This is a genomic window from Bacillus sp. BD59S, assembly GCF_007363175.1.
Lineage (GTDB): Bacteria > Bacillota > Bacilli > Bacillales > Bacillaceae_G > Bacillus_A > Bacillus_A pacificus.
Window position 1 is genome coordinate 53,959 of record NZ_CP034684.1, and the last position, 57,671, is coordinate 111,629.

Here is a 57,671-nt window from a genome sequence, read left to right on the forward strand (position 1 = left end):
CCGGCTTGTATTAACTTAAAGAAATGGCTTACTAAAGAGAATATTACCTTTACTGAAAAAGATATTATTAAGGATTTAAAGGCTCAAAAAGAATTTGAAGACTTAAGCTTAAAGTATACACCAACCATTTTTATTGAAGATGGCGAAGAAACTCATAAGTTTATTGGAGCACCCATTAAAGAACTTGAAAAAATTTTACTATCAGAATCTAGTTCAAAATAAATGAGGTTACAATCATGGATATTATTGAAGAAAAAGTTAAGAGATGTAATCAAGTTAAAATTGATTTAATGAAAATTGCTCAATGTATCGATTGTTGCAATGAAGATGAAAGAGAATTTTATCAAGACATTGCTCTAAACTACTCAAAACACCTTAAAGGCATACAGAAATCGATTGAGAAAATCTTGTCTTGCGAATCTGATTATTTTAATGAATGAAATTAAAAATTAAAAAAACCCTCTTTAACTAATACATAGTTGAGGGTTTTTTACATTAAAGCTTTTTATTATTTTTGTTTACTTTTTCAGCTAGATCAATTAAAGCCTCTTTATCTAAAAAAATAACGGATCCTATAATTAAATCATTAAGTCTCTTTCTAATTATTTTTTGCGCTTGCTCTTTATACTTTCCACTAATAGCTACTATTACTGTATCAATGTAAAGTTCATCTCCATTTATCTCATCAGGGAAAGGAATTAAAAAACAGTTTTCAATTTGATTTACTAAGGTCCTAATCACGTCATTAGATGCTGTTCCACTTACGTCACCAGCCTTAGCTTGTAATGCGATATATCTATTTCTATCGATTAAAGAATTTTCACAGAAGACAAAATCTTTTCCATATTCTTTGTTTCCATGAGTATTTCTAACTCCCCTATATCCTAAACCACGAAGTAATCTTTCTAAGAAAACATCTCTAAATGGAGTTTCGTCTTTAGCATAGATCGGTTCAAACTTAATATCAGGTATTTCCACAGAATTCTCAGTGACTATTAAAAGTTTTTCAATATCTGTATGAAGCGCATTTATAATTTCATCGATTGTTTTACTCGTATCTATAATTTTTTTTGTAAATGTCATTAATGAATCATTAGGACAATGGGATATTTTTATTGCCCTAGAAGAAGCGAACTTTTCAAGTGTAGGATAGTATGCATTTCGAGCATATTTAATAAAACGTGTAGATAGAGATCCATCGTAATCTACATGATAGGCTAAAAATACACCACTGGATGATATTGTAATCTCAATGTGTTGGGTATCTAGAAATTCATCTATTGAAATGGTGATACGTGGTTGTATTTCAGACGGTTTTATATACTGTATTTCTGAAAAATTCACTTCAAGATTTTTACCTATTTGAATATTGTCTAAAAATACTTCTCCAGTATCACTGTATTTAATTCTGTAACTCATAATAAACCCTCCCATTTACTCATTAAAAAATCGCTTAGTTTCAAGTATAAATTAAGAGCGTTTTTTTGAAAATATTTCTTTAAAAAAAATAAGACATGCTATTTAATAGCATGTCTAGAATAAGATTGCTTATATGTATTATAACATCTTTATATTCTATCATCATTCATATTCTTGATAATCACTACTAGATGTAATTAAGTTTCCCAAATCTTGCTTTTCAATTAACTTATGAAAATTTAATGTAGGAAGAATAATTCTCCATACCATTTTTTCTTTTTATTTTGTGTAGTACAAAAAAGTATATTTATATTTTTTCGACTGCTATATGATCAAATTTTAAATCTTTATTATAACGACTAGGATGTTGGTTTTTTCCTTTGAGTTTCTTTAGTTTGTGAACATGTGTAATATTGTAATCCTTTAGTATTTCTTTTATAAAATTTATTCGTCTTACTTTATTCGTATTAGTTCCCCAAGCTATATAGATATCATTACTATTGTCAATTGCTGTTCTTATGTGCGCATCTGTATCTGAATCAAATTTTTCGTTAAAAGGGACACCTTTTAATCCCTCTGTACTATCAGAGCGGTAAGAATATAAATTTACTATATAGTATCCGCTATACTCTTTGTTGTAAAAGTAATTATGTGCTAGAAATATACTTTTATCAAATGCTATTTCATCTGCTTTACGCGTAGGATTGTGCATAATAATAGTGGCATAATTTTTTTCTTCACTCCAGTAACGAAATAAAGAATATCTATGTTTACGTTCGGAACCTCCTGAAAAGTAAGCTGTGCTTGTAATAATTTTTTCGGACATATTTTTCACCCATCTTAAAGATTATGTTTCATAACTAGCTCAATTGCTCTTATACGTATTTCTTCATTTTGAGAAGTTAACAAATCTTTTAATTGTGTAACAGCCAAACTTTTTAACGAAGTTTCTGTTGTAGTATTTGTGTTTTCTAAATTAATAATATTCTCAATGAACTCTCGATGCTTAGTAATATTGGCTATTGTTCCAGGATACCTTAAAGAACCTCGTATCTCGTCCGGTAAGTCAGAACGTAAAAAAGGTTTTTTATCAAATAACCACTTAACTTTTCGCTGATGAGGATATAAATTTTCATACGGGACATCTTTATCTGGTTTGTGAAAATATTTCGTGTCTATAATGCCGAAATAAATATCTCTTTTATTGTTATCTGGAACAACTACTATGTCATTTTTATTCAAATATTTAACAAACAAATTTGCCGTTTTAAAACCTTCATCCCATCCGTGTGACGCCAATATTTTCTTTAAATCATCAGAGGAAAAATTTTCAAAGGACTTACCAGTTGGGAAACCAATTGCAATGATATCTTCATCGAGAAATTCATTCATACGGTTAACTCCATGGGGTAAAGGTCTAACAATCCAAACATTTCTATCAATAATCATAATAATCATTCACCTTCACTTTCATATAATATGTAATCACATGTGGTTACATGTGATTACATATTATTATAGATACACTGAAATAAAAATGCAATTACTTTATTTCAAATCAATATTTAACAAGTGCTATGCAAAAAAAGGACAAACCCAATGCTGCTTATTGCTACAGGTTTGTCCTTTTTTTGTAAGGAAGAAAAAATTATGAAAATGATCGATTCATTGTGAGTTTTTCCCGTTGTGTGGATTTGAAATATAGTTAGATAAATTAAAACAATGTCTAATCCTTTAGTGATATAGAAGGAGTTGAGAAAATGAAATCATTAGAACAATTAACTGATATGGTAAAATACTATTTGGATGGGAGTCCAATACATATTATTAAAATGGTTCAAGTCGGAGGAAAGCACCTTAGGCTGTCTTTTTTATGTTAATATATCAATGATTAGTTGATAATTTTACATCTTGTAACAATATTTAAAAAGATTATAAGTGGCTTAATGGAAGTTTTGAAACATTCGGTGTGAAATCTCGGACAAAAAATAACTTCTGTAATTACAACATAAAATCACAATTTAGGCTAAGGAGATATGCAATGGATCCTATAATAATACCAATAATAACTTCAATTAGTACCTTTAGTGCAGCGTTTGCAGGTCAATATTTTGGACATAAATTTGCAGTACGGCGTGAAACTGAAAAATACAATAAAGAATGCTTACAAAATCTCTATTCTCCTTTGATATTTAAAGTTATTACTTACTTAAATGAAGAAGAAGAAAGAGCTATTGGCACACCTAATATTCACCTGAACGAAACACAAGAAGATTTAGATTTCTTATATTTAGTTGATGAAGAGGATGTAAATATTCTAGATAATGAAAAATATATTAAATATCAGATCATAAAAGATACAAATTCTCTCTTTAAAGATATAAAAGACACTATTAGTAATCAACTACCATACGCTAATCAAAATCTAATTATGAAATATGAAATTATTAAAGGTTATGGTCCTTATAATTATGGGGAATACCCCTCTAATATAGCGGGCCCTATTTTTACTCTTGCATCAAGGATAGATATATGTTCTACCATTTTATCAGAATATTTATCTATGAATAAACAATTAAAAACTTTATCTAAACCTGTCAAAGAGGAATTGCAAGGCCCTTATTTTTTTACGCAAATCTACCTAATCCTACATTACCTGCATATCAATGTGCTTACTCAAGATTATGCTTTTAGATATAAAAACACTATAGAGCAAGTTGTGACCATGGATGAAAAATTATATAAAGCAGCAGAATCCATACGTAAAAAATTTGATGATATTCTTGTTAATTTAAGAGAATTCGATAGTAAAAAAAGTGAGGAGCTAGAAATAGAAGCGTATGAATTTATATTTAACGTATTATCTATAATGGATTACATCAAACCAGGGACATTGGAAAAATGGAAATATGTTATTGAATCAAATAATGAAAAAAAAGATAAGCGATTCAATGATTTTCTTAAACAAATGGTAATACAAGAGAAAGATAACTAACATTTTGTCAAGCGAATACTGATTGCAACATGATTTAATTAAATTTTAGAGGGGATTATTTCCTTTTTAAAGGTGACATTTCAAATAATTTCACCTTATTAACTCATGAGAGCTAAGGCTCTCTTTTTTCATTCATAATTTTGAGTACAATTGAAATAATTAAGAAATGTATAGTGAAACGCTTCCGGTCTTAGATCGAGAACATTTTGTTATGTTCCTTATTATCTGAAGAAGAAATACTAATTACATATTATGAAGATGGTTATTTACTCTCTATCCATATGACTGTTGTTGGTATTGGCCAGCATAACAATGCTGTCATATGCACAGATGCTTTCTATAATAAAATGCAAGGAAATCAGCAAGGCATACAGCAAAAACAGTTATTCATAACGATATAAATCACTATCCCCTTTTAAATATACCTATGATTATTAATGAGAACAATGGACAGATTTATGAAGTTTTAAGCGCTGGGCTTCATACTAACGATGCAGTAGCAATGATAACAACGGACGGTCCCGCTACAACTAGGTTAAATACATCGATCGTATCAGTAAAAAAATTGATGGTAGCATTCAAGTATACCGCTTACCTTTAGAAATCGAATATTGGGTACTTTCTTGTATGTTTGCTGCTTCATCAGGAAAAAAACAGTTCCCATGTAAAGTTTCTTTTGGAATCATTGAAACTAAATTTCAAGTGAAAAAGGCTCAATAAAACTATTATTTAAGCTTTTATACTTGATATGATCTACATATTTTACCTTTCTAATGAAAATTTCTTCTTCACATGCATCCAAACTATTTTTAATTTTATTAAAAATAGTTTAAATCCCCCTCTTCATTCTTTAAATATAACTCCCACATTTCCACTTATATAATTTTACAGAAACGATTTATCGCCTCTTGCAACTTTTGAGATTGATTTGTATATACTGGCAGGTTTTTTTCCAAACCTTTCATACTGCCACCTGAACTTTTCAAAATGAGAGTTTAGTTTCTGCTGAAAGAATAAAGCATACAGGTCATCAGATTAATAATTTGTAAAAGTTTATCAAAAAAAGAGGAATAAGAGGGGTTATTGTAGAAGTATGACTTTGTAACATAAAAAAATATATGTTAAAGGAGGCTGTTTACATGTTTGAGAAAGAGAAAGAAGGGCTTATTGAAGTTCACAACGTATATGAAATTGCACCAGCAGATGGAGCAATTATTGGTATGGCAACGGAAGAAGAAATGGAAATTGCTGCTGAACTAGAGTCACAGTACTATGCCCATTCTCGTTTGTTAGAAGCAAATATTCAGTTAGACGGTTCCTCCTATAAAGAGTTACTTCAGGAGTTTCAGGAGTACGAAAGAAAATCAATGAACTTTTGGCGCGCATTACATAAACGTTTAGCTGTTCCATGGGCATGGGTACTACGTATTGATGTTGCGAATGGTCCTATTTATGTAAACAATGGGAATACGTATTATGAAGAAGATGACACAGAAGATTATGAATAGATAAGTAAAGAAGCAGCTTTAGTTGCTTCTTTTTTTATTTGTAAGGAGGGAAGCGCTTCAATGATAATATCTGGACGGTCATTTTCCATTTTGTGACCAGCATGTTCGGCAAGAATATATTGACTGTTTGTTGATAGATGTAATTGTTCACGCATCAGTTCTTGCCACATTACTTCAAGTTGTGTAGCTTCTTTTTTTGCATGCCAACCTCAATCATTTAGGGGATGGAATAATAAAGATCTCTGCCGATAACAATTAATAGTTTTTCTAATGGTTTATATAGTTCTTTTATTAAGCGGGTCCAATTTTTCCACACCAACAGTTCAGAAGCAATCGCTTTATATAATGGAGGCGATGTGGAAAATTCAATATACTATTTTGTCGTATTGACGAGTACATTTTATTTATACTTCCCCCAATAAATTTAGTTTCTTCACTTTTTAAGACAACATCAATATATGGTTTTTCTATTTCATTGTTTACTACTAATATTTTTTTGTAATCTAACAAGAAAATAATTCTATATTTCAGTTCGTCTTTAAACTAATCTTTTACATACTTTGTAACAAACAATACGGCATCTTTATCATATCCTTAATCTAAAATTTAAAAAATGAAACATTAGTTAACTTTTCTTGTCTTGACTATATATCTTTACATTTTTTTCAACATCCCATAAAGCGTAAACCTGCATATATCCATATTTTACTCTTCTGTTTACAAGAAAAAATTCTAAATTATCCTGAAACATTTTTGCCATTGTTGTTTTAAAGTTTGTTCAAATTAATGCAAATGACTTTGATAAAAGAACAAAAAGAAAGAGCAAGTTTTGAAAAAAGATTGATCAAAACTTGCTCTTAAAATATTCTAACGAATTTTTTTTGTATAAATAAGTTAATTTTTTTCAAAACGTTTATATTTTGTTATAAACATTTAAACTTTATTTTAAATCTACACCTTGTGAAAAAGAAAAAAGTTGGATGAAATTAATGTCAATATTATGGGTATAAGTACACATAGGAAAAGCATGTTTTGAAAAAATTAATCAAAATCCACTTAAAGTTCCTTGCTTGAAGGGGGAAATCCCCATACCTATTTTTAAATTTTTTGTCTTTCTTACAAACACCGTGACTTTTTTAAAGGCAACATGTATCTCAGTTAATATACTTTGTAATATTATGTATAAGTTATTAATTTTCAAACCTCTATACACTATTACTTCTCTTTAATATTACATAGTAGTACAAAATGAATTCTTTTCCATATTTCATTGATTAGATTTTCATCAAAAAGTTGGATTACAATTTGAAAGCTTATTAAGCAATAACTATTTTATAACGATAGTTTGTGTTGAGAGGTCATATCTATAATTAATAATTTGCCCACTTTGAATTAGTAAAATGACTTGTTTGATTACCTCTATCGGTGCAATAAACCATTCACGTGGCCTATGCATTACTCCATTTTCATCTGCAATGTTTATATCTAGACAAGCTGTTCCAAAAAATTGATGTAACAAGCGCTCTAATTTATTTGGATTTAAGTTATAGCATTCAAAAGTTGCTACTATTTTTACTGGGGCCATTAAAAAAGTTGGATCTTGCTCTGAATTTTTAATACGTTGCTCTACAGTATTTTTTGTAAATCCAATTTTGTATAAATTATTTATTTGATTGATTTCTGATTTCTCACTTAAAGATTGTAATACATAAATATAGCCAGTACCTATATCATCCTTATTCACATCGATAAATTCTATATCCTCATGTTCCGTAACACGTCTGCCATGTTTATATAATTCTGCTGATAAGGAGCGTAACAACATATCTGACTCTGTACCATTTTCAAAAATACATCTTAAGCGAGCATTTACTTTTCCTTTTTCAACTTTACGTTTACCCATTTCAGCTACATAAAGAAGAACACCTTTAAGTACAAAGAAAGATCCTTGTTCTATATCTTGTTCGTTTCTAAAGGAAATAATTTTCCGCTTTCCTGCTCTAAGTTCGTTTTGACACTGTACGAGCAATGGTTTATAAAGTTCGAAATCTTTGCATTTTTTTCTACGTGCTACATAATCAGGCATTGATGTTTTCTTTTCAGGAACATGCTTCATAGTAAATATATCTTCAACACTGTCATCTAATAAACCCAAGTGATCATCTAAGATAATATCTTCTATTGATTGTACTTCTCTATTTAAGACCTCAGGAACTTTTTTTTCAGTAGAAATGTTTAAGATCCCGGCACTATCGTAATGTTTTAAACTATCAACTTTTTCAGGATTGGTCAATATTCCTTTTAATCGATAACTAAGAGTAGTTTCTCGAATACTATTTCCTTCAAGAGGCAGTCTCTCATTTTGATAATAAAATTCTAATATTTCTCTAAAGGAATCTATTAAACGGTCTTGTTCTGTAATAGCCGGATTTTTTTCTTTAACATCCAGTAACCCTAAGTCATCGTCTGCAAAAATATCTTCTAAATTTAAAGTTTTTTTCTTATCCATTACGAACCTTCCTTTTTTGCTCTTTTAAGAAAACAATAGCTTCTGCCATTCTTCTTTCCAATGGATCTGCTGCATGCAAATTAGGTTGTACTCCTCGTGTTTGAACAAATTCTTTAATTTTAGGCCATAAAATCAACGCTTCTTCTTCTGACATTTGAATCCTGGTAGCCTCAATAGTTTCTTGTATTAGTTTTAATACTGGCGCGTTAACAGATTTAGACAAAATTTCAAATGCTTTTTGGAAAGGATTAATACTATCAATTAAGTCTATATGTAACTCATCAATATTCACAAATCGTTCCGCCATTTTCACAAATCGTTTGTCTCCAACTTCTTTTGCCTCACCATTTTTAATCACAGAATCTAGCACAACATGTTGACGAACTTCCTCTACTTCTTCATCCGATAAATCCGGATATTTTACTTGTATAATTTTAGGAATTAATACCTTGTTTATTACTTCTGAATCAACATTCCCAGGCATTGCCTTTAACATCTGATTATCTTGTAGAATGGTTGCTTTTAAATCATTTAAATCTGAATCAATAATATCCTTTACCCTTTGAGTACTTGGCATTTTAAATCCTTTCACCTTAATCTCACCAGGCTCAGCAACATCCTCTGTTGACCTTTTAGGTTTAAACTTAAAATTCGGTGCTAATACTTGTTCCATCAATAATGATGCCGTGATAGCTTTTAGCATATTATTAACAGATAATTTAACTACATCATCATCTGCATCTGGTTGTGCAATTAAATTGGTAAACTGTGCATGTGTTTTATTATCACTATCTCGTGTACAGCGACCTATAATTTGAATAATTTCTGTCAAAGATCCTCTGTATCCTACTGTTAAAGCGTGTTCACAAAACGGCCAATCAAATCCTTCTTTTGCCATTCCCAGTGCTATTATTAAATCTAGATCTCCTGTTTTACTAATTGAACGTAAGTAATTGACTATTTTTTCACGCTCTCTTGGTCTGTCCTCTACTAAATCCGCCACCTTTATTATACAGTTATCTTTATAACGCCTTACACAAATAACACCTGTTTCTTCATCCTGAGAAACAACTTCACCAATAGAATCTAAAATATAGTCTACTTCATTATGCTTATCTTTAGTAGACTCACCAGAATTTACATTAGGAATATGTAGAATAGTTTTCTTGTCAGTATCAAGTACTTCCATAATAGCATCTGTATATCTTCCTTGGTAAAAATGGTAACCAATCCCTAATGACTTTAAATATTTATAACCGTTCAATTGTTCATAATAATTGTAAGTTACCTTTTTAAATTTAGTCTCATCTTCAGGTAGCAAAACTGGAATACTATCCCCTCTAAAATAAGATCCTGTCATCGCTACAATATGTGCATTAGTTTGGCTAATTAACGTTCGTAGCAATTCTCCTAATCTATTATCATTATTAGCAGATACATGATGAAACTCATCAATAGCCAATAATATATCGTTAAATTTCTCTGTAACTAATTCTTCAAAAGCAAAACGTAATGTAGAATGTGTACAAATTAATATTTTTTCATTACTTTCAATAAATCGTTTAAATGCGTTCACTTTACTCTTATCTCCACCAGGTGAACACAAATTATATTCAGGACTAGGCTCCCAATCCGCAAAAAAACCATAGTCCATTAAATTTGTTTTCTTAAAAGAGCTACCAATTGAACGTTCTGGTACAGCTACAATTACTTTTCCCACCCCTTGATGCATTAGCTTATCTAAAGCTATAAACATTAATGCACGTGATTTCCCTGAAGCCGGTGGAGCTTTCAAAAGTAAATATTGTGATTGTCGAGCTTCAAAAGCTTTCACTTGCATGTCGCGCATTCCTAAATTATTATGTTTAGAGCTATTCCCAGTTGCTTGATAGTGAACTTCAACTATATTTCTCATTATTTCACCTCATTTTGTATCAATTCTTTATATAAGTTAAATAAATGCTCTACTCGCTCATCTTCATTAATAAACGGTTTATTCCTATAACACTTATCGATAATTTCATCCAATTCAAGATGTGCTTTTTTTAACTCCTCTGGCATACTTCCTGGAGTGTATAACTCAGCAATTGTTTTTTCAGAAAAACACTCACGTATATATATAATTTTATAGACTGCTTCTGTAATTTTTTTCTTTTTTATATTACTTATCTCTGGAAAAGGGAAAGTGTTATAGGCCAGTAAATTAGAGTATCTATAATCCAACTTTAAACGTCCTGAAACTGTTTTAATCCATGCCATATGCATAGAAGAAGATATTATACCAAAAACATATTCTTCACTATCATATATAACTTGAGCGGAATCTAAAGTAATATAATTACTGTCAAAAAAGCCACACTGCATATAGTCTCTATTCTCTGAAGTAGTACGTGGCACTAAAATAAAATGCTTATTTGCAACCTTTCTATATCTAAATTGATGTGATTTCCCGACTAACGTACGTGCTACTTCTCCACCATTCTCCCTAAACTCTCGTACTTTTTTGATACGACCTGCTACTCCCTCAATTTCCGTCGCATTTTCTAAATCATTGTCTTCAATCCATATACAATATCTGGAGATACCTTTAAGGAATTCTTCTCCACCTATCAAACACTTAATGTATTTCTTAGATTGTGGATATTTATTAATAAGGTCCAATTGTTCTTCAGCAGTTAATTTTAGAAACCCACCTTCTAATGGCATATTTCCATATGCCATTTCAGGGAGGTTAGAAATTTGATTTTTCCTCTTAGAAACTACTATAGCTGGGCCTACATTTAAATAAGGTCCTATATTTGCTACTTCCATTTTATAATCCGAAAACAAATACTTTTTAGCGTTAGATTTATTCCTTAAAGATACTATCACACATATTACAGCCGCCTTTGATTTAGCGTTATTTGTCCATTTAAATGAACGATGTGCAAATCCAATTTCTAAACTAAAATTATAGATATGGGGCCATAATAATCCCACCTGATCACCTTGTACTATAGAATTTGTAGATACAAAAGCCAGCTGTCCGTTTATACCACTAATATATTTCGCTCCTATGTATAGCCAACATGCGATATAGTCCAAATTTTTGTAACCTTTAACTCCATCAAAAACCTTTTTCATTTCCTCTTTTTGTCTCTTAGATTGTTTTTTTGATCCCAAATAAGGAGGATTCCCTAATAAGTATACATATTTATTAACATTTCTTGGACATACAATATTCCATTCTATTTCCAAAGCATTTCCTCTTATTATATTTCCAGATTTTTTTAATGGTAGAGTAGGATTAGTTCGTCCAAACTTATTAAAGAATTCTAAATTCATCTGATGTTCAGTTAACCAAAGAGATAAAATTGCTATTTCATGTGCAAAGTCATCAATTTCAATGCCATAAAATTGATCTAATGTAATTGAAGATAGATATAGTGTGGGATTCAACCTATCTAATTCTTCAAATATTTTCATCTCTAATTTTCTAATTTCTCTATAGGCAATAATTAAAAAATTACCAGAACCACAAGCCGGATCGAACACATTAATATTTGTCAAATGCTCTAACAAAGCAAGTAGCGCTTTTCCATTCCCTTTACTTCTTTCAAACTCAAGATACAATTCATCAAGAAATAATGGCTGAATCACCTTCATAATATTTGGAACTGAAGTATAATGCATTCCCATATTCCCTCTATATTCAAAAGAAACAACAGCTTGAATCATAGAACCAAAAATATCTGGGTTAATTAGTGACCAATCAAGAGATCCACACTCTAAAATGGCTTGACGTGACTTTCTGCTAAACTCTATAGTTAAATTAATATCTTCAAATAGCTTACCATTTACATATGGAAATTCTTCTAAATATGCAGGTAAACTCTTTCTGTCTTTAGCAGATAAATTCAACACTTCAAATAAACGATTCAGATATTCTTTTAAATCTCTTCCATCTTCTTGAGTGTGTGAACTAATCGCCTCTGTAAATTGGGATTTTTTAAAAATATTTGTATCTTCAGCAAAAAAGCAGAATAGTAACCGTGAAAGCAATATATTCAATTCATGTGTTTGCTCTGGGGTATAAATTTCATTATCTTTTTTTAATTCATCATAGATCTTTGCCATTTTTTCTGCTGCTTTTACATCAGCGGGATTTTCAAGTTGATAACTTGCTTTCTCCACCCCTGCCCAAGGTAAAAAGAAATCAAAGTACTTATTTAGCTGAGACATTTCTATGTCCAAAGAATCTTTTGTTTTCATATCTTTAGCTAAAATATTTTTAAAATTAGTAACTACTATAAATCTCGGCTGACTTGAGGTTATTAATTTACTTGATTCTAATTCGTCAAAGACTGGATATAAATCTTTTTGATTTGTGTTTTTAAATACAACCTTCTTCTTCCACGCAACTATATCTTTATTTTGGGATAAATTTAGATTTCCTTTTCTCAGCCTAGTAATAGAAGCTTTAGGTAAACCATAAGCTAACAAAAAGTTATAAATAAAATCCTCTTTATTTAAAGGACTTAATAATTCAGCTATATTTTCTTCAACTTGAGCTATATTCATCTTTATTCCCTCTCAACTATCTTTCATATATTTTTCTTTATCTTCTAAAATCAGACTCCAAACTAATTACCTAATAAAAGCTTGTCCCTATGAAGAATTGCTTTTTACCTTACTTTATAAATGGTACCCCTTGTTCTTCAAACTTTCTAATTAATTTTGGTGGCCAAGCTCCACTATTACTAAACTTAATAATACGTTCTTTATAAAAAAATCCCAGTTAATATCAAAATGGATAGAAAACAATTTTCTTGTTCTACTTCTAAAATTTCATACTGTATATCATTAAATAAATTGTATGATAACTTCTATTTTACACGAACGAGGTGAACCTGTTTATTTTTAATTGTTGTAGCTTTGAAATTAAGTTCGATTAAAACCAACTTAGAATTTGTTAATCAGAAAAGAGCAAAATGATACAACTTTTTATAAATACCCAAACTTTTTTATCAGTTGAGAAATCTTATAAACGAAAAACAAAAATCCATATGACTTCTGGTAAATATTTAAATTTGAAATGCTAGCTGAATTTTTTCAAAAAAAGAGCGACACAGCGCTATGTCACTCTACTAAAATTATTCTTATAAATAAACTCCTAAATATACTAGTAACTTAAATATTCTCTAATTTCATTCGCAAATTCTCCCAAACGCTCTAAATACTCTGGAAAAAGAGCTTGAGTAAAAGCTAATATTGATGATATAAGCAAAGCTCTTGTGGGAATCAAATTAAATTCGCTAAGATCAGGACTCAGTGCATATCTAATGCCAGCTAAACCTTGGACATTAGGTGTAGTATTTAGATAGTCCCTAAGCGCTAGATAATTATGCGCATTAATTGAGAGAAAGCTATATAAATTCGCCATTAATTCTGAGTCTTCCTCAGTATCTGCGAGATGTATGGCAAGCGCATTAATTGAATTTGGCCCACTATATAATGAATACCACTTTGGAGGATAATTTCTTCTGTGCCTTTGTTGTAAGTTATTCCATTCTTCTAGAACATTTGCGAATGATTCATCTTCTAGCATACGCTCATGCCCTTGAATAGCATTCTCAAAAAACATTCTTTCATCATGACTTAAATTATCGTTTTGAAGAGAATAATTTGCAGCCTCTATCTGATGTTTATGATATCCTATTTTATATGCGATTGCTCTATTCACCGCAAGTTCTTCATCTTCTAAAATATATTTGAAAGCTAAAGATGCTTCTATAAGACCTCTATAATTCAAATCCGAAGGACCACGTAATTCGTGATCTGCACATACCCATACCCCATCGCTTAATTCAACTATTTTTCTAAACAAACCTAACAGAACCATAGAATAAGTATCATTATTATCATGACTATCTATATAGTTTTGTAGCAATTCGTTTCCAAAATCAATTCCTCTGCCCAAAACTTCATGTGCATTCATAATTTCCGCCTTCCTACCCTGTTTTTTTATAAGGGCTTAATGTATCTCAAAATTACAAATCAGCTTCACCCTATTACTATATCTAATAGTATTTTACCATATTTCTTTCCATTTCTCTCATCTAATCATTCTGAGCTAATAGTAAAAAACAAAAGGTAAAACATGTCGGTTTAGAATAAAATTTTCCTAAAAACAACTTAAAAACATTGAGTTTATATAAAAGAAGAAACTCATTTTGAACAAAGATTGCATAAAATGAGGACTTTTTCTTTCGTTATAAGACAATAACCAAAAAGATGAGGATGATGCTTAACAATAAAGAATCCCTGTGGTTAAAAAGGATAGAGAAGTAGTGGTAAGCGCTCTGGAAATAAAAAAAGAGGTAACACCAAGTTACCTCTTTTTTCTGCTTATTGTTCAGCAACACTTAAATTTCTTTTAGCTATTTCACTTTCCAAATTTCCAACACTCCCAGCAAAATGCAATACATGATTAGCAAAATGAGATAACCGTTCATCTATTTCCTTTGTATATCTGTTAAGGTCATCAATGGATGACTCTATATTCATAAGATTTCGTATATGCTTGGATTCCTCATATAATATAGAACAGTCTGAATCTAGTTTGATTATTTGTTCATCGAAAGAAGGATTATCGCTATTAAGAATCACTGTAAGTTTCTCTTTTGCAGTATCTAGCATAGATTTATAATGATCGAGATTAGCTTCATTTTTATTAGCTATTTTTAAAGTTTCTATAGTATTTTTTAATTTTCGCTGTTCTTTCTCTAACTCTTCTAATTTTACTTTAGCGACATCGGCGATAGCTTGTGCCTCAACTGTAATTCGATTAGCTTCGGCTATCTTATATTCTAGGTCAATGATTTTTTCTTCTGCACTTTGCAACCTCTCAATCGGCGATAGCTTGTGCCTCAACTGTAATTCGATTAGCTTCGGCTATCTTATATTCTAGGTCAATGATTTTTTCTTCTGCACTTTGCAACCTCTCAGTTGCTTCATTCATTTTCTTCTGAGCGCGATTATTTGAATACGTAACATAAGCAAAGGCTAAAGTAAAAATCCCACCTACAATAGTCACTGCTATCCCTACCATAGTTTGCATATTAGCAATCGTATCATTCAAAAACGATACTTCGTGTTCATGTAGTGATATAACCTTATCTTGTAATTCTTTCACAACATCGTTTGATGGTGCGGCTGTAAATAGCATCCCTGGCATTAATATTGCTCCCCCTAATATAAAAATTCACATAGATACTATTATGATACATTTTTATATTTAGGTAAATAATTATATTTACTATTAAAAGGGCACTGGACTCCAAATACATATTATTAAAATTAAAGTGGTTCACGTTGGAAGAAGGCACCTTTGGGTGTCTTTTTTAAGGTAATACATCAATATTTTCTTTTTACAATTGGTATGTAACGATATCTAATGGGATTTTGAGCAGTACGATGGACGTCAACAAGATTGTAGTTCCATTGTACTTGAAAACGCTAGATATACTATGATTTGATTTCATCATAAAAGAAATTATTTCCAACAACTATCGGTAATGTTTGACATAATTTTACCATTCCTACCAGCGAGAGCAAACGTTCTCTTTTTTTTATTTTCGTTCGACAAAATCCGACATACTAGTTGTAACTGTTTCTGTTATGATAGTTTCGGAAATCTTACAATTTATCACTGGAGGAACTACATAATGGGTAAAATTTTTAAGTTTGGGTGTTTAGGATTTATCGGTTTAATCGTACTTGGTGCTATTGCGGCGGCATTAGGTGGAGGGGATGACAAGAAAGAAACAACTTCTTCTGAACCAAAGCAAGAGACACAAGCTCCGGCTACTAAAGAAGAGCCTAAAAAAGAAGAAGTGAAGAAAGAAGAACCTAAAAAAGAGGAAGCTCCAAAAAATAAACCTGGGATTAGCAAAGCTGAATTCGATCAAATTCAAAACGGAATGAGTTATGACGAAGTTAAAGCTATCATCGGTAGCGACGGGGAAGTTTTATCAGAGTCGGGTCAAGCTGGCGAACAATTCCATACAATCATGTATAAATGGGATGGAGAAAAAGGTTTTGGCGCTAATGCGAACTTCATGTTCCAAGAAGGAAAATTACAAAATAAAGCTCAATTTGGTTTAAAATAATAGCAGGAACAGCTCCATATAATGGGGTTGTTCTTTTATTTTACTCTCAGACATAAATAAATTTAGGGGTGATGTGTGTGAAGAAAGGATTTATAGGGATATTATTGGCCACTGCATGTCTTGTATTCACTGGCTGTTCAGCAGATATGAAAGAAGTTGAGACGGCTACTAAAGATAAATTAGAAGATAGTCAGTTAGGACCATACATTGAAAAAGTTACTTATAAACCTGGTGAAAAGAAAGATGATTACACACCTGTAAGTGTTCAAATAAAAACAAATGAAAAATTCTCCGACTTATCTAAAATGGAAACATACGCAGCTATGAACGATGCCTTCGACAAAATTATAGGATCTTATAATCAGGTTTCTTGTGGAGGTAATAACAAATGTGACTACAAAGAAATCCAAGTATTCTATGGTAAAGATACATATGTTATGGATATTATGTATAGAGGACTACTTATTAACGATTTTGAAACATATACAAAAAATGATTATATAGTAGATATGGACCGAGTAGACAAAGTGAATCCAACTGACAAATATAATGAAAGTCATAATATGACTCCAACACCTTCGTCAGGACAAGGATCAACATCTACATATGATCCTAAGAAAGACTCAGCTAACTATGACGCTAACGGGAATTATAAGCCAGTTGACCAGATGAAACCTGAAGAAATAAAAAAAGAGTTAGAGGGAATGTTGGAAGAATCTTTAAAGAAATAAAAAAAATATAGATTTGAATCCTATTTCTCAATGAAGAAAATAATATTTGGATGAGAGTCCAATACATATTATTAAAATTAAAGTGGTTCAAGTCGGAGGAAGGCACCTTTGGGTGTCTTTTTTTATAGGAGCCCGCCAAATCATCATCAACAAAAAAATAAACGCCCCCAAAACGAAAAAAATGAGCTACCTTCTCAAAGTAACTACCTGTAGAGAAAGAAAATTTTCGTTAAGGGGGGACTTAAAAATCTTAGCTTGATAGAGATGGGGTAGCACCACATGCCCATCAAGTTAAGATTTTTAAGTACCCAAAAACGATTTTTTCACCTTTTTACAGCTATTTAAGGGTATTAGGCTCACTTTTTCCTTTTGGGGAACAATTAATTTCTTAACTTGACGGCGATGTATGATGACCCCTAATAAGAAGAACGAAAAAATCAAGATTACAGCCAAATTTTTGCTAATTGAGAAACTCCTTCTATTATCTTTTTTTCACATAAATTACCCAATCCAAGTTGAATATGCGGATATCGTGGTGTATATTTCGAGAAATATTTTGAACAAGGATAAACTACAATTCCGTGTTCATATGCCCTTTCAATTAGCATTTTTTCACTCATTTCCGTTTTTACTTCAATAATAACGAAAATTCCGGAGCTACCACCTTTTATTTCAACATAATTCTTAAAATGTTTTAATAATTCCCTATTCAATAGTTTCATTTTACGTTTATACAAAGCTTTCATCTTCCTTAAGTGTGAGTACCAATATCCTTCATTCATAAAGGTCGCCAGTGTTCGCTGATGGATAGATGAGGATGTTTGCTCAAGCAAAGGGAGTATCTTTTTATATTCACTTATTAGCCGCCTAGGCAAAACCATATAACTGACACGGATAGAGGGTAGTAGTGCTTTTGAAAAAGTTCCTAAATAAACCACCCTATCATTAGAATCTAAGCTTTGAAGAGACGGTATAGGTTGATGGATGTATCGAAATTCACTATCATAATCATCCTCAATAATATATCCTTCCACCTTTTTTGCCCATTGAATTAACTTTAATCTCTCATTGACGGGTATAGTCACTCCATATGGAAAGTGGTGAGTAGGAGTGACATATAAAAGTCTAGAAGGCGATTTTAAAAGGAGATCGACTTGGATGCCTTGTTCTTTTACCGGGATTGGATCAATGATAAATGATTGAAGAACAAAAAGTTCTCTTGCCACATTATATCCAGGGTCTTCTACTGCCAGATAATGATAGTCTTGCTTTAGCAACAACGACAAAAGTAATAACAAGTGCTGTGTGCTACTGCCAATAATAATTTGTTCTGCAGAAGTATTAACTCCTCTTGATTGAAACAAGTAATCTGCTAATACCTTTCTTAATTTAATGTCTCCTTGTTTTTCTCCGTATGAAAACATGCTAGAGTCTTTAATGATTTTGTTTGTAAGCATTCTCCATTTTTTCAAAGGGAAGTTCTCTTGATCCACTGTCCCAATTTTAAAGTCAATAGTATTCATGGCAGCATGATTTGTTTCATGATGCTGTTCTCTAATGGGTTCATAATTAAGTATCTCATCCGATATAGTAGCCTCTACAAAAAATCCCTTTTTGTTCTCACTTCGAATATATCCTTCCGATTGCAGTTGTTCATAGGCTACTTGAGTTGTGTTTCTGCTGACCTCTAATTGCATAGCAAGTTGTCTAATCGATGGCAACTTTGTATCATTTTCTAATTTACCAGATAAAATTTGAGTACGTATGTATTGATAAACTTGTTGGTACATAGGAGTGTTGCTTTCTCGATTGATATTAAATATTAGTTCATTCATCATTGTAATACCTCATCTGTCATTTGTGTTTATTATAAACTGTACCTTTTAGAAATGACGGTATAAATGAATAATAAATTTAGAAAAAAATTGAATTTGGGAGAAAACTTATGACAATATTTATGTACATATTTTGTTTGATTGTATGGGGACTCAACTTTATTGCAGTAAAAATTCAAGGAACTCCTGTCAGCTTAGAATTATCCTTAACGTATCGTCTAGTTATGACAGCTTTTTTATTTTTGATACTTGTTTGGTTCCTTCGACCAAGAGGGATACCAACAAGAAAAGATATCCCATTTGTAATAATTTTTGGTGTATGTAACTTTGCATTAAGCTATTTATGCCTTTATTACGCCACAATTTTGAGTTCTGCAGCAATCGTAACATTGATTTTTTCATTAAAGGTGATTTTGACCCCGATTACCCTTCGGATTTTTTTAAAAGAAAAGTTACATTCACGCGTTTTGGTTGGGGGGATTTTTGGTGTATTAGGCGTATGTATTCTCATCTATCCGAACTTGCACAACTTTCAAGGGTACAATGACATAAAAGGAATTATAGTTGCGATCTTAGGTACGTTTCTTACAGCAGTAGGCGATGCCAGCTCGGCACGAAATGCAAGTCACAAGGTGAATCCTATCTATGCAAATGCCATTGGATTTACAGTGGGCAGTATATTGATGGGAGTAATTGTATTATTTCAAGGACAAGAATTTATATTTCCAACATCGTTTTCATATTTATTTGGATTGTTATATTTAACTCTGGTTGCTTCATTTGTAGCATGGTTATTCTATTTGAAGCTTGTAGAAAAAATCGGAGGAGCTCGAAGTGGATATATGGTTGCACTTTTCCCGGTAATTGGAGGAATAGCTTCCGTTTTAATCGGTGAGTCAGATCCATCATTGTATTTGTTTGCTGGTTGTTTTTCTAGCTGTATTGGCGCTGCTATCGCATTAGGGTTTAGAACTCGGAAGCAATTTACGAAATTACCTCTAAAAAGAGTTACTTAAATGGTTAACAAATAACATTAAAATTATTAATTCACTAGATTATTAGAAAAAATGGTTACCTATATAATTTTCCGGTAAAATATAGATATAATTTAAGAAGATAAAGTTAATATAGATCAACTAAATAACACAAAGAAAATGTTTTATTGCATAAAAAAAGGCTCCATTGCTGGAGCGCTCAAAAATAAAATAAGTAAATGAATTAAAACAAATAACAGGCAATTTAACTATATATATTAAATATAAATAAATCAATATATATGAAATATTACATATAAAATCCTATTTATTGATGCTATAATAAGCTTACTCGATGATTGTTATATATTTTTATGGTTTTTAAGCAATATAATACCTTCTTAACACCAAGTGTACAAGTAAAAGAAGACATCTTAATCGATGTCTTCTTTTCTTATATAATAATAACACAATAAAATTAAGAAGAGGCAAGTCGGAGGAAGGCACCTTTGGGTGTCTTTTCTTTTAGGGCATGGAATAAATTTTACCAGGATATATACCTAATAATCGCTTTTTCTTCAGTAATAATCCCTTGATCCAACAACTCTTTATACCTCAATATTTTTTCAGCCCCACGGTTCTCCATGCGTATATTGTATAACGTTTGTTGTATTAACCTTTGATTGGTCCGTTGAAACATTTACTCCATTTAATAGTATGACCGTAATTATTAATCCAATTGAACTGCTGATGATTCTTTTCATTTTAAAGCCCCTTTCTGAAAACCTTTTTCTTTTTCTTTATATCCTAAATAGAAGTATTCACTGGATTTCATTGAATTTCCTTCTTCATGGTATTTAACCGCTAATTTTTCAGCATATTCCTGGACATATTGCCATAAACCTACTTCATTAAAGAAAGATATTCCTTTAGAAATAGCTAACTCTAATTCTTCAGCTGAAACATTCTCATTCATTCCCTTTAGGATTGTAAAGTGATGTTCATATTCTTTTTGTTCTAGTTCATTACAGATTACTAATCCTTTTTCAATTAAAGATGCTGCAAGCTTTGTGTTTCCTAACTTCAAATTCTCTCTAGCTTCCAAAAAAATCGCTCTAAAGTGATTCGGAATTTTTTGTGATACTTCTGATAAGTAACGAAGTGCTAAATCAGATAGGTTTTGCTCCGCATACATAACCCCTAAACTATGTCGAACTCTTAACATTAGCTCCTCTTCATTCTGCTTTTTCAAAATATCCAGAGACGACATAAAATAAACTTCTGCCTGTTCAAATTCATTTAGCTTTACACATGCTAAACCCATAACATTGTCACATGCTGCGACCTTCCTACTATACCCGTACAGCCCTTCAAATACATTTCTTGCTCTAGTTGCATATTGAATTACTAAAATAGGCTGGCAAACATGATAATAATAGCTGGATAGCTTAAAGTTAAATTCTGCTTTTTCGATTGGATCTTGAATATTTTCTAACAAAGATTCTGCTATTCCATAATGCTTTTCAGCCACTTTAAAATCACCGTTTACCGTAGCATGAGAAGCCTTAAAGAAATGGTAATAATATAATAAAGATTCATCTGATGGCGCTTCATCTAACTTCATTTTTCTTAGATCATTCTTAGATATGTCAGATTGATGGGGATAAAACTCTGCACTTAACATTTTAAATCTAAAATCTAAAAGTGAATAAAACTCTGTATTCTTTTGATCTTCTTCCATACTATTAATTTTTGTATCAATACTTTGTTTTAATTCCTTTGCCTTAACGAAATTCTGTGAACGAATTTCTCGATACCACTCATGTAAAAGTAAAGTGATTTCTTCCTTTTTTATTATATGCACACTCATATAGCCCCTTCTCCTTTGTCTATAGATTACTAACATAATAACAAAAATAAACCTATAAAACATTTAATTTTCTGAATATTATTGTTTCAAAAATATTTCTCAATACAATTTCAACATTTCAACTCTTTAAACTTATAACTTTTTCTGTTCCTTATTCGTTTCTATATAAAAAATAACAATTCATTATTGGTAATGATGAAATATGAAAGTCTATCCTCTCATAAGAAAGTCCCTTTTCTTTTTTTCAATGATCGATATTACCTAACATGTAAAAAAAGATTCGGACGGGAGCCCAATACATATTATTAAAATTAGGATAATTCAAGTCAGAGGGAGGTACTCTAAGGATGTCTTTTCTTTTGTACATTATATCCATTACATGCTCATTGATTTTTTATATACGTTTGATATAATTATTGTAATAGTATTACAGTAATACCTTGTGTATATAATAAAAAGAAGAGATGCGCTAACATCTCTTCAAGTAACTGCTACCGCAAGGTGGTCGGTTGCTTAAACTTATTTTTTGCGTTTAGAACCGCCCTTTCGCTTGCCGGCATTTGGGGCGGTTCTTTTATTTCGTTTACTGCTAATCTTCTTCGCCAGCTCATTCGCATAAGCTGTTGCAAATACTGTAAGGAATACCTTAGCAGCGTCATACAATAAATTAAATAAAGAATCCATTCGGTCACCTCCTTTCTCTCTAGAATCAGAGAAAGGATAGCAACCTCCCGCCCTCACAATATACAGTTACATACAGTCTATCACACAATTTTATTAGAGGAAATATCATCGGAATAATCTCAAATTACATCGAGCTAAAAATAGAATATAGATTTTGTTCACTTTTACGATACATTTATTAAATATTCATATGTTACGTTATATAAGTCCTTTTTTGAATCATTTTCATTCTGTCAAAAAGTCCTAGTCCCCTCTAGGGCTTTTTACGTTTAAATAAAAGATTATAGCCTCTTTCTCAATATATAAAATAATATTTGGGTGGGAGTACAATACATCGCTTCTTCTAAATGGTACAATTAGGAGAAAGGGGTGGAAGAATATGTATGATTACAAATTTGTGAAAGTCGAAATTGATGGATGGAAAGGGCAACCCAAAGAAGATTATAAGCGTATTATTATCGAACATGCTGAGGATGGTTGGGAATTTGTTCAAGTCCTTACTCTCACAACCTCAGGATACACGACTTCTTTGGAGATTATCTTCAAACGAACCAAAGAACTTCTTTAAAAAATGAAAGAGGTTTGCCTTAAATAACATACAAAAAGAACTGAAATATTTGGATGGGAGTCCAATACATATTATTAAAATTAAAGTGGTTCAAGTCGAATAAAGACACTCCAAAGAGTGTCTTTTCTTTATAAAGGATAATTCTATTATTGTGCTCTTCCTTCATAATATCCCGTACTACCTTCGTAATATTTTAAATACCATTTTATTTTTACATACTCACCGTTGTAATATTCCCATTTTTCAAAGTAATTAGCGAAAACTCCACTCGGCTGACAAATATATTTTGAATACTTATCACCATCAAATCTAACTCTATCAAATTCAAATCTAGAATCACATTCCTGCGTAAGACTTGTTGTATTTTCTGTACTCGCTGAGGCAGCCACTCCTCCTGTTAATGCGATACCAGCTGCTAATGCTCCTACTACTAATTTCTTGAACATAAAAATTCCCCCTCAAATATTTTTTGACTTGCACTTTAAATGTATCACCTTTGTAATTTTTGTAAATATTTTGAATTTGTAGAAATATTTATTTAAATCTTGTTAATATTGGTAATATACTTTATCAAATGGAAAATAAAGGTATTTGCAATGATATGTAATAATGCATGTTCATTCAGGAAAAAATTGTGATAAAATCCAAGCACCTGTTCTTTTTTCAGTTATATTGGAAACCTTACTTCTTATTTACCCCAACACAAAAACCCGCTGTCATGAAAATACAGTGGGTTTTTCTTTTGCACATAAAAAAGCCTCTCCACCCTATGGAAATGGATACCACTTTGCTATAGGATCGTTCAATTCGGAGGAAGACTCCTTAGAATTTCTTTTTTCATTAAACTAACATGTAACCTGTAGCAAATCCTTTTATTTTTTATCATGTAAACCCCCATCTACAAATAAATCAGAGCAAAAATGACTATCTGTCCAAATTAGTTTTAAGGTAATATTTTACAATAATTACTATTATATCAAATTAAAAACTATTAAAATAGTCTATTAAATACAAATGTTATATTTTACAATTTTAACAAATACTATTATTTATAGGAGGTAGTTTCCAGATGGATAACAAACAAACAAAAAAAATTATTAGTGCAGTTTTAGCGGGTACATTTATGTTTGGCGTTGCAGCCCCATTAACCTTTAATGTACAAGAAGTGAAAGCCTCAGGATTTGAAACAGTTGATGAAAGATTAAGCCAAGAAGAAATTTTAGATTTACTAAAATTAGAAAAAGAATTGAAAGAAAATAATATTTCAATTGAAGATATTATGACAGGGATTGAACAAGAATTAGCTAAAGAAGTTCCTGGAGAAGCATTACCATTATCAATCAAAAATGTTGATGGTCCACAATACGGTCCTAAGTCTCAAGCGGCAAAGATAGCAGCAAAACAAATGTTAAAAAATCTAAATAGAATTGGGAGAGTTGCTTGGGATAGAAGTGTAAGACAATATGTTGATAAATTACCAATTTCATGGGACAGTAAAAAAGCATTAAAAGGATATTTGAGTTATACTGTAGTTGTTAAAACTCTTAATGTAGTCATTGGTTTTAGCGGAACTATTACAACAGCTATATCAAACCAGCTTAAAAAGATGGGCTGCCCTGCATGGTTAGCAGATATGACAGCAAGAGCAATTGTAACATTGTTATTATAAATTTGAATTTCCAAAGAAGGTGGATATTCTATGAAAAAACTATTGCAAATAGCTATTACCTTTTTCGCAATATACACAATTTTACACATTATAGTAGGTTTTGATTTTAATCCAATTATTAGCTTAGTAACTAGAATTATTCAAGCCTTATTGGCACTTTGTTTATTAATTTATGTTATCAAATTTACAAGAAAAACAAATCGTTAAACTAAATCATATTGTTCAATTACGTACATTGTAACACTCGTAATTAGACATAGATATGTCGTACACCAAAGATACCTAAAAGTGCTCAATTCATTCATTAAAACATAAAGTAAGGTGAACCCGTTAAAATCCATAGAATGAACCCTAATTTTACCCTCAGATCTAAAGGAAGCACTATTGTTATGGAATATGGTGATAATCGCGGCGAAGGCTGCAGTTTTGCCGGAGAATTTACTTTACTAGTTGTATTGTTTATTCTATTAATCATTATCGGATGCAGTTGTTTCTGCTAAAAACTATTAGAAAAGGCACCTTAGAGTGTCTTTTCTTTATTACATAATACCAAATTATGCTCTCGTTTTTTCAAAACTTTATGCAATTATACATAGTTGTATAAAATACACCAAATAAATATTACATGTAGTAAAATATAAATTGTGGATACATTCTATAAAGCAGATTCTTTTGAAAGGCGTAACATATCGATCATTACAGAAGGTGTGGCGTCACTCTAATACTGATCTCAAATCTCTTGTATTTTGTAAACTAACAATCTGATGTATATAGACGATTCTGTTTTATAGGATGTGTTTACACGTATAACAAAGGGGAATACGGATAGGTTTATACTATATGAACGTGGTTCAAGTCGGAGGAAGGCACCTTAGGGTGTCTTTTCTCTTTAAATTAAAAAGACCCACCTATTTCCGTAAGTGGGCTTAATTTTCATTACAAAATACCAAAGTATACTCTCTTTTTTTCAAAATAGATGCTATTGATATAGCATCTATTTTAATAAGGCGGTTCTAAAAGTATATTCAATTGGGTTCATTGTATATTTTCCCCAATCTTCATAAGGATACGGGAACAATATAAATTGTAAATTTTCTTCTACATTTTCAATTTCAGGAAAATCAACTTTATATCCCAATGTTCCTGTATTTTTTGATTCTACGAACCAAACCATGTCATCGTTTAATTTCGCCTGCTCCCAATCTTTTAAAGCGATAATAGCCGCTCGCATATTTTCCGTTGCATTTGGATTACCTATATGTAAATAAGCATTAGTTTTTTCTTGAGCTGAGGGTAATATCTTTCTATCTTTTGAAGATTCACTCAAAAATATAGGAGTATCATCAACTTCACTTTTATATAAAAAATCTGGTTTTTTTATATTTACGTCTATTTTTTCATCACCATTGTCTATAGTAAACCTTTTCGCATAAACTCGCTCATAATACGTTAATTTATCGAAATCCATTTCTTTAACTATTTCATTAGGTTCTTTAATAAACAAAACTGTTAAATCTACGGTTTCACTATCGACATCAACAGAAACTTTAATTCTCTCTTTTTTATTTCCTCCAATATTTATACTATGACTAGAAATAGATGTTTCACTACCATCAACACGAAAGTTCGTTTGAATAAAGTTTTGTAAAACGATAATCTTAAAATCTCTATCATAGTTAATTCCATTAAAAATTTCAAAATATACCGTCTTTCTCTGATCGTCCTCTATTTTTAACTTATTTTCAATACTTAATGGATTGAGATCTTCATCATATGATGCAATTTCTGTAATAGCCCCACTATCATCTGTTGAAGTTAAAACTTCATTAGTTTTAGGAGAATCATCCCTATCATTGGTAAATTTATTATATCCTACAAATACAAGAAGGGCAGCGAGTACTAAAGTACACGCTGCTAGTATTAAAATTTTTTTCATATTACCAATTTTTCCTTAATTCAGGATATGTATCTACATAACCACTTTTTTCAAATGTAAAGTTACCAACAGAATATGCACCATTAAAATTATTTATATAACTATCTGGTTTCGCTGTAGCTGAAACTATTTTAGTATTCTTTACAGTACTGCTTTTACTTTTCCAAAGTGAACCAGACTTTTTAAATAACCTTGCTCTAGCTCCTAATTTATCATGAACCTTTTGTGTATCAGCTTTAGCTACAGTATACCAAGTCAAACCTAGTGGTCTATAGTTAGTGACACTCCAGGTTCTATTTCCTCCTGAAGCCAAGGCAACCCCTTCTGGTGTAACCATTACTGAACTACCCTCAACCCCATCAAACTCAACCGTTTCACCATTAATTGTTGTTTGGCCTTCAAAATTCTTGGTATTGATATTCTCTTCAGCTGAAGATTCTAGTGGTGCAATTGTTAATAATGCTGCAAAAGCGATACTTGTTGGAATAATTCTCTTTAATTTCATAGTAAATCTCTCCTCTTCTTCTATAATTTTACTGTACAACTAAATGTTAAGATAAATAGAAATCAACAACAAGACTAGTTATCTATACAATTATTTGATACAATTCCTATATGTTAACAATGATATTACACCAGGTGTATGATTCCGAAAATTAAAATATAAATAATTACATTTATTCCATATAGACCCATTAATAATTTAGATGTTACAATTAGGAGTACTGCATATTTACTGCAGCTTTAGATTAGAAAACTAATGTCATACTAAACATTGCGAATAAACACCAAAATGCTTAGGATTTAAGCCGGAGGAAGGCACCTTTGGGTGTCTTTTTTCTACCTAAAAACATTTAATTATTATATAATGATGATATTATGCATCAGGAGGAACACACATGAACAAAAAAATAATTATTGGAATTATCGCAGTAATAGTTGTTGTCATTGCTGCTGTATTTATTTTTAAGGATTCCAAATCAGAAGATATGAAACCTAAGTATTCACAAAAAGATATGGATGAAATTACTGATAAACACTTTAAAGAACAGCAAGAATTAAAAACACAAATCAAAGAATTAAAATCGAAAGTAACTTTCTATGAAGAAAAACAGACTAATTCACTTCAAAAAACAACCCAACAGAGTCAAGAAACAACTGAACCAGCTGAAAATGCGGATAAGGTTACATACCAAAACGAAATTAAGCCTACTATTGATGAAATGTTAAAGGAATATGATGAGATTTGGAATCAGGACTGGAAAGCTATTTGGGGAGAAGGAAGTAAGGACCCTGAATCTCTTGACAAGAACGCTTTAAAAGAAAAAATGGAGTCAGTTACAAATCGATATGATGCACTTTCCAAGAAAAATACAGAATTTAAAAGTGGCTCAAAGTTAACTGATTCTGTATTAAAAGAAAAGATTGAGAAATTCAGAGTAGAGTTTGGACTAGCGACTAACTATAGAAGTAATGCTGGAAAAGCTGTAACTCAAGGAGTAAAAGGAGTAGCTCCGTTGAAAGGAAGAATGGAAGAAGCTCAAAAATCAATCAAGCTTTCCGATCAAAAACTAAGTAATGCTCTAGCTAGCTTAAATGAAATTGAATCAAAATTGGATGTTAGCCGCAATTAAAAATCATAACAAAATATAACATAACATGAAAAAATACTATTTGGATGGGAGTCCAATACATATTATTAAAATTAATGTGGTTCAAGTCTAAAGGCACCTTTGGGTGTCTTTTTTTTATAAAAAAAGACGCATATTCCTATTGAAAGGATAAGGCCTTTACAACAAACAATAATTGCAACTAAATTATTTTTACATTACATTAAGATTAGAGAATATTATACTAATAAAGCACTAAATAGTAGGTGGAGAAAATGGAATTTAACGATTTGGGTATTACCATTAAAGAACTTCGAATGAAAAAAAATATATCACAATCCGAATTATGTCATGGAATATGTTCACAAAGTCAAATTAGCAAGATAGAAAAAGGTTTGATTTATCCATCTAGCATATTGTTATATCAATTATCAGAAAGACTTGGTGTTGATCCAAATAATATATTTGCACTAACTCAAAACAAAAAAATAAAATATATAGAAAACGTGAAATATGTAATACAAGATTGCTTAAGGCAAAAACAATATAAAGAACTTTATGAAATAGTAAAAAAAGAGAAAAACTTAAATAATTTTCAAACAAAAGAAGAGAAACAATTTCTACTATGGAATGAAGCAATTGCTATATTTATGGTAAAAAAATCAACAAAAACTGCTTTAACTCTTTTAAATCATGCGTTAAAACTAACTTTAACCAATTCTGATTTTTTATCAGAAAGAGAAATAGATATTATGCAGACTCTGGCTATATTTTATGCAGAAAACAAAGAATATGAAAAAAGCATTAATATATTAAAAAAATGTTTGACTAATTTTAATAAGTTAGATTTTCCTAGAAATAAAGAAATTAAATTAAAAATCATTTTAAATTTAGCAAAATGTTTAGACTTCACATATCAACATGAAGAGGCAATAAAATACGTTGATAAGGGCATCAAATTAGCAATTAATCTAAATACTTTATACCTATTAGGTGAACTATTCTACTTAAAAGGTCAGTATTTATTAAAGATTAAACAACACAATGTAGAAGAGGTTGTTTGTAACTGGAAAAAAGCATTATTTATATTTGAACTAACAGAAAAAGAATATTACTTAAAAATACTACCAGATAAAATTATTGAAATACAAAATAAAAAACACTCATAATTCCGTAAAAACTACTTACAAATCCCTATAGTTTTTAAACTTAGCACTATATTATTAAAATTAAAGTGGTTCAAGTCGGAGAAAGGCACCTTTGGGTGTCTTTTCTTTATTTCTCAATATAAGAACTTTAAGAATATGCTAGTATTTAAATGCAAATTCCCTTTTGTGCAATGAGATAGTAGTACCCTAATGACCCATTTATTCCCTTAGGTGGGTCTCTTCAAATTCATCAGGGGGTACCGCCAGCATTTCGGAAAAAAACCACGCTAAGCAAAAAATATAATAAGCTGCCCATATGGACAGCTTATTTACATAACTACCGAAGTCGGAAGTAACTTATGATTTTACGTGAGGTCTCTTCTTTCTCTTCAGTAATACAGCTCCTATTATCAGGAGTATCCCAACTCCCAAAAGTCCATAGGATACAGGAGGGTCAGCCATCACAGCCACAGCTACTGATCCACCATTACCTTGGAAGCTGAAAGAACTAAGAGTTAAAAAACCGAATGTAATTAAGAGAAGTCCTACTATAAATAGAAATATTCTCAATCGATACACCGCCCTGTCTACTTTTCCTTATTATACCATTGGAAGAAGGCTAGTAGTGACTTGAGTTATAACTGTATATTCTATACATGTAAAGTTAACATAACGCAACATTATCGGTAGCAAGGAAAAAGGGGAATCCTTACTCTCATAAGGAATCCTCTTTTTTATTTTCTATAAAGCTATTCATCTTTTTATACATTCCTATTATGGCACGGTTTTTAGGGTTCTCGTTTGTTACTGGATTAGCCGAAAAACTGTATAAAATCTTGTATACTCTAAGCGTGGTTTTTTTCCGAAATGCTGGCGATACCCCTTTATGAGTATAAGAATATTATCCAACTTTTAAAGTAATGTAAAATTAGTAAATTAGGGGGTAGCACCAACATTTCGCGGATTTTGTACGCTAAGGCATACCGTAGTCATTGAATGGAAATATTTCGTAGGATATTATAAATGTATAAATCCACGAGGAATATTCTTTAAAGGAGAGTGATTACTTTATGTTAAAAAAATGGATAAATAAAGTAAAAGAACCTAAATGTATTCATAAATATAACTTTATTAAGACTCAAGATAGTGAAAATTTTAAAACAGGACAGATGGGTACAGCTAGTTTTTATAAATGTGAAAAGTGTGGAAAAGAAAAGATTGAATATAAATATAACAGTGATATAAATAGTGACTATTGGAATATATAAAGTAAATTGTTTAATGAAGCGAAGATTTACTAATATTAATTATTCGCTATCCGAAAATGAAACAACTTTATTATTTTTTACAAGAACCGAAAACGGTCTTTTAAGAAACTTTATTTACATCTATCAGAACTGACTGAAATATGTTTGAAATCTAGTTCCAAAACTCATTACCAAAAACAAAGTATCATACTAAAAAACAAATACCGTTTATGGAGCCTTCTTAACGTACGGAAAAATCAAGTTTTTTAAATGAAAAATTCCTTAGCGTACGAAATTCGCGTTATGTTGGCGGGACCCCATTAGGTAGATAGTACATGCTGTGACCTCTATTTTTGGGGGTCACGCATTTATCAATTAACATATATATGCATAATTGCATAATAAAACAATGGGAAAAATAGTATAATATGTTGATGTATTTTATATATTTTTTTGATAATCTAATAGTCACATAGCGATATACAAACATATAGAATTTACGCTATTGGTATTTTGGGGGAAGTTTTAACGTTACATGTCGTATTAATCGATGATAGGAACGAAAAGTCTCTGTTCCAGAAGGGGCGCAATAGTTATGGATTATAAAGCAAAAACAGAAGATGAAGAATCAAAAAAAATATTTAACAGCTTTTTAAGTACTCTTATTAACGATATAGATTTTCAAAAGAGAAATCAGGAAGACATTGCTAAAGAGATTGGCATTACTCCTGGAACATTTTCGAAGAATTTATCAGGAAAAAATCAATTTGGATTTTGGAAGTTAATTAAGTTGCTGGACATATTATACGAGAATGACATTAACAAAAAGCGAAAAATGTTATGTGCCTTTTGTTCAGTAACAACAAGCAAAAAGAATCTAAGAATTGCTATGGAGTATGCAAATGCTAAAGGCGATCTACTGCTATTGAAATTTATTGTAGATCAGGAAAAGAACTCCTCGCTTGCGATGAATCGAGAATGGGCATATGTATATGAATTAGTATGGCAGCGCAGCAGCGGTGCTATTGCAAAACAAGAATTGCTGGATAAACTCGAAGATCGTAAAGGTAGTAAGGTTATTAAAACAAAGGAAATGAAGATTTTGTATGGTATATTAACTTGCTATACTATGTGTGATTTAGAAACTTACACCTCATTATTTGAATATGCTGACGTTTTACTACCAAAAGTTGATGATATATCCGATAGTTTTATCAAAACGGCTTATTTAGGCAGAATAAAAGAGTGTTTGTCATTTGCTTACTTAGTCCAGGACAAGCTTGAAAATCTTAGAAATACATGTCATGAGATTTTAGAACTAGAAGATCCTGAGAGTTGTTTTAATCTTTTAAGAGCATCTGCTCTCGTATATTTAGCGGAGTCGTTTACTTTTGAGTGCTACCATAGTGCATCTAAGTATATAAAAGAGTCCCTGGAACAATTAGAGCCATATTACTTTGAAAGAGAGAAGCAAAGGCGACAAGAGATTCTTAATACATATGCATTTATTAAGCTAGTTAATAAAAAAGAATTGGATAAAATCAAAATATATCATCCTGCTGAGGAATCTTTCTTAGAGATCATTAAGGGGAATTACAAAAATGCAGTTACTATTCTTAATGATTTAGAAAAGAAAAACGGGTTTTTAACTCCAATGCAATATTGTTATTTGGGAATAGCGAAAAATGATATTACTCTAATCGAAAATGCAATTGAGCTGTTTGAGTGCGCTGGTAATCGGTTCTATTGCAAGTTCCCTAAAAAAATGGTGGTAGAATTTAATAAAAATGGTATAATATATGAGGGTGGTGCTATATGAAGAAATTATTATTTGTATTAACAAGTATAGTTCTTGCGGCAGGAATTATTTATACTGCTGCTGATAGTAAAGAGCAACCAAACGATATAGTGAAAAAAGATTCAGAACAATTATTAGCTAGAATGGGAGATCCCGGTGGTGGAATCGGGTAACCTTTAAATAATTTGAATGCGATTGTCCCAATAGGGGCAATCGCATTCGTTGTTTTTAGGGATATTTCCTAAATATCGAATTTGAAATACGTGAAATCTTTGTGAATAATTCACAAACTATGATTGTCACCTGAATCTTAATTAATAAACTATATTTGGATAAAACAATTTACTATCGTCAAAATGTGAATTTAGTGTTAAAATGAGAACAAGTGTTCTGAAATTACGTTTGATTTTTTGTATTTTTAAAATTACAAAAAAAAAATCCAAGTTATCTGATGTATTGATAACATAGGATTTTCCGAAGATTTATGATATGTAATTTGGTTAGATGTTACAATTTTTAAGAAAAAATGGATTGACGACATTGTTTAATAGTTGTAATCTTGTTTGTGATAGATTGTTTGTAAGAACATCTAACAAGCGAACTACTAACAATTACATAGTACATGGGCAGAAAGCAATAAGAGTTGGCGCTCCTATTACTTTCGACCTTCTTAAAACAAATCAGGTGTTTTAGAAAGGCTGCCCACTTGATGAAGCATAACTAGATGCAACATCAATAATATTATACTTTTTCGCGTGTTTATACAAGGGTATACTTGCGCGCTTTTATTGCTAAATATTATTGGTTTTGTTCAGTTATACTTTTAAAAGTGGTTCTTCGGATTGAAGAAAAAGGCGTAAACTAAAACACATTAGTTTACGCCTTTTTTGTTTTTTATCCGTAGACTGCATTGAAAATTTTATAATGCTCGCCTTGAAATTTGTTTTAAGAGTTATGTGATTCTTGGTTGAGTTGAAAAACTTGTTGTTAGATGGACAGCTGATCCTGAGAAAATCGGCTGTTAAATATAAAAATTAAAGATAGGAGAAGATGTTCATGCGTGCAAAAGAATTTAGCAAAAAAACACATAGTTTAAAAGTTGTACAAGAAATGGATACTGGTTCTTTAGTAAGAAAGGCACATTCAATTAGTACCTTTCAAGGACAAGAATATATCGTATTAGACAATGGTAATCTATATGATCCCCTAAAAAAACGTGAAGTTCCATTAGCAAGGATATTCAGGTATATCAAATGTGTAAGAAACAGCTATGGCGTTATAATCGCAAAGAAATCTAATACTAGTGCTAAATTGATGGAAGTTAAATTTATTAAAAAATCTAAGCAAGTTAGCTAATAATACAATATTTGATCATTTAATTGTGCATGAAATTTAAATGCACCAGGGATCATTTGAAGTTTTGGAATCGATAAGGGATGGAGGTATGAGGATTTAATCCTATCAAATAATCACTTTCTCTTAGTTTAAGATGATCCCGATTGTCCTTTGAAAATTGTATATAGATGCTGGGGGAGTGCCACGACCACTGTTTGCCACTCCAATTCGTGAATAGGGAGAAGAAGTACACGAATAAACCCTGAGGGTCATAAGTACCGCTTGTAAGAAAGCAACTAGTGGTGGTCTATCTTGTAGGGCATTAAGCACTACAAATTACTTAGAGGTCTGCTGTACATTGGATCATAGTTAGATCATAGCGCCATGACGGATTATTCCTGAGCGATTGACTGTACAATCATACCTTTAGCGAGTGGGCGAAACGAGACTAAACGTCACTTTTGTTAAATGAAGAATCTCCTTCTTGGATTTGCAAATGTATAAATATAGACCTTTAATTTTTAATCATTTTTGGATTGAAAATGGTTTTATGTAGAATTAAGCTGATCAAATATTAAATTGTATAAGGGTAGCTTGTGGAAAATTATACGAGCTGCATTTAAAGGGAGTAAGAAAAATGGGAAAGGAACACCGTGAAAGGTATGTAAAAAAAATTGCAGGTGTTATAACAGCAAAAAGGAAATATCCTACGGGATATTTAGTTGTAGGAGAATATGATTTAAGTTTAGAATTTCAGAAAGAAATGGTAGATGTGTTAGATCATAACGAGGTAGTGAGCTGCCATTTAGATTTTAATAAATATGATAGTGAAACTGATTGTATTGTAGCTTTGAAGAGAGCGAAGAAGCAATTAGGCGAAAGCAGAGAGTCAGGAAAGATGCTGATTTTAGTTATTACAGCATTTGATCGTCTAACTAAAAAGTATATGGATGCTGTAAAACAATTAATTGGTTGTAAGGATATTGGTATTAATTTATTGATTAGCGCAAATATCCCGTTGGTTCATATAGTTGGATTAACTGAATACATGATTACTTTCGATTCAGCAGCTAAAGTCTTATCTGAGTTCTATCGCTATAATACACAACAAGTCATTTGTTCACTATATAATGAAACTTTAGCTCGAAAAAGTAGTAGAGCTTGGGGGTGAGTGAACTGAATTTTAACGAAAAAGCAAAGAAAATCCTGAGGAGTAAAAGTATTAGTGTAGGATTATTTGATTTAGATGAACGTTATAGTTTGGGTAAGAAAATAAATGTTTTTTGTAATAGTATGAATGCAATTTATACATTTACAGTAATTAATATAACTTTGGTTAGAAAAACACATTGGGTTGTACACTTGAAATAAGATTTACTGTGATATAGCGCTATGAAAAATAATAAGCTCTCACATGTTCATATAATGATATAATGATATATAACTATCAATTGAAATGGGGAGAATTACATGTTTAAGAATAAGAGCATGAAGCTATTTCCGGTTTTACTTGCGTTTGTCATCATGATTTTCACTGGATGTAGTAGTGATAATTCAATAGAATTTAAAAAAGGTGAAAACTACAAACGAACAGATCGCTCTTTATTTGTAGAAGTACAAGAAGATAATGAATGGAAAATGCACAAAGGTAGTGATAGAGCTGATAAATATGCTGTTTATAAGTTAGAAAAAACAGAGTATAAAGCTGGCGAATACGCTGTATTTACAATTTCATTAAAAGAGAAGTTTGGTAGTGATCCTTTACTTCTTTCTAATGGCGATGAAAAATTAATAGTTTCACCGACTGAAAATGGATTTTCTACTAAGAGAGTGGGTATGAATTCAGGTGATGATTGGGAAAATTTCCAAAAGGATTTCAAAGCAGCTGATGATAAAGAAGCTTTCTTGAAAAAAATATCTGAAGATAAAGCGAAAAAATATGAAAAAGTAAACTGAAATTAATGCTAGAGAGCAGAATCATTTTAATGGTTCTGCTCTTTTTTATTGTCATAATCAAGTAGGGGATTGGGAGGTAAGGGGATATGCTTGGCCGAGATCAATTGATATTTCCAGCTATGATAACATTTATGGTTTTAATGATTTTGTTATTTGATGCATTGCTATCATTCATCATGATTCTTACAGGAAAGACAATGTAGTAATGGGAAACGTCAAAGCAGCTATAAAAGATGCTTGTTTGTGGTTGTTAGTTTTGGCTTTAATAACTTTAACCTGGCTAGGAATTGAAAAAATGGTTATTACCATGATATTAGACTGAATATATTTTTTTGATTGTAAACTCTTTTTGCATGATTTGAATTGGAGGTAAAGGTAATGAGTATTGTTGCGACATTTCATTTTGTAAGTGGTTTAAGAAGATCGACTATCGTCAATGCGGAAAGTGAAGAAAAAGCAAGTATAATTATTAACACTAAATTTTTTCAGGGAGTAGGACACGCTATATTTGAATTAATGAGAAAAGAAAATAAAGATGAATTTGAAGAAAATGGTGATAAAGTAGAGCGATTTGAAGTGTTTCGTGATCATGTGATGTTTATTGATTATGAAGTGCAATAATTTTGTGTGAAAGAGCAGAACCCTGGGGCTGCTCTTTTTTTATTAGTTGTATATAAGAGTGGAGATAGTGGTTATATGTTCCCCTTTCTCCTTATATTTCATGCTATCTCTACTCTTATGTATATCTAAAACATTTTAAACAAGGAGAGGTGCAGAACATGTTTAAAAAGAAAAAGATAGATCCTATTGAATTTTTAGTATTTGGTAAGAAGGACTTTGATAAGTTACCTATCGAAATTTGCTTGTATGCCTTAGAAAAAATCAAACAGCAACAAGAGTTTGTCGCAGTTAAAATAGATATTGGTATTTTAGGAAGAAAAACAAACATAAATACAACTGAAATAAAAATCAATGCGTTAAATAAAAAGGAATGGATAGTATGTTTTGGTGAATATGATGTGTTTTTATATGATAATTTTATTGCCAATACACCTGTTAATTTTAAATGGATAAATGAAAAAAAGTTTGAGGTTAAGTTTAGCCAAAAAATAAGTGATGCTTCAAATATTTATGTTAAATTTTACGGTGATATTGGGAACTTAACAAAAGAAGACTATTTTGCAGGTTAAAGTGGCGTTGTAAAAGAGCAGATCCTAAAGGGACTGCTCTTTTTGTTAAACAATCAGGATTAGAAGTAGGTGATTGCATTGGTAAAAGAACCATTAATAACAGAATCTGAGTTAACTGGTTTAAAACATAAATTAGATAATGAAAAACAAATGGTACTAGAAATCTATAAAATAGCTTTTGAAAATTTTCTTAGAAGGAAGTTTACTAGTGAATTTCTTATAAATGAAATTAGAAAACAGATGAATAATGGTTTTGATTATTTACCAATAAAACTTGTAAATTGTGACATTATTGACTATCGTAGCAGCTACAATTTTAGATACATGATAGGAGAAACATTTTCAAATTCATTTTGTTGGTTGTTCTTTAATCGAATAGTTATTAAAAGAAAGTTTTGGAAATATCGCAAGGTAGTGAAAAAAATCGCAGAGCCTTTTAGAGAAGATGAAATAATTCAACTTAGCATGGAAGAAATTGCGGAAGAAGTAATTTATAAGAGTGAATTTTTTCAAAAAATAATTAAAGATTTAGAGAAAGCTAGCATAAGAGTCGGTGGAGGAATTCATAGTCGTCCTGGGGAGAAAGTATTTATTCTACTTTTAAAGTGGGGAGAAGGAAATGAAACAAATGAAGAATGATAAATGCTTAATAATTGGAATATCAAGAGATGGTAAATCAAGTGCTGCTAGTGAACAAAGAATTTTGAAAGATTTAGAAAAGCAACGAGAGCAAGGTTATAGCATACATCAAATTTATGTTGATCTAACAAACGGAGATAAAGAAAATGAAGAAAAATAGAAAGTGTAAGAAGTGCCAGGGCAAAGGTTTCATATTCGGTAAAAATTACATAATAAAAGAAGGTTCATTTGGATATGAGCCACATGAATAGGGTATTAAGCTCACATGCCCTACTTATTTTGGGAAGGGTGTGAAATGAGTAGATGTTGTTTAATTCTATTGTAATAAATATATTAATATTTTTATTTTTTTTGTCGGTTTTTACATTCTACACAGGACTTGAACTCTCAAAAAACTGGAGAATAATTATGGCACTTATAATGATAGGGAGTTTGATTGGATTAATAGTGTGCGGGTATTTTCGAATAGTCGAAATGAGTGAAGAAAACAAACTAAAAACTGAAATGGCAGCAGAGCGAATTGAATACAACGAAAAGAAAAAAAACGAATTGTTAACAGAGAAGTTTAAATTGCCAATTACAGATATCCTAATAGAGCCAGTATTAGAAACAAAATACTATAAGGTAACAACGAATACAGGGATTTATAAGTTATCATTCGCATATGACACGAATGATAAAATAATAGGTTTTAAGGAATTTAAGCAAATTACATCAATAAGCCAGGAGGGGAATCATGAGCAAGGAAGTCACAATTAAAATTACGGAAACAGGTTGGAAATTGAAAGCGGAAGTAAACGGAAATGTTTATGAAGAAGCGGTTATGAAAGAGCCTGGGGATGCCTTACATGTTAAAGGGGATTTAGAAGAAACCCTATGGATGAATGATAAATTACATGAAACCCTGGGAAGTCATTTTTGCTTTCGTGTAGCAAATGCTCTAATACAAAGTCAGTAAAAGGAGTGGATGTTTTGAATGCAGCAGAAAGAGATCAAAAGATAGGTCAGTTAAAGCGAGAAATTAATGCGATATGTATATCCTTATCTATAGGAAGTATTTTTGTACTTTGTATTTGGTGGGGCTTAGAACCAATGATGAAACAAGTAATTAATTTAAATGAAGAAGATGGTGAATTATTAACCACTATTACAACGGTATTCTTTGATTATGTCCTTGTTGTTATTTATGCAATAGGATATATTAGTGCACTTGTAGCTATTTTTATGAAAAAGAGAATGATTAGGAAGTATAAAAAAGAAAAGGATGTATCACCGAAAATTAACATACAAAAAGATGATATAAATCAGAATCCTGTTTATGTAATTGATCATAGCAAGGATAAACCAAATCAATATGAAAAAGGGGATAGAGATATGATGAAGCGAGTATTTAACCAAAATAAAAATGTTTCTACTAATTCTGGTAAACAAAACACTAATGGAACGAGAGGTAAAGGGAGTTCAACACGGTCATATAATGGATCTACTCGTTCTTCTAATAGTATGGCAAGCGATAACAGTGCTTTAGATATTGCATTAGGAAGTTCAATGTATTCAACAGGGAATGATAATGATTGTTCTTCTTCTAGTAGTTCAAATTATAGTAGTTCTAGTTCAGATTATTCATCAGGTAGTTCAGGCTATGATGGTGGTTCAAGTTGTGATTAAGTTCTAGTAAAGATTAATAAATTATAAAACTAGTAGAAAAGAGCAGATCCTTAATTGGCTGCTCTTTTTTATTGGTAAAGATTAGCTATAAACAAAGCATATTAGGTAGCAATCAGTATGTTTTGTTTGTAATTAATCCCAAAAGGAAAGGCAATTTAAGAAATTAGGGAAGTGGGGATGAAGATATGAATAAGAAAAAAGCATTAATTAGTTTGGCGTACGCTATGGCGCTATATAGTTTAGTAGGTTGTTCGAATTCTACTAATACAGGTACTATGGCAGCGGAGAAAGAAAAGGCTGCTACAAGTGAAAATAAAGAGGTTACTAACACCGAAGAGAATTATGAATTAGGTGAAATTAAGATTACAAATAAAGAGCGAAATAAAGAATCAAGAATAGAAGTTGTAGAAGCTCATATTGTGGATGATGGTAAACAAGGACTAGATCCTCGTAATACAGCCTTACAAGAAGTAATCATTTTACATGATAAGGTACAAGATTGTAATTATCTTTACACGTATAGCTCTAGCAGTACAGGTTCGGGTTCAGCAACGATGAAAAAATTAGAATGTGGAAAGAAAGAGTAAGGATAATTGTATGGCTAATTTATGGTTAATTGCTCTTATTGTTATTACAGGTAATTTCATATTAAATAAGATTCTTAATTTAGATTTTGATAAATCGATTAGTATCATCATAGCAGCCTGTTTAATGGTTCTTTTTGTATTTTCGATTTGGTTGTTAATTTAATGAAGGAATTTAGTAGAAAATACTTATAAAACGGATGTTGAAATGTACGTTCCAAAAAGTATTGGAAAATTGATAAGGGAGTAACTTAAATATGAAAATAAAAGAAACAGATTGCAAATATACGTATTGGGAAGAAGCGATAAAACTGTTCTATAAAAAACAAGAATGGCAGCGAAGAAGAGATCAAGCTAATAAAGAAAAACGAGAAGGTGAGTAGCATGGATTCGCAAACAAAGAAGAATACAAAATCAATAAAGGGATTAATTAAAAGTATAGGCATGATTACACTTGTTGTTGGATTCATAGTGTTTTTAGGAATTTGTATTAATTATTATATGGATAAGACTAATAAGGTGAATGCTATAAAGAGTGAACAGACTCAAGAAAATATAAAGATAGCAGAAAAGATGGTTGAAAAAGAATTAAATATTAATAGTAAATATTTCAAAATAGTTGGTATACAAAAATATTTAATTGGACAAGTAGAAGTAGAGTTAAACGCTAATACGGAAGATTTTTGGATAGAAAAGGATTTAACTTGTAAGGTGCAAGTTAATGGTGAGAATTATAGTCTTATTTTTGAAACCCAAGAAGTAGATAGTAAAAATGAAGAACTAGAAATGTATGAACCAATAAAAATTAACAAGATCATAAAGGAGCAGAAATAATATGAAAAAGATTTTAGTAGGATTTGCTCTTATAGGGCTTGCTGGTTGTGTAGATGTTGATAAGTCGGTAGCAGGGGATTCTGAAGCTGTACAAAAGATTTCAAGTGAGAAAGAAGGTATTAAGGTTTTTGTAGATAAAGAGACAGGGTGTGAGTATTTATATAGACATAAATTTGTTGGAAGTGTTACATATAGTGGAATGACAATTAGACTAGATGAACAGGGTAAACCGAAAGGGTGTAAAAAAATCTCTGAGCAAAATTACAACTAAATATGGAGGGTTACAATGTCAGTTTGTATTGAAGGAATTCATGAGGATTATACTTATGGATTCCTTTTTTATTCTAAAAATAAAAGAATTGTTTTGGATGATGGAGTTCAAGAGTACCCAATAGATGCAGCAGAAGTACTCCTGGAAAAAGAATATGTTTTTATAGAAGAATTAAGGAAACTTGATTCATTAAAAATACCAGGGTTAAGAGCGAGAATTAAATTACAAGCAAATTAAATAAAAATCAAAAGTCTATCAAATATATGGTAGGCTTTTTAGTTTTATTTAAAAACATAGCGCTATGTCGTTATTATTCGAATGAAAGGGAGGTTATTATGAAAGAAAAAGCGAGAAGTCCAACTACTTATTCTCTCTCATATGGGGATAGATCCTCATGGTTGTAAAGAGAGGAGGAATACGATTGTGGTTTAGAAGGTCATTTAGTTTATTATTTGTTGTTATGCTTCTGTTTGGAAGCTTGGCCGACTTCGTATCAATTGGACATGCAGAAAGTACATCGGATCAGAAACAGGCTCAAGAGAACAAAACAAACGATGTGACTGTGCTGCAAGAAAAAGCGGATCTGAAGAGTACGGGAATTAATCCAAACGAGGTAGTTGTAGCAAATGGTAAAAAAGGTAGTGAGTTGTTTGATTTTGAAGCCTTTATTAAGCCTTCAGACATCGTAGATGGAACAGCACCTTTTGATTCGAACGATGAAGCAGGTAATGATTCTAGCCCTAATAATGGCATTGTAAGGACGTTTGATACAGTAACATATCCATTGAAGGTGACAATTAATCCTAAGAAGAATGAAACGCTAAAAAATATTAAGATGAAAATCACCGGCACATTAGAAAATGGAATTACAAACAAACGTGTTAATGCAAAATTTGCTGTTGGTGGTAAAGAGGATTTGGAAAAGGGTATTGTTTCTTTTGATATGGAATACACGTTAAAAGAAACAGGTAACTCCTTAATGATCCCTGTTACTGTGGAAGTACAAGGGGCGGAGCATGGATTGAAATTAAAACCTAACATTAAAATCCAGGTTATAAGTGTAGATGGGAAAGATATTACAAACGAAAATGTATCACAATCATTTGATGATATTAATCCTGTTACGGCTTCTGGAAAAGTAAATGTTAAGGCGAAATTTTCAACTCACTATGCAGGTATGCCTAGATTGTCTTATTCAGTATTCAACCCAAAAGTGGATAAGGATGATCGTTCTTTTATCTTTCCAGTTGTATTATCTTTATTTGTAGATAATCTTCCTAACCGTAGCGATATTAGGGGTGCTACATTTCCTGCTGGAAAAGTAAATTATCACTTTGATTTTAGCGGACGTGTTGATTGGGATTCTAAATCAATGGGAGTAGATAAGTTGGATTTTGAAGGGAAAGATACTCCTTTTACAATTTTCAACTATCAAGCTATTGATAATATAAGCAAAAAAATCCCTCAACCCAATACAGAAAGCTCTGAAATTGGATTGGATAGTTATGAAGATGTGCGTACAGTCCAATCAGGAAGTGCAAAATCTTATATTCCTAAAGAAAAATGGAATGCTAACGATATTGAAAAATATACGATTAATAGCGTTTGGGACAGTGGTATTACTCAAATAAGCAAACCGAAAGTTTCAAAAGATGTAATAAATTATGAAGGGAGCATTAGTGACTTTACTATTGGTTCAACGTTCCCGACAATGATTTCACATGACAGTCGAGTTGTGGCTTTTAATAAAAATCAGAAAGCTTTCGCTACAACTAGGTTTTTAATTCATACACCAAATGAATACTACCCTTTAGCGAAAAATAATAAGATTAACAAGGCTAATAATGTTTATTATGATTTGAAGTGTATTATTGACTCCTATGAGGATAGTAAAGGTAATGTAGTACCATATAATACTACAGCTGCTGTAACTATTACGGAAAGGAATAATCCAAAAGGCTCGTATTCAATACAAACTACTTTCCATACGCCTGAAGGAAAAGAGTTGGGAACACCACATATTGGATACAGTGCTGTATCTAAAGGTGATCCGACTATTATAGTAGGACAAAAGGTGAAAGTGGTAAGTCATTTAAACGTTCGTGCTGTTACAGAAGGTGGCACAACTATGGTTTACAAATGGAATACGGATTCGTTTTATTTAACAAAGCAATATGCAGAATCGGCAAAAACAAATATGTTAAATGAAGGATACCCAACATCTTCAGGAGGAAGAGTCAAAAATAGTGATAAGCAAGTAATTTCTTTTGGAATAGCAAAGAAAAATGACAATTCTTTTGAAGCTCTAACTCAAAATAAGGCTGAAGATTATGAATGGTATAGTACATATGATGAAGCTAGAAAATATGGTGAAGTTGGAGCAATCAAGAATGACATTAATGCAGTAATGGGTGATGGTGAAGTGGTAGCTAGCTATATTCCTTTTGACGTCAAGACGAAGAAGATTGGTAGTCTTAATGAAAAAGGAACACCAAATATAACCGTTACTGATTCAGTTGTCTATCCAACAGCAGATCGAAAAATTGGTTATCGTATTCGTGAAGATGGTAAATACAACAACTTTACGGAGTACGATGAAAATGGTAATTTAACTAAATTACAATCGCCTGTGGGTAGTACAATTAACTTTGAAACATTGGGTATTATCAATGGTGAGACGAGCAGTGACATAAAAACAAATAAAAACACATATTACAGCTCGGATAATGTAAATATTACAGTTGATAATCTTGCAAAACTACCAGCGGAGACGGATTTTAATTCTTTAGATGAAAAAGTAGAAATGAGAGTGAAAATACCTAAAGGTCTTGATTATGTAGTTGGATCTGCTAAATATGGTGATCAATATGTTGAACCGAAGATAGAACAGCAGAGTGATGGAAGTATTCATTTGGTTTGGCATGACACATTGACTCGTGGTAATAAGGCACTCAAAAAAATCAACTTTGAGACTCGTATTAATCCAGTATTGCTGGCGCAAGGAAACCAAGTAGGACTAGAAATCCAAAATGTAATGAGTAGTTCTATGGATACTAGATTAGAGAAGTTTCGAACAAGCTCTAAGAATATTTCAGTTGTGAAAATTGGTATGGTTGGTGTTAGTGAAACAATCGAGAAGGTGACAGGGAAAAAGAACAGTGACTATGTGGTTGGTGTTCAACCATATACGACAATTAAAGATGAGTCACATATTAAGGCACTTACATATGTTCCAAGAAATAAGGATCATAATGGTTCTGCTTTTAATGGTGTTACTTTCTTGAGACAAATAGCACTAGAAAATGCTAATAATAAGAACGTTGAAATATGGCTTAATAACAGCTTTGTTGAATCGAATAATCCAAACAAAATTGATTTAAAGTCAAACGGTTGGTATAGGTATACAGGAGAGCAGGATCTATCAAAAGTGGTCTCTATTTTGCTATATATAAATGATTCATTAAGTAGTAGCGATATTGTTAAAATGAATCTTGTTTACGGCACAAATAAAAATGAATTTGGAGATTTTTACGTAAGTAAAACAGTGGTAAATACCTCTGTTGATTACAAATTATCTCCTGTTTCTAACCAGGTGAAATATACAATTGTGGCAGACGCAAATTTAGGTCTTAGAAAAATAAGAATCGATACTGCACCTGCTGATATTGGTTTGCCTGTAATTGTACGTTTGGACAAGGACATCATTTATGAGGACTCTAATAAGAGTAATGTTGCTGTTAACTTATATGATAAGGCTGACAATAAGCTGGTAGATAGCAAAGTATATACAATTGAGGAATTACCGGAGGAAATAAAATTCAAGGTAGATCCTAAATTTTTAAAGAAACATGATAAGAGAAATTATGAGGTTAGATTTGAAAAAGTTAATAAAGAATCTATCCTTATTTTAGATGGGAAAGGCAAAGTAGATACGGATGGTTATACTTCTTCTGAAGAAACTGTAAAGGCAAATGCTAAAGCATCTACTGAATTGAAATATAAAGGCGTTATAATGACGGAGCGTGAAGTCGGAAAAGAGATGGATATCTTTTATGAAACACTTACAATTCCGTTAAAACAGCTGCCTAAACAAAAAACTGGCTATGGTTTTGAGTTGAAACCATTAGTTAGTTATAACAATGAATTAGCAATCCCTTATGATGTGAAGGCAAATGCTTTTGTAGATAAGAGATTGATTGATTCTCATTTGAATTATGAGAAAAAAGGAGATCAAATGGTTGTTCCATTAGAAGAAGCTGAGAAAACAGGCAGCACGGATAAGAAGAACACCGACTTTCTTTTTGAATTGCCACATATTAACGTAGAACAAAAAACAGGTAATTTATTTACCGATCAGCAAGTGAAAGACCATGATCCACGTATTAAGAATGCAATGAAAGATGGTAAGAGAAAGTTATATGTTCCGATTTGGGCAGACCTGGGAGAATACAATGTTTTAATAGCATCAGGAATCCCTATAGGCGCTAATAAGGTTAACTTTGAGGTAACACAACCATTAAATTTATATGCATATATGTACGGAACAATTGGCTCTAAAACACTGAAAGATGATGAATTACTATTAGAGCCTGTTGATCCAAAAAATCCTTTCTCAAATGGCAAACCGCCTGGTTGGTCAGATGAAGATGTTGCTTGGTTAAAGCAATAGGAAAGGAGATGAAAAATGTGTGAATGTCCTAACTTATAACTCGGCCAAGAAACAAATTATATTTATGGCGCTATACTTTGTAATTACAGGGATTGTAATTCGTTTAATTGGATATTCGTTGGAAGGTAGCCTTTCCGCTTTAACACAAGCTGGAGTCGATAATTTACTTTCAGGAAATTTATCATTTGGTGATATGTTCCACTTCGATTTTAGTTTTGATACAAGTCAATTTGATGGATTTAGTTTTAATACATTGGTTGTTTTTGTAAAAGAGAAGATTGAAAGTGTTATCAATGATATGATGCCTACTACATTAGGTGCGATTAACATGCTTATGTTAAATAAGTACTTTACAATAGATCGTGCTATCAAATTAGGTATTAAATTGTACTAAATAAATATTTAGGTAGGAAAAGAGACGTAATTTTTATATTACGTCTCTTTTTTATATAAAAAAACAAAAATTGAGAGGATGCTGTTTAGATGTTAGAACAAAATACAGATCGTATGTGGTGGATGATTGGAACTGTAGTGGTAGGAGTAATTTTAATTGCAGGGGCAAAACTTGCATATCCTGAAGTGTTTAACAGTGTAATTGATTCTTTTAAATCTACACTTTCAAATGCTTTTAAAATGTAGTAGATAACTATATAACCAATAAATAGAAGGAGGTTTTCTCCTTCTATTTATTAATGATTATAACTATTATTTTAATAGTTTGAGATCTGAGAGAAAGGAGTAAAAAAGTTGAAAGACTATCCTTTCGTTCTGTTAATGCTAATTATTGGTTTTTTTATGGTTGTAATTAGTGGTTATTATTACAAGCAAAATTTTACAACCGATTCAGTTATGCAAGGGATTACTGAAACAATTCGAGCAAGCGCTGTTGCAAATGCAGATAATAGTTCCCGTATTCAAAATGGAGAGTTATATGTTTCAAAACAAGACTTTGAAAAAGATTTTAAAAAACGTATTAACTCTAATAATCTTGTAAAAATCAAGAAGGATGCTAAATACGAGTTTAAATACCTTGATAATAAGAATGGATCAATAAAAGCTATAAGAGTCATTATTCAAGATGGAAATAACACGTTTCAGGCTACATGTAAGGTGAATATAGCTACATCTTAGAAGAAAGGAGAAAAAATGTGAGGATGCTGGGAATTAGCAAGACAAAAGTAACACAAAAGAAAAAAGATAAATTTAAGTTTAATCCAGATAATCTTCAGAGAATTAAAGAAGATTTGAATACAAAACATGCGGAGTTAGTTATTGATGCCTTACTTAATGAAGGATCACGTAAAAAGATCAAAGAAACTATCCAAAATGACTATCCTTATATGTTTATGGATTATGATGATGACGAAGATATAGCAGAATATGTCGTATCTGAAATTATTGGTACAGGAGTTATCGAAAGGATTATAAAGGAACGTCCTGATATTACTGATATATCCTATAACGGAAGTCATTTAATAGTAGAATCAAGTGATTATAAAGGGAGTTATGAAAATTCCGATCATATTATTTCAGAGGAATATATTTCTCGTGTAATTCAAAAGTTTGCTAATGCTGTAGGGACTGAATTTGTTCCTAAAAAACCAATCTTTGATGGAGTTTACGGATCTATTCGTATTAATGCAGTGCATAACCAAAATACAGTAGGAAATTCTACAATGTCATTAAGGATAGTACGTCCTAGATTAGCATTAAACGAAGAGAATTTTGCTACATTTGCTCCTGAATTTATGCTTGAATTCTTTAAAGTACTTATGGTAAGTCGAAATAACATTTTAATTTCAGGAGAAACAGGTACAGGGAAAACAGAGTTTCTAAAGCTGCTATTCTCTTACATTTTGTTTGAACATAAAGCAGTTATGATTGAAGATGTTCCTGAAACGCATGTTAAACAGCTATTTCCCGATAAAGATGTATTAAGTTGGTTAACTGGACATGGTGTAACAGTTACGGATCTGATTAAGGCTGCCTTACGAAATAACCCACGCTGGATTATGATTTCTGAGCTTCGTGGTAAAGAAACTTATGAAGCAATTCAAGCTGTGTTATCGGGACATCATGTAGTAACTTCTCTGCATTCTGTAGATGCTGAGACATCACCAAAGAGACTTGTTAATATGTCTAAAATTGGTTATCAAGTTGATGAAAAATCCCTTGAAGAAGATATTATGCGATATTTTGGTTTTGGTTGCCATATTAAGAGGGTAGTAATAAAAACAACTGGCGAAAATGGTGTGAAAATTAATCGAGTTATTCGTTATTTATCAAAGGTAGTCGAGTATTCACATGAAGGATGCAAGATGGTATTTGAACAAAAATATAGTAACGGTAAGTTTACGTATTCAACAGGCAGCTTGTCAGAAGGTTTTTATGAACGTTTAGCTGAAGCTGATTTAAAGTATGATCTTCCAAAATATACAGACGTTTTAGCAGTTAAAGAGGGTTTAGTTGCAACAAGATAAGAAAGGAGAAGGTTAAAGAAAGGAGGTATTAAGCTTGAAAGTATCTACTTTTAACGCAAAAACCAGAAAGAAAAAGTTTGTTAATGCGGATGAAATAAATGCTATTAAAGTAGCTTATGGAAAACCGTTAGAAAGAAAAGATTATCTAAGATATGGATTAATTCCAGGTTTGATTGTAGGCGGTTTTTCATTTGTTTTGCTGTACTTGTGGTGGGTTTCATTGATTTTAGGAATTATTGGAGCGCTATATGGTTTAAAAGTGTTAATGCCTAAGATCATCCAAAGGACATATGAACAAATCTCTTTTCGTGAGAGAAACAAATTCGTCAATAACATGACTCAAATTCTCACAAATGATAGTCAAACATTGTTAAAAGCTTTAGGAAGGGCGAGTGATCGTTCTGAAGGTGAGTTGAAAAAGGATCTGAAGGTTTTACAGGCAAAGTTAATGGGAGCTGATCATGGGCAAGTACTTCAAGCTTTTAAAGTAATCTCAAACAAATATCGTGATGATATTATATTTGTTCAGTATATAGAGCAAATAGAGACAGCTTCATTAGAGGGTAAAACAAATATGGATACATTGAAAGATATAAAGTCTTACCACAACGAAATGAAAGAGAAAAAGGAAGAATATGATCGGAAGAAGGATGGTCATCTTAGAGATATAAAATCACTTTGTATTATAGTGGTGTTCTTTATCTTAATAATTGCATTCTCATTTAATTTTGAAACATATATTGATGCGTTTGCGAGACATCCGATTGGTTGGTGTACTGCTGGTATTTACATGTTATTAATGTTTTTCTTCTCTAGGTCTTTTGCTAACTATTACTTTGATGATTCAATTTTGGAGGTAAAAATATGAGGGTAGTAGCAACGACTAGCGCAAAAAAAAATCGGTATAAACGCCTTTTTGCTGAAGAAGAATTATATAACATGTTACAAGAAATGGGTAATACAAGACAAATGATCGATAATTTCCAAACGAAGCGAATTAAACAAACGCTTATGATGGTTGTTATCGGTTTTTTTATGGGTTTATTAGTTTCAAAATGGTGCTATTTATTAGCAATTGTATTACCAATACTTTTTTATCGATCAAAATACAAAAAAGTGGTTCGAACTTACAATGCCTTCAAATTTGAACGCCATCTAAACTTTATTAAGTTCATGAGATTGTTAATTCCTTATCTAAAGGAAGGGGAGGGTGGGACTAGCTTGTATCAGATCCTCCGAAAGATCCTAAAGCGTACAGAAAATCCTGTAGATGCAAATTCGGTGGCTAAATTAATGTCAGAATTAACGGATAAGCCAAATGATATTCAGCCTTTTACCGATTTTGCTATGCGCTCCAGTGGTACTGATATGTCAATTTTGTTTATGCAAACAATTTATGATTTCCAACAAAACTCATACGATACAAATGTTATTGATGAACTTGGGAAAATAGCAAGTGCAGCCCTACAAAGATCAATTGATGAAATTGTGACGTTTAAACTAAAACGATTTACATTTTTCCCTACGAAAATTGTTATGAGTGCATTTCTAATAGTTGTGGGATTTGCAGCAGCAATATTGAGATATAACCTTTCAAGTATTAATTTATGATAAATCTTTAAGGAGGGTGGAAGTAAATTGAAATTCATGTAAGTAGGTGTAAATTATGCAAGAATCTTCGATTATGGAAATGGTCAAATGGTTTCTTACGCTATTCTCTATTGTTTTATTAGTTGCCGTAGCGATATTTTGCATTCAATTGTCAAATGTGAATTCTTATAAACAACAAGTTAATTACACAATTGAGAGGAAAGGTGGCTTAACCAAAGAAGCTGCCCAAAGCTTAAAAGAGTATAGCGATAAGTACTATAATGGGACTTTCACTATCGAAAGTGAGAAATTAAATGAAAAGGTTCAGTATGGCGAAATAGTAGACTATCAAGTTGTAGCAAAGTTTAAAATTGCTGTTTTTAACATTCCTGATGTGACTATGAAGTTCACTGGATCTGCATCTTCACAAATTCGTTAGAGAGTGGGTGATGGAGAAATGCTCGAAAATAACACATTCCGCCTAATGATATTAATAGGCGGTTTTATTGTGTGTGCAGGAGTTTTCTTATTGTTTAAAGATGAACTGTCTGTAATTAAAGAATCTTTTCAGAATTTCTTCTCCCAAAGAATTACAAAGTATTAAGTAAAGGAGTCAATTTTATATGGCAAGAAAAAATCCGAAAAATGACAAAGCGCCACACCAAGATGCTGTTACAGTAATCTTGAAGAAGCAGGGAATAACATACGAAGAGTGGTCACAAAAAATTGTGAGTGATAAATGCGTATCTTTACTACAAGGTGGAGAGCCTGAGTGGAGAAATAAGATGTTAGAAGAAGCCGCGATGGTAGAAATCGCGGCTTTTATTGTTAAACAGGAAAATAATAGGCAATCACAAAGTGGTTCTCATTCAAACTCTGACATACAATCAAGAGCTTAAAATGATAGCCTGGTCAAAATAATTAAACTATTAAATTATATAAGAGAAAGTAGGAATTTAAAATGGATCTATTTACTGCGTTTTATATTAAATTATTAACTTACAATGACTTTTTTGACTCTGTTAGTACTGCTATGGGAAGTTGGACTGGACGATTACAAGCAATTGGTGTAGGGATCATTATTTTCTGTGTTGCTGTTGCAGGTGTTATGTACATGCTAGGTGAAGAAATGAGCCGAAAAGCAAAACAATGGCTTTTCCGTATTATTGTTGGTGGAGTTATTCTATTCAGTGCAGGGATTATTGGAGATACAATTAGAGGTTTAACTGGAGAAGATCTTTAAAATTAATCGAAATTTAGAAAAGGGAACTTATTTATAGTAAGTTCCCTTTTTGTTATTTAATAGAAAAATATATACATGGAATGAGGTTAAAGGAATGTATATTGTAGAGTTTTTACAAAAAGAGCAATCGAAATCATTTAAAAGGTTTTTAAAGAAAAATAAGGCTTGGAACGGAAAACAATTAGGGCTTAGAGCTGCTGAAAGCTTAATTCAAAAATATGTTGCGGAAAATCAACAAAATGATCAAATTTTATTACTACTACAAGATATTGAGAATGAAAAAGCTTATGAATTTGCACTACCTGTAAGAGCAAGCGAAAAGTTTTCACTTTTAACTACGATTTCAAATGATCTTGAAGAGGGAAATACAGATTTTAATTTAGCGATGGATATTAAACAGGGGTTATATACAAGTTATAAAGCTGAAGAAAAACAAGGGAGTATAGAACCTGAAGTACAAGCACCTCAAAAGAAAAAGGGAGGATTCCTTTCTAAAATTTTTGGTAAAAAAGAAGAAGAAATTCCACATGCTGCTACTGTAGATACAAGGGATTTTGATGATGAAGTGCAAAAAGAGTTTGCAAAAGATGATCCATTTGAGGAAATGACAGACAGGGAAATGCAACAAAGAGGAATGGATTTATTTGAAGTATCAGATCTTGAACATTTAGAGAAGGAAGCTGAAAATCTCTCGGAAGTAAAAAAGGAAGATATATTTGCAATAGAAGAAAAAGAAGCTGATCAAGATAAAGAATTGAATTTAGAAAAAGAAAATGAAGAACTACCTTTTGAGGTAAACGGAAACGAATCTGTTAAAAGTATTGAAGAAGAACTATTTTATCCCGAATCTGAAAATGAAAAAGTAGAGGGGAATCAAGAAGCTCATTCCTTAATTCAAGCAAAAGATGTAAATTTCCCTGAATATGAAAAGTATATAGATTTAAAAGAAGTAGAAACAAAGCAAAGTCGCTATGATTCTCGCTTCACTATAAAACATTTATTAGGACTCATGGGTATGAGTGAAGAAACTTCAAAAACAGCCCTGGAAACTAAGAGATTACAATTTGTAAAGAATGTATTAAGTGGTAAGGATTTTTTAATTATTCAAGATAATTATTACCAGGATGTTAATAATTTAATAGACGAAATTCGCTTAATTTTAGAAAGAACGTATAAGGAAACTATAATGCGTGATTATCAGAAAGAAGCGGAAGAAAAATTACGTGAAACTTTTGAAGCGAATCTCCAAGAAAGGCTGCAAAAACTAAATGCATTTGAGAATAAGGAAAATCAAGAAATGCAACAAAAATTAAATGCATTTTCTGAGAAGCAGCAACTGGAATTACAATCTTTTAAATTAAAACAAGAAGCAGAATTTAAAGTATATGAATCAGATCTTGAAGAACGCAAGTTAATGCTAGTAAGTGCTCATGAAGAAGAATTAAAGGCAGAAAACGATATGGAGAAAGAAAAGTCACTCCATGAGAAAGCATATGACTTAAAACTAGAAGCAAATAAATTGTTAATAGATAAAAAGAACGAGCTTTTAGCTGATTTTGTTGGTGCACTAGAAGATATTATGAATGCTGCATCTGAATCACAAGAGTCACAATTGAAAGATTTACAAGCGTATATGAATCAACTAATTCCTGAATGGAGAGAAGAAATTCAAGCTGAGCATGATAAAGAAATGGAAAATCGTAAATTAAAGTTGGAAGAAGAGAAAAATCGATTAGAACAAGAAGCATTAATTTTAGAGCAGAGAAAACAGGAAGCGTTAGAAATGAAGACAAGCGCTAGAGAACGTGAATTACTGAATATCATTGATGAATTAAATGACAGAGTTATAAAGGCTTATGCTGGAACAGGTCAGATGCCACAACAACCAATGTATATGTATGCTCCACCAATGCAGCCAGTACAACAGCCAGTATACATGTATCAACAACAACCTGTAATGCAGCAACAACCAATGCAGCCACAAGAGGCACAACAACCTGTAATGCCATCGCAACCAGAAAGTAATCCAGAGAAACGCAGAAATCTCTTTGATTTTTGGTATAAAAATGAGAAATAGTACTAGGTGAGGAGGAAATGCGAGTGGGTATTGGAAAGCTCTCGTTAAAGCGGAAAAAATACCTCCATCACGATTATAGAATTGATGGTGAGGATCTACCGCAAGAAAAGAATAGAATTAATAAAAAAGCACTCGCAATCTCTTCAGTTGCGGTGCTTTTTCCTATAGGAGCAATAAATTTTGTAGCAGGATCATATCAGACAATTATAAAAGAATTATCAAAAACAGTTGAGAAACCAACTATTTTTGATGTGGTTGGTTCAAAGTGGGAAAATAGTTTATCAATAAAAAGTGTATTCCTTCCTGCATTGCCCACAAATATGTACTTGTTTAGCTTATTAGCTTCAACGCTGGTAGGTTTTTTGGTGTATTCAAAGGTTAATTATCGAAGTGACGAAAATGTAGCTTATGGTCAAAAGGGAGATAGTCGTTTTACTACGATTGAAGAAATTAAAGAACAGTATCAGGAGGTTCCTGAAAAGGCAGAGGTATTTGAGGGGTATGGCGGTGTACCTGTTTCTCATTACAAGGATAAATATTATATCGATCAGGATACTGTAAATACTGCAATCTTAGGGGTTTCTCGTTCAGGTAAAGGTGAAATGATAGTTGTCGTAATGATTGATAATTTGAGTAGAGCAAAAAATCAATCGAGTATGGTTGTAAATGATCCCAAAGGCGAGCTGTATAGTGCATCAAAAGAAACGTTAGAAAAGCGTGGATATGATGTTCAGGTATTAAATATTTTAGAACCGTTACAAGGTATGTCTTACAATCCATTGCAACTTGTAATTGATGCCTGGGTAAATGGCGATGATCAGGAAGCGGCAAAACGTGCAAATACTTTAACATTCTCTCTATACAATGATCCAAACGCTGGCGACAATGCATTCTTTAATACTTCTGCACAAAATGCGATTAACGGTATTATTCTCGCTATTGTAGATTATTGTGTGAAAAATAATTGCATTGAAAAAGTTACGATGCACAATGTATCCCAAATGTTAAACGAACTAGGAACATTTTATTACAAAGAAAATCCCGATGACTTTGTAGAAAAGAATGCTTTGGATGAGTATTTCAAGAGTCTACCACAAGGCAGTGTAGCGAAAATGCAATATGGATCTACAAGCTTTGCAGGTGAAAAGGCAAAGGGTTCTATTTTAGCTACTGCAAACCAGGGGTTGCAAACTTTCGCAGATAAAATGTTTGCGAAAATGACTTCGAAATCTAGCTTAGATCTAAAGCAGGTAGGATTCCCTAAAAACCTGTTTTTCCAGTTAGATGAACGTTTTCTAAATAAACGAGTTACAGTATCTTTTCACAAAAATGATGATGAGAAGACGGAAATTGGAAGTTACAAGATTAAGGTTAAATCTTTAGGTATGTGCAATATGAATTTCGATGATTCCTTAGAAGATGGAGATTTGTTGCTAATCCGTTATCAGGATGAAGAAAATCCTAATAGAAAATATCGATTATTATACAGTTTGAAATTTGAAACGTTATTAGATGAAAAGGGAAGGATTGTTTATCAGAAAAAAGAGGGGTGTGAAAATAAACCGGAGTATAAACGTGAGGTAACACTCATTAAGAAAGCTAATACTTTTCCTCTTGAACCAAAAGCGAAGCTAACCTATTCAGAAAAGCCAACTGCTGTATTTATGATTTTACCTGACTATGACAAATCAAATCATGCTTTAGCAAGTATCTTTGTTAAACAGTTATATACAGAGTTATCAACGAACTGTAATGACACGAAAGGAAAAAAATGTTTTAGACGTGTTCACTTTTTATTAGATGAGTTTGGGAATATGCCAGCTATAGATGATATGGGCGGTGTATTAACGGTTTGTGCCGGACGTAATATGTTGTTTAATTTGGTTCTTCAATCATACTCGCAAATTGAGAAACTATATGACAAGCAAGCTAAAGAAATCAAACAAAACTGTCAAAACCATCTTTATATCATGTCGACAGATCCTGAAACAATTGAAGAAATTTCAAAACGTGCTGGACATAAGACAATTATCGGGAAATCTTCGAATGAAAGTCATTTGGATGCAGATAACAAGGTAACGAAAAGTGCAGACCAACAACGTATCATCTCTCCAGATAGACTATCACAATTTCTAGAGGGAGAAACATTACTTATTCGTGCACTTCATAGACAAGATTTAAATAGAAAAAAAGTACGTCCGTATCCAATATTTAATACACAAGAAACGACTATGCCTTATCGTTGGCAATTTCTATCAAGCTTGTTTGATACTTCAAATGATTTAAATGATATTGATATTCCTTCCCTACATACAGGATTAGATTTAACCGATCTATATTTAAACTTCTTGGATTTTATTATAAATCCAGTTGCTAAAAGGGAATATATGAAAAAACAGTCTGCTAATGAAGTAGTTAAGGAAGAGATAACGCTGGATCAGGTTATTAAATCATTAATTGAGCTTGTAAAAGAAAAAAGAAATATAGACGATCCAAAAGAAATTCGTACACGTTTAGCAAAAATGCTACTAAATTATGCGAAAAATAAAGTAGTTCCTCCAATAGAGGAAGTGGAATTTCTAAAAGAACAATCCTCTGTTCAAGAGATTACAAGGTGTTTAGAAAAATTGCTCAAAATATTGGCAGATTGATAAAGTCAAAATATATAAGAAAGGTAGAACAGTTATGGCTGCTACAAAATTAAAGGAATGGTTTTTAAAAAGTAAAAGAACGTTAACAATAGGAGTATTTACAGTTTTAATCTTGATTAGTAGTTTTATATTTTCGCCCGTCACTTTTGCTGATGGATGGTGGGATGAGATTGTATGGAAATGGGATGATGTAAAAAAAGAAGAAGCACTTGTCTTTCTAGATAATGAATGGATACAATATGGAAATATTTTGGGGATGATACTGCAAAGCTTGAAGGGATGGATTATTCAACCACTATTTGCAATGGTTTCTTCTTTAGAAGATTTAATACCTAAAACATTTTCATTTTTTGATTTGCTAGAGGATACAGGGTTAAACTCATTTGCTGCATCTATAATGAAAGGGTTGTTTTATGCTTTACTATTGTTAGTTATTGTATGGTTAGCAATCAAAACCATTATACAACATAAGCCACCTCGATTTAAGTCGGTAGTGGTTAACATCATTGTAATGATTGGTTTGATAGGTGGATTAAATGAACTAATGGCAGATATGCAAAAAATGGCTACTGATTTTTATGAAGATACAACTAATGATAGCAAGGCAAAAGAAGGGTTGGCATTTAGTATAGTGAGGCAAAATACAGCAGATTTAGCGTATTTAAGTACTGTTGGTTTTGGTGCTATCCAAATTAAAGATTCTGACCAGAGTGCCAGTCACTTTGATGAAAGGTATCCGAAAAATAGTTTATCAAAAGAAATGTATATGGCTGCTGATCTAGGGGATATAATCAGTCCCGATGTTGTCGATAAACTAAAGGATCAGGATGATGTTGCAGAAGAAACAAAGTTCTTAGCATATAGGGTTACAAATAATGGGGTAGAAGAAGCACTGGAATCAATAGAAGATAGCTTTTTTAATCCGTTTAAAGATACATTTCCATCGGGATATATTCGCTATCCTATGAAGTTCACTACAATATTTTGGGGACTAGCTTCGCTAGGTATTGCGTATTTATTTACTATTTTTGTATTTGTAATGACAATATTCGAGATTGCAATGAAAAAAATTATTGCACCAATTGTATTTGTGACAGATATAGAAACTGGTGAAAAAACAAAGATGGTTATACAAGATATTGCAAAAGGATTCATGTTAATTGGTTTTACTGGATTAAGTTTGCGATTCTATACAATAGCAGTTAATTTCCTTGCGGGCAAAGACATTAATGCCTTCTTATATATTGTAGCTATGATTTGTTTAACTGGAGCGCTAATTAAGGGTTCTGATTCAATATTAAAATATTTTGGTGTCGATGTTGGTTTGAAAGAAGGAAAGAACAATTTGATGGCTGCTGTTGGAATGTTAGCAGCTGCTAATGGTGCAAGAAAAGGTGTAAGTAATATGTTTAAGAGTGCAAAAGATAAAATGGGTGGTCAAAATAAGCAAACACGTGATGATACACCAAAGCGTTCTGAAATGGATGCAGAGGATATGGAAAATCATCAAAATGAAAAAGAGAAAGGTAATAAAAAATCAGGGATTACACCTAAAAAGTTCATGAAAAATACTGGAGCGGCGTTAAGTTATGCGAGTAATAGAGGTGTCGGTGGCATGATGAACGATGCTGGTAATTTAGTTGCTGCTACTGTCGGCGGCGCTGTAGATAAAGGGAAAGAAAAAGTAACAGGTGTTGCAAAAGATGTATCAGATGGAGTTAAGGGTACGATAGATGAGTTTAAAGAAGGACAGGCGGAAGGTAAACAAAAAGCTCAAGAAAATAATGATCGCCAATTGTTAAATAGAATGGGGAAAGATATTCATAAAAATGC

The 57,671-nt window shown here is 31.7% G+C and carries 62 protein-coding genes and 3 pseudogenes (2 of these 65 only partly in view); 48 read left to right on the forward strand and 17 right to left on the reverse strand.

Translation table 11 applies throughout. From position 1 onward, the window contains the following. Nucleotides 1-222, forward strand: partial view of a glutaredoxin family protein gene (locus tag EKQ63_RS00365; protein ID WP_190240617.1) — the 3' portion only. Its footprint begins 45 nt before the window's first position; the window shows 222 of its 267 coding nt (coding positions 46-267); its start codon lies off the left edge, out of view; its stop codon occupies nt 220-222. Between the two features lie 14 nt (nt 223-236). Next, entirely contained in the window at nt 237-440 is a 204-nt protein-coding gene (locus EKQ63_RS00370; RefSeq protein WP_143880514.1) for a hypothetical protein, read from the forward strand. A 55-nt stretch (nt 441-495) separates the two neighbouring features. Here the strand turns inward: EKQ63_RS00370 and EKQ63_RS00375 are convergent, their stop codons facing one another. The 3 genes from EKQ63_RS00375 to EKQ63_RS00385 all read right to left on the reverse strand — a co-directional run bounded on the left by EKQ63_RS00375 (nt 496) and on the right by EKQ63_RS00385 (nt 2,868). Next, nucleotides 496-1,419 (reverse strand): restriction endonuclease, encoded by a 924-nt coding sequence (locus EKQ63_RS00375; protein WP_190240618.1) that lies wholly within the window; start codon nt 1,417-1,419, stop codon nt 496-498. A gap of 307 nt (nt 1,420-1,726) precedes the next feature. Next, nucleotides 1,727-2,245, reverse strand: coding sequence for a DUF1643 domain-containing protein (locus tag EKQ63_RS00380; RefSeq protein WP_143880516.1), 519 nt, complete (start codon nt 2,243-2,245; stop codon nt 1,727-1,729). 14 nt (nt 2,246-2,259) lie between these two features. After that, complete coding sequence (locus tag EKQ63_RS00385; protein WP_143880517.1) at nt 2,260-2,868, reverse strand: restriction endonuclease; 609 nt, start codon at nt 2,866-2,868, stop codon at nt 2,260-2,262. Between the two features lie 592 nt (nt 2,869-3,460). Here EKQ63_RS00385 and EKQ63_RS00390 point away from each other — a divergent pair. From EKQ63_RS00390 to EKQ63_RS00410, 4 genes and pseudogenes are all read left to right on the forward strand, one after another. Beyond that, nucleotides 3,461-4,414 (forward strand): hypothetical protein, encoded by a 954-nt coding sequence (locus EKQ63_RS00390; protein ID WP_143880518.1) that lies wholly within the window; start codon nt 3,461-3,463, stop codon nt 4,412-4,414. A gap of 194 nt (nt 4,415-4,608) precedes the next feature. Continuing rightward, a pseudogene (locus EKQ63_RS30435) lies at nt 4,609-4,815 on the forward strand (YolD-like family protein); the annotation flags it as partial. A 26-nt stretch (nt 4,816-4,841) separates the two neighbouring features. Continuing rightward, nucleotides 4,842-5,134, forward strand: a pseudogene (locus EKQ63_RS30080) (hypothetical protein). Between the two features lie 419 nt (nt 5,135-5,553). Further along, entirely contained in the window at nt 5,554-5,922 is a 369-nt protein-coding gene (locus EKQ63_RS00410; RefSeq protein ID WP_143880520.1) for a hypothetical protein, read from the forward strand. Here EKQ63_RS00410 and EKQ63_RS00415 read toward each other — a convergent pair. From EKQ63_RS00415 to EKQ63_RS00445, 7 genes and pseudogenes are all read right to left on the reverse strand, one after another. Continuing rightward, nucleotides 5,913-6,292: pseudogene (locus EKQ63_RS00415) on the reverse strand (alpha/beta hydrolase); the annotation flags it as partial. The gene EKQ63_RS00410 and the pseudogene EKQ63_RS00415 overlap by 10 nt on opposite strands. Nucleotides 6,293-7,249: 957 nt before the next feature. Continuing rightward, nucleotides 7,250-8,431 carry a GIY-YIG nuclease family protein gene (locus tag EKQ63_RS00420; protein WP_143880521.1) on the reverse strand — a complete coding sequence of 394 codons (1,182 nt, stop codon included), beginning with the start codon at nt 8,429-8,431 and terminating at the stop codon, nt 7,250-7,252. Further along, a complete protein-coding gene (locus EKQ63_RS00425) occupies nt 8,424-10,346 on the reverse strand; it encodes a DEAD/DEAH box helicase (protein WP_143880522.1) in 1,923 nt (640 codons plus the stop codon). Before EKQ63_RS00425 ends, EKQ63_RS00420 begins: the two co-directional genes overlap by 8 nt. Further along, entirely contained in the window at nt 10,346-12,991 is a 2,646-nt protein-coding gene (locus EKQ63_RS00430) for a DNA methyltransferase (RefSeq protein WP_143880523.1), read from the reverse strand. Before EKQ63_RS00430 ends, EKQ63_RS00425 begins: the two co-directional genes overlap by 1 nt. A 601-nt stretch (nt 12,992-13,592) precedes the next feature. Then, nucleotides 13,593-14,408, reverse strand: coding sequence for a DUF5677 domain-containing protein (locus tag EKQ63_RS00435; protein WP_143880524.1), 816 nt, complete (start codon nt 14,406-14,408; stop codon nt 13,593-13,595). Between the two features lie 410 nt (nt 14,409-14,818). After that, a complete protein-coding gene (locus EKQ63_RS00440; protein ID WP_143880525.1) occupies nt 14,819-15,313 on the reverse strand; it encodes a hypothetical protein in 495 nt (164 codons plus the stop codon). A 4-nt stretch (nt 15,314-15,317) separates the two neighbouring features. Next, nucleotides 15,318-15,647 (reverse strand): hypothetical protein, encoded by a 330-nt coding sequence (locus tag EKQ63_RS00445; RefSeq protein ID WP_143880526.1) that lies wholly within the window; start codon nt 15,645-15,647, stop codon nt 15,318-15,320. Between the two features lie 490 nt (nt 15,648-16,137). Here EKQ63_RS00445 and EKQ63_RS00450 point away from each other — a divergent pair, with 490 nt between their 5' ends. Together EKQ63_RS00450 and EKQ63_RS30085 are read left to right on the forward strand one after the other, a co-directional pair. Further along, the gene (locus EKQ63_RS00450) at nt 16,138-16,581 is read left to right on the forward strand and encodes a DUF3862 domain-containing protein (protein ID WP_143880527.1); all 444 of its coding nucleotides are present in this window, start codon (nt 16,138-16,140) and stop codon (nt 16,579-16,581) included. Nucleotides 16,582-16,652: 71 nt separating this feature from the next. Further along, nucleotides 16,653-17,312 carry a hypothetical protein gene (locus tag EKQ63_RS30085; protein WP_411469466.1) on the forward strand — a complete coding sequence of 220 codons (660 nt, stop codon included), beginning with the start codon at nt 16,653-16,655 and terminating at the stop codon, nt 17,310-17,312. Between the two features lie 443 nt (nt 17,313-17,755). Here EKQ63_RS30085 and EKQ63_RS00465 read toward each other — a convergent pair whose 3' ends face one another. Next, the gene (locus EKQ63_RS00465) at nt 17,756-19,147 is read right to left on the reverse strand and encodes a MocR-like pyridoxine biosynthesis transcription factor PdxR (RefSeq protein WP_190240619.1); all 1,392 of its coding nucleotides are present in this window, start codon (nt 19,145-19,147) and stop codon (nt 17,756-17,758) included. Nucleotides 19,148-19,257: 110 nt separating this feature from the next. Here EKQ63_RS00465 and EKQ63_RS00470 point away from each other — a divergent pair, with 110 nt between their 5' ends. Then, a complete protein-coding gene (locus tag EKQ63_RS00470) occupies nt 19,258-20,163 on the forward strand; it encodes a DMT family transporter (RefSeq protein WP_143880530.1) in 906 nt (301 codons plus the stop codon). A gap of 584 nt (nt 20,164-20,747) precedes the next feature. Here the strand turns inward: EKQ63_RS00470 and EKQ63_RS00475 are convergent. The 3 genes from EKQ63_RS00475 to EKQ63_RS29755 all read right to left on the reverse strand — a co-directional run bounded on the left by EKQ63_RS00475 (nt 20,748) and on the right by EKQ63_RS29755 (nt 22,675). Next, nucleotides 20,748-20,885 carry a Phr family secreted Rap phosphatase inhibitor gene (locus tag EKQ63_RS00475; RefSeq protein WP_000821343.1) on the reverse strand — a complete coding sequence of 46 codons (138 nt, stop codon included), beginning with the start codon at nt 20,883-20,885 and terminating at the stop codon, nt 20,748-20,750. Next, the gene (locus tag EKQ63_RS00480; RefSeq protein ID WP_098228636.1) at nt 20,882-21,991 is read right to left on the reverse strand and encodes a response regulator aspartate phosphatase; all 1,110 of its coding nucleotides are present in this window, start codon (nt 21,989-21,991) and stop codon (nt 20,882-20,884) included. Before EKQ63_RS00480 ends, EKQ63_RS00475 begins: the two co-directional genes overlap by 4 nt. 519 nt (nt 21,992-22,510) lie before the next feature. After that, a complete protein-coding gene (locus EKQ63_RS29755) occupies nt 22,511-22,675 on the reverse strand; it encodes a hypothetical protein (RefSeq protein WP_000377658.1) in 165 nt (54 codons plus the stop codon). A 379-nt stretch (nt 22,676-23,054) separates the two neighbouring features. On the opposite strand from EKQ63_RS29755, the gene EKQ63_RS00485 reads away from it, so the two are divergent. Beyond that, on the forward strand, nt 23,055-23,243 hold the full coding sequence (locus EKQ63_RS00485; RefSeq protein WP_074603356.1) for a DUF4177 domain-containing protein: 189 nt from the start codon (nt 23,055-23,057) through the stop codon (nt 23,241-23,243). 146 nt (nt 23,244-23,389) lie between these two features. Here the strand turns inward: EKQ63_RS00485 and EKQ63_RS00490 are convergent, their stop codons facing one another. Continuing rightward, a complete protein-coding gene (locus EKQ63_RS00490; RefSeq protein ID WP_000473807.1) occupies nt 23,390-23,689 on the reverse strand; it encodes a hypothetical protein in 300 nt (99 codons plus the stop codon). A gap of 623 nt (nt 23,690-24,312) precedes the next feature. On the opposite strand from EKQ63_RS00490, the gene EKQ63_RS00495 reads away from it, so the two are divergent. The 3 genes from EKQ63_RS00495 (at nt 24,313) to EKQ63_RS00500 (ending at nt 25,412) form a co-directional block, all read left to right on the forward strand. Next, nucleotides 24,313-24,912 carry a hypothetical protein gene (locus EKQ63_RS00495; RefSeq protein WP_074603361.1) on the forward strand — a complete coding sequence of 200 codons (600 nt, stop codon included), beginning with the start codon at nt 24,313-24,315 and terminating at the stop codon, nt 24,910-24,912. 30 nt (nt 24,913-24,942) lie between these two features. Continuing rightward, the gene (locus tag EKQ63_RS29760; RefSeq protein ID WP_002115188.1) at nt 24,943-25,119 is read left to right on the forward strand and encodes a hypothetical protein; all 177 of its coding nucleotides are present in this window, start codon (nt 24,943-24,945) and stop codon (nt 25,117-25,119) included. 182 nt (nt 25,120-25,301) lie between these two features. Then, the gene (locus EKQ63_RS00500; RefSeq protein ID WP_097852520.1) at nt 25,302-25,412 is read left to right on the forward strand and encodes a YjcZ family sporulation protein; all 111 of its coding nucleotides are present in this window, start codon (nt 25,302-25,304) and stop codon (nt 25,410-25,412) included. A 494-nt stretch (nt 25,413-25,906) separates the two neighbouring features. Here the strand turns inward: EKQ63_RS00500 and EKQ63_RS00505 are convergent, their stop codons facing one another. Further along, complete coding sequence (locus EKQ63_RS00505; RefSeq protein WP_143880531.1) at nt 25,907-26,848, reverse strand: hypothetical protein; 942 nt, start codon at nt 26,846-26,848, stop codon at nt 25,907-25,909. Nucleotide 26,849: 1 nt separating this feature from the next. Next, a complete protein-coding gene (locus EKQ63_RS00510) occupies nt 26,850-27,353 on the reverse strand; it encodes a hypothetical protein (RefSeq protein WP_061139944.1) in 504 nt (167 codons plus the stop codon). Nucleotides 27,354-27,747: 394 nt separating this feature from the next. Here EKQ63_RS00510 and EKQ63_RS00515 point away from each other — a divergent pair, with 394 nt between their 5' ends. The 35 genes from EKQ63_RS00515 to EKQ63_RS00670 all read left to right on the forward strand — a co-directional run. Continuing rightward, nucleotides 27,748-28,482, forward strand: a complete 735-nt coding sequence (locus EKQ63_RS00515; RefSeq protein WP_143880532.1) for a DUF3450 domain-containing protein — start codon at nt 27,748-27,750, stop codon at nt 28,480-28,482. A 251-nt stretch (nt 28,483-28,733) separates the two neighbouring features. After that, complete coding sequence (locus tag EKQ63_RS00520; protein ID WP_143880533.1) at nt 28,734-29,627, forward strand: helix-turn-helix domain-containing protein; 894 nt, start codon at nt 28,734-28,736, stop codon at nt 29,625-29,627. A 1,049-nt stretch (nt 29,628-30,676) separates the two neighbouring features. Next, nucleotides 30,677-30,874 carry a hypothetical protein gene (locus EKQ63_RS00530; RefSeq protein ID WP_078214359.1) on the forward strand — a complete coding sequence of 66 codons (198 nt, stop codon included), beginning with the start codon at nt 30,677-30,679 and terminating at the stop codon, nt 30,872-30,874. A gap of 574 nt (nt 30,875-31,448) precedes the next feature. Then, complete coding sequence (locus EKQ63_RS00535; RefSeq protein WP_143880534.1) at nt 31,449-32,672, forward strand: AimR family lysis-lysogeny pheromone receptor; 1,224 nt, start codon at nt 31,449-31,451, stop codon at nt 32,670-32,672. Beyond that, nucleotides 32,669-32,824: a hypothetical protein gene (locus tag EKQ63_RS29765; RefSeq protein ID WP_000734597.1), complete on the forward strand. Its 156-nt coding sequence runs from the start codon at nt 32,669-32,671 to the stop codon at nt 32,822-32,824. The genes EKQ63_RS00535 and EKQ63_RS29765 overlap by 4 nt, the downstream gene beginning before the upstream one ends. An 883-nt stretch (nt 32,825-33,707) precedes the next feature. Further along, a complete protein-coding gene (locus tag EKQ63_RS00540) occupies nt 33,708-34,007 on the forward strand; it encodes a hypothetical protein (protein WP_001201724.1) in 300 nt (99 codons plus the stop codon). 616 nt (nt 34,008-34,623) lie between these two features. After that, nucleotides 34,624-35,157 carry a hypothetical protein gene (locus EKQ63_RS00545; RefSeq protein WP_000513986.1) on the forward strand — a complete coding sequence of 178 codons (534 nt, stop codon included), beginning with the start codon at nt 34,624-34,626 and terminating at the stop codon, nt 35,155-35,157. Beyond that, complete coding sequence (locus EKQ63_RS30545) at nt 35,154-35,357, forward strand: hypothetical protein (protein ID WP_001292829.1); 204 nt, start codon at nt 35,154-35,156, stop codon at nt 35,355-35,357. The genes EKQ63_RS00545 and EKQ63_RS30545 overlap by 4 nt, the downstream gene beginning before the upstream one ends. A gap of 99 nt (nt 35,358-35,456) precedes the next feature. After that, nucleotides 35,457-35,942, forward strand: coding sequence for a DUF5512 family protein (locus tag EKQ63_RS00555; protein ID WP_143880535.1), 486 nt, complete (start codon nt 35,457-35,459; stop codon nt 35,940-35,942). Nucleotides 35,943-36,320: 378 nt separating this feature from the next. Then, nucleotides 36,321-36,563 (forward strand): hypothetical protein, encoded by a 243-nt coding sequence (locus EKQ63_RS00560; RefSeq protein WP_143880536.1) that lies wholly within the window; start codon nt 36,321-36,323, stop codon nt 36,561-36,563. Between the two features lie 158 nt (nt 36,564-36,721). Then, complete coding sequence (locus EKQ63_RS00565; protein WP_143880537.1) at nt 36,722-37,132, forward strand: hypothetical protein; 411 nt, start codon at nt 36,722-36,724, stop codon at nt 37,130-37,132. Between the two features lie 69 nt (nt 37,133-37,201). Further along, entirely contained in the window at nt 37,202-37,771 is a 570-nt protein-coding gene (locus tag EKQ63_RS00570) for a hypothetical protein (RefSeq protein ID WP_143880538.1), read from the forward strand. Beyond that, nucleotides 37,752-37,931, forward strand: a complete 180-nt coding sequence (locus EKQ63_RS00575; protein ID WP_000812148.1) for a hypothetical protein — start codon at nt 37,752-37,754, stop codon at nt 37,929-37,931. The genes EKQ63_RS00570 and EKQ63_RS00575 overlap by 20 nt, the downstream gene beginning before the upstream one ends. Before the next feature lie 143 nt (nt 37,932-38,074). Next, on the forward strand, nt 38,075-38,530 hold the full coding sequence (locus tag EKQ63_RS00580; RefSeq protein ID WP_011244844.1) for a hypothetical protein: 456 nt from the start codon (nt 38,075-38,077) through the stop codon (nt 38,528-38,530). Next, nucleotides 38,508-38,729: a hypothetical protein gene (locus EKQ63_RS00585; RefSeq protein ID WP_143880539.1), complete on the forward strand. Its 222-nt coding sequence runs from the start codon at nt 38,508-38,510 to the stop codon at nt 38,727-38,729. Before EKQ63_RS00580 ends, EKQ63_RS00585 begins: the two co-directional genes overlap by 23 nt. 14 nt (nt 38,730-38,743) lie before the next feature. After that, the gene (locus tag EKQ63_RS00590; RefSeq protein WP_143880540.1) at nt 38,744-39,439 is read left to right on the forward strand and encodes a hypothetical protein; all 696 of its coding nucleotides are present in this window, start codon (nt 38,744-38,746) and stop codon (nt 39,437-39,439) included. Nucleotides 39,440-39,624: 185 nt separating this feature from the next. Next, entirely contained in the window at nt 39,625-40,026 is a 402-nt protein-coding gene (locus tag EKQ63_RS00595; protein ID WP_001035193.1) for a hypothetical protein, read from the forward strand. Nucleotides 40,027-40,036: 10 nt separating this feature from the next. Then, nucleotides 40,037-40,189, forward strand: coding sequence for a hypothetical protein (locus EKQ63_RS29770; protein ID WP_190240613.1), 153 nt, complete (start codon nt 40,037-40,039; stop codon nt 40,187-40,189). 91 nt (nt 40,190-40,280) lie between these two features. Continuing rightward, nucleotides 40,281-40,406 carry a hypothetical protein gene (locus tag EKQ63_RS30440; RefSeq protein ID WP_000693569.1) on the forward strand — a complete coding sequence of 42 codons (126 nt, stop codon included), beginning with the start codon at nt 40,281-40,283 and terminating at the stop codon, nt 40,404-40,406. Between the two features lies 1 nt (nt 40,407). Further along, on the forward strand, nt 40,408-40,857 hold the full coding sequence (locus EKQ63_RS00600; RefSeq protein ID WP_140168421.1) for a hypothetical protein: 450 nt from the start codon (nt 40,408-40,410) through the stop codon (nt 40,855-40,857). A 1-nt stretch (nt 40,858) separates the two neighbouring features. Continuing rightward, nucleotides 40,859-41,128 (forward strand): DUF6440 family protein, encoded by a 270-nt coding sequence (locus tag EKQ63_RS00605; RefSeq protein ID WP_143880541.1) that lies wholly within the window; start codon nt 40,859-40,861, stop codon nt 41,126-41,128. Between the two features lie 15 nt (nt 41,129-41,143). Further along, nucleotides 41,144-41,365 carry a hypothetical protein gene (locus EKQ63_RS00610; protein ID WP_143880542.1) on the forward strand — a complete coding sequence of 74 codons (222 nt, stop codon included), beginning with the start codon at nt 41,144-41,146 and terminating at the stop codon, nt 41,363-41,365. Between the two features lie 184 nt (nt 41,366-41,549). Beyond that, complete coding sequence (locus EKQ63_RS00615; RefSeq protein WP_143880543.1) at nt 41,550-45,797, forward strand: fusion protein (includes pXO2-28-29-30); 4,248 nt, start codon at nt 41,550-41,552, stop codon at nt 45,795-45,797. 19 nt (nt 45,798-45,816) lie between these two features. Then, entirely contained in the window at nt 45,817-46,191 is a 375-nt protein-coding gene (locus tag EKQ63_RS00620; RefSeq protein WP_001101880.1) for a hypothetical protein, read from the forward strand. Between the two features lie 89 nt (nt 46,192-46,280). Then, nucleotides 46,281-46,436: a hypothetical protein gene (locus EKQ63_RS29775; protein ID WP_000893323.1), complete on the forward strand. Its 156-nt coding sequence runs from the start codon at nt 46,281-46,283 to the stop codon at nt 46,434-46,436. 108 nt (nt 46,437-46,544) lie between these two features. Next, the gene (locus EKQ63_RS00625) at nt 46,545-46,928 is read left to right on the forward strand and encodes a hypothetical protein (protein WP_000656418.1); all 384 of its coding nucleotides are present in this window, start codon (nt 46,545-46,547) and stop codon (nt 46,926-46,928) included. A gap of 23 nt (nt 46,929-46,951) precedes the next feature. Then, entirely contained in the window at nt 46,952-48,277 is a 1,326-nt protein-coding gene (locus EKQ63_RS00630) for an ATPase, T2SS/T4P/T4SS family (RefSeq protein ID WP_000900709.1), read from the forward strand. Between the two features lie 34 nt (nt 48,278-48,311). Then, on the forward strand, nt 48,312-49,145 hold the full coding sequence (locus EKQ63_RS00635; protein ID WP_143880544.1) for a hypothetical protein: 834 nt from the start codon (nt 48,312-48,314) through the stop codon (nt 49,143-49,145). Next, nucleotides 49,142-49,888, forward strand: a complete 747-nt coding sequence (locus EKQ63_RS00640) for a hypothetical protein (protein ID WP_001266834.1) — start codon at nt 49,142-49,144, stop codon at nt 49,886-49,888. The genes EKQ63_RS00635 and EKQ63_RS00640 overlap by 4 nt, the downstream gene beginning before the upstream one ends. Nucleotides 49,889-49,943: 55 nt before the next feature. Next, on the forward strand, nt 49,944-50,306 hold the full coding sequence (locus EKQ63_RS00645; RefSeq protein WP_143880545.1) for a hypothetical protein: 363 nt from the start codon (nt 49,944-49,946) through the stop codon (nt 50,304-50,306). 184 nt (nt 50,307-50,490) lie between these two features. Then, a complete protein-coding gene (locus tag EKQ63_RS00650; protein ID WP_087994192.1) occupies nt 50,491-50,766 on the forward strand; it encodes a DUF5415 family protein in 276 nt (91 codons plus the stop codon). 62 nt (nt 50,767-50,828) lie between these two features. Further along, on the forward strand, nt 50,829-51,110 hold the full coding sequence (locus EKQ63_RS00655; RefSeq protein WP_000362951.1) for a TrbC/VirB2 family protein: 282 nt from the start codon (nt 50,829-50,831) through the stop codon (nt 51,108-51,110). A 94-nt stretch (nt 51,111-51,204) separates the two neighbouring features. Beyond that, nucleotides 51,205-53,187 carry a hypothetical protein gene (locus EKQ63_RS00660; RefSeq protein ID WP_143880546.1) on the forward strand — a complete coding sequence of 661 codons (1,983 nt, stop codon included), beginning with the start codon at nt 51,205-51,207 and terminating at the stop codon, nt 53,185-53,187. Between the two features lie 17 nt (nt 53,188-53,204). After that, nucleotides 53,205-55,838 (forward strand): VirD4-like conjugal transfer protein, CD1115 family, encoded by a 2,634-nt coding sequence (locus tag EKQ63_RS00665; protein WP_143880547.1) that lies wholly within the window; start codon nt 53,205-53,207, stop codon nt 55,836-55,838. Between the two features lie 34 nt (nt 55,839-55,872). After that, nucleotides 55,873-57,671, forward strand: partial view of a pLS20_p028 family conjugation system transmembrane protein gene (locus tag EKQ63_RS00670; RefSeq protein ID WP_143880548.1) — the 5' portion only. 1,471 nt of this gene lie beyond the right edge of the window; only the first 1,799 of its 3,270 coding nucleotides appear in the window; the start codon lies at nt 55,873-55,875; its stop codon lies beyond the right edge, outside the window.

Excerpts from the sequence above, each read along its gene's own strand:
- EKQ63_RS00650 (WP_087994192.1), top strand. The coding sequence starts at position 50,491 with ATGGCAAGAAAAAATCCGAAAAATGACAAAGCGCCACACCAAGATGCT.
- EKQ63_RS00385 (WP_143880517.1), bottom strand. The coding sequence starts at position 2,868 with ATGATTATTGATAGAAATGTTTGGATTGTTAGACCTTTACCCCATGGA.
- EKQ63_RS00500 (WP_097852520.1), top strand. The coding sequence starts at position 25,302 with ATGGAATATGGTGATAATCGCGGCGAAGGCTGCAGTTTTGCCGGAGAA.
- EKQ63_RS00605 (WP_143880541.1), top strand. The coding sequence starts at position 40,859 with ATGAAAAAGATTTTAGTAGGATTTGCTCTTATAGGGCTTGCTGGTTGT.
- EKQ63_RS00610 (WP_143880542.1), top strand. The coding sequence starts at position 41,144 with ATGTCAGTTTGTATTGAAGGAATTCATGAGGATTATACTTATGGATTC.
- EKQ63_RS29760 (WP_002115188.1), top strand. The coding sequence starts at position 24,943 with ATGAAAAAACTATTGCAAATAGCTATTACCTTTTTCGCAATATACACA.
- EKQ63_RS00430 (WP_143880523.1), bottom strand. The coding sequence starts at position 12,991 with ATGAATATAGCTCAAGTTGAAGAAAATATAGCTGAATTATTAAGTCCT.
- EKQ63_RS00450 (WP_143880527.1), top strand. The coding sequence starts at position 16,138 with ATGGGTAAAATTTTTAAGTTTGGGTGTTTAGGATTTATCGGTTTAATC.
- EKQ63_RS00540 (WP_001201724.1), top strand. The coding sequence starts at position 33,708 with ATGCGTGCAAAAGAATTTAGCAAAAAAACACATAGTTTAAAAGTTGTA.
- EKQ63_RS29770 (WP_190240613.1), top strand. The coding sequence starts at position 40,037 with ATGGCTAATTTATGGTTAATTGCTCTTATTGTTATTACAGGTAATTTC.
- EKQ63_RS29765 (WP_000734597.1), top strand. The coding sequence starts at position 32,669 with ATGAAGAAATTATTATTTGTATTAACAAGTATAGTTCTTGCGGCAGGA.
- EKQ63_RS00630 (WP_000900709.1), top strand. The coding sequence starts at position 46,952 with ATGCTGGGAATTAGCAAGACAAAAGTAACACAAAAGAAAAAAGATAAA.
- EKQ63_RS00490 (WP_000473807.1), bottom strand. The coding sequence starts at position 23,689 with ATGTTCAAGAAATTAGTAGTAGGAGCATTAGCAGCTGGTATCGCATTA.
- EKQ63_RS00645 (WP_143880545.1), top strand. The coding sequence starts at position 49,944 with ATGCAAGAATCTTCGATTATGGAAATGGTCAAATGGTTTCTTACGCTA.
- EKQ63_RS00435 (WP_143880524.1), bottom strand. The coding sequence starts at position 14,408 with ATGAATGCACATGAAGTTTTGGGCAGAGGAATTGATTTTGGAAACGAA.
- EKQ63_RS00565 (WP_143880537.1), top strand. The coding sequence starts at position 36,722 with ATGTTTAAAAAGAAAAAGATAGATCCTATTGAATTTTTAGTATTTGGT.
- EKQ63_RS00575 (WP_000812148.1), top strand. The coding sequence starts at position 37,752 with ATGAAACAAATGAAGAATGATAAATGCTTAATAATTGGAATATCAAGA.
- EKQ63_RS00530 (WP_078214359.1), top strand. The coding sequence starts at position 30,677 with ATGTTAAAAAAATGGATAAATAAAGTAAAAGAACCTAAATGTATTCAT.
- EKQ63_RS00410 (WP_143880520.1), top strand. The coding sequence starts at position 5,554 with ATGTTTGAGAAAGAGAAAGAAGGGCTTATTGAAGTTCACAACGTATAT.
- EKQ63_RS00485 (WP_074603356.1), top strand. The coding sequence starts at position 23,055 with ATGTATGATTACAAATTTGTGAAAGTCGAAATTGATGGATGGAAAGGG.
- EKQ63_RS00475 (WP_000821343.1), bottom strand. The coding sequence starts at position 20,885 with ATGAAAAGAATCATCAGCAGTTCAATTGGATTAATAATTACGGTCATA.
- EKQ63_RS30440 (WP_000693569.1), top strand. The coding sequence starts at position 40,281 with ATGAAAATAAAAGAAACAGATTGCAAATATACGTATTGGGAAGAAGCG.
- EKQ63_RS00375 (WP_190240618.1), bottom strand. The coding sequence starts at position 1,419 with ATGAGTTACAGAATTAAATACAGTGATACTGGAGAAGTATTTTTAGAC.
- EKQ63_RS00420 (WP_143880521.1), bottom strand. The coding sequence starts at position 8,431 with ATGGATAAGAAAAAAACTTTAAATTTAGAAGATATTTTTGCAGACGAT.
- EKQ63_RS00520 (WP_143880533.1), top strand. The coding sequence starts at position 28,734 with ATGGAATTTAACGATTTGGGTATTACCATTAAAGAACTTCGAATGAAA.
- EKQ63_RS00465 (WP_190240619.1), bottom strand. The coding sequence starts at position 19,147 with ATGAATGAACTAATATTTAATATCAATCGAGAAAGCAACACTCCTATG.
- EKQ63_RS00510 (WP_061139944.1), bottom strand. The coding sequence starts at position 27,353 with ATGAAATTAAAGAGAATTATTCCAACAAGTATCGCTTTTGCAGCATTA.
- EKQ63_RS00505 (WP_143880531.1), bottom strand. The coding sequence starts at position 26,848 with ATGAAAAAAATTTTAATACTAGCAGCGTGTACTTTAGTACTCGCTGCC.
- EKQ63_RS00640 (WP_001266834.1), top strand. The coding sequence starts at position 49,142 with ATGAGGGTAGTAGCAACGACTAGCGCAAAAAAAAATCGGTATAAACGC.
- EKQ63_RS00555 (WP_143880535.1), top strand. The coding sequence starts at position 35,457 with ATGTTTAAGAATAAGAGCATGAAGCTATTTCCGGTTTTACTTGCGTTT.
- EKQ63_RS00480 (WP_098228636.1), bottom strand. The coding sequence starts at position 21,991 with ATGAGTGTGCATATAATAAAAAAGGAAGAAATCACTTTACTTTTACAT.
- EKQ63_RS00370 (WP_143880514.1), top strand. The coding sequence starts at position 237 with ATGGATATTATTGAAGAAAAAGTTAAGAGATGTAATCAAGTTAAAATT.
- EKQ63_RS30085 (WP_411469466.1), top strand. The coding sequence starts at position 16,653 with ATGTGTGTGAAGAAAGGATTTATAGGGATATTATTGGCCACTGCATGT.
- EKQ63_RS29755 (WP_000377658.1), bottom strand. The coding sequence starts at position 22,675 with ATGGATTCTTTATTTAATTTATTGTATGACGCTGCTAAGGTATTCCTT.
- EKQ63_RS00585 (WP_143880539.1), top strand. The coding sequence starts at position 38,508 with ATGAGCAAGGAAGTCACAATTAAAATTACGGAAACAGGTTGGAAATTG.
- EKQ63_RS00600 (WP_140168421.1), top strand. The coding sequence starts at position 40,408 with ATGGATTCGCAAACAAAGAAGAATACAAAATCAATAAAGGGATTAATT.
- EKQ63_RS00665 (WP_143880547.1), top strand. The coding sequence starts at position 53,205 with ATGCGAGTGGGTATTGGAAAGCTCTCGTTAAAGCGGAAAAAATACCTC.
- EKQ63_RS00515 (WP_143880532.1), top strand. The coding sequence starts at position 27,748 with ATGAACAAAAAAATAATTATTGGAATTATCGCAGTAATAGTTGTTGTC.
- EKQ63_RS00560 (WP_143880536.1), top strand. The coding sequence starts at position 36,321 with ATGAGTATTGTTGCGACATTTCATTTTGTAAGTGGTTTAAGAAGATCG.
- EKQ63_RS00580 (WP_011244844.1), top strand. The coding sequence starts at position 38,075 with ATGTTGTTTAATTCTATTGTAATAAATATATTAATATTTTTATTTTTT.
- EKQ63_RS00660 (WP_143880546.1), top strand. The coding sequence starts at position 51,205 with ATGTATATTGTAGAGTTTTTACAAAAAGAGCAATCGAAATCATTTAAA.
- EKQ63_RS00535 (WP_143880534.1), top strand. The coding sequence starts at position 31,449 with ATGGATTATAAAGCAAAAACAGAAGATGAAGAATCAAAAAAAATATTT.
- EKQ63_RS00655 (WP_000362951.1), top strand. The coding sequence starts at position 50,829 with ATGGATCTATTTACTGCGTTTTATATTAAATTATTAACTTACAATGAC.
- EKQ63_RS00495 (WP_074603361.1), top strand. The coding sequence starts at position 24,313 with ATGGATAACAAACAAACAAAAAAAATTATTAGTGCAGTTTTAGCGGGT.
- EKQ63_RS00595 (WP_001035193.1), top strand. The coding sequence starts at position 39,625 with ATGAATAAGAAAAAAGCATTAATTAGTTTGGCGTACGCTATGGCGCTA.
- EKQ63_RS00470 (WP_143880530.1), top strand. The coding sequence starts at position 19,258 with ATGACAATATTTATGTACATATTTTGTTTGATTGTATGGGGACTCAAC.
- EKQ63_RS00545 (WP_000513986.1), top strand. The coding sequence starts at position 34,624 with ATGGGAAAGGAACACCGTGAAAGGTATGTAAAAAAAATTGCAGGTGTT.
- EKQ63_RS00425 (WP_143880522.1), bottom strand. The coding sequence starts at position 10,346 with ATGAGAAATATAGTTGAAGTTCACTATCAAGCAACTGGGAATAGCTCT.
- EKQ63_RS00380 (WP_143880516.1), bottom strand. The coding sequence starts at position 2,245 with ATGTCCGAAAAAATTATTACAAGCACAGCTTACTTTTCAGGAGGTTCC.
- EKQ63_RS00390 (WP_143880518.1), top strand. The coding sequence starts at position 3,461 with ATGGATCCTATAATAATACCAATAATAACTTCAATTAGTACCTTTAGT.
- EKQ63_RS00445 (WP_143880526.1), bottom strand. The coding sequence starts at position 15,647 with ATGCCAGGGATGCTATTTACAGCCGCACCATCAAACGATGTTGTGAAA.
- EKQ63_RS29775 (WP_000893323.1), top strand. The coding sequence starts at position 46,281 with ATGTTAGAACAAAATACAGATCGTATGTGGTGGATGATTGGAACTGTA.